Raw genomic sequence first — 57,671 nt, 5'->3', positions numbered from 1 at the left:
GCGACTTTATTATGCGCGGTAATGTTGTTGACCTGGCTGTTGCAGTAATTATCGGTGCAGCATTTAGTAAAATTGTTGATTCTTTGGTGGGGGATATTATCACGCCCGCCATTTTGAATCCCGCAATGAAAGCTGCAGGAGTAAACAGATTATCGGAATTATCGGCTGGGGGAATTCAGTATGGTTTGTTTCTAGCAGCCGTGCTTAACTTTTTAGTAATTGCTTTTTGTATTTATGTCTTGGTGCAAGCATTTGAAAAAGCAAAAAAGCGGATCATCCGTCAGGAAGCATTAGCTGAAGAAGAAGCGCCTGAAGCTAATATTTTAGCCCAAGAAAGGCTTACAGGTGCTATTGAGCGGTTGACTCAAGTAATAGAAACAAAGTAAAGCTTAACTTAGAATTATAAGAAACCTCCCTGGAGTCGCTCGTCAGATAAGTTTTGAGAACTAGATAATCGTCTGGCATTTTGCAGCAGCCTAAAAATTAGGTCTTTACTATTAGCTATTAACTATTAGCTATTAACTTGATAGTCAATCTATTTTAAACAGATGATAGCGATCGCCTCCCTGTTTTTTAGCTCTATATAAAGCAGTATCGGCAGCATTAATCAAGAACTTAATTGAAGATTGTGAATGGGGAATTTCGCAGCTAATACCCAAACTAAGCGTAATATTTTTACTAATAGGAGAATGAGCATGAACCAGTTTAAGTTCTTTAATTGCCAACTGAATTAGTTGAGTTATTTCAACTGCTCCTGTTAAATCGGTATTGGGTAAAATAATCACCAATTCTTCTCCACCATAACGACAAACTAAATCTGCGGATCTCTTGACTGCATTTTTTAAAGCTTGAGCTACTTTTTGCAAACAGTCATCTCCTGCTTGATGACCATAGTAATCGTTATAGTTTTTAAAATAATCAATATCGCACAAAATTAAAGATAGTGGTTGCTGTGATCTTTGCAACCTATTCCATTCTTGCTCTAAATATCGATCAAAATGACGACGATTGGCAACTTGAGTTAAGCCATCAAAATTAACTAGATATTGCAATTGTCGATTGGCTTTGGCTAATTTTTGGTTTTGGTAAATGATTTTTTTGCATAGTAGCTGTAATTGTAAATGGTTTAGTAATATAATCAACTGCTCCCAAAGACAAGCCTTTAACTTTATCTTCTGTATCTCCTAAAGCTGTAATAAATATTATCGGTATGTTAGGGGTCGAGCCAGAGGTCGCCCTCTGACACTCCCATTCAAAACCGTGCTTGCGACTTTCACCGCACACGGCTCCTTCTGGCTTTTCGGTACTTTATATTTTGTTCTATAAACCACAATCATCGATTCGATGCTGTATTAGTCATTAAGAACTACTTATTTCCCTACTACACTCACGGCTGCACGTCAGCATATCTCAGACATTACATCCATCCCTGTCGGGCGTTACCTGTTAATTCAGGTTAAGCATTGGCTTTTTACAGCATCCTACTCCCATATTTCATACGCTTCACATCTGGTTTATCAAGGGTGTCTTGATAGAAATATGGGGTTATCCCGTTCCCTAACTTCATTTCGCGTTGTTCTTAGTCCCTAATCTATACTCCCAGAGGTATAATGATGAGAAAATATCAAGAAGAAGAATCTTAATATTCTTTTTATTTCTTCCAACTCTAAAAGAAATACGTACCTCTGTTGCCTTTTGGCAGTAGTGTATTAAGCCGTTACACTACTTTAACTTGACGAAGATATTGTAAAATTAGTTAGACTTTGTTGAACTTAAACAACTTCCCTTGCAGAGTTACCAAATTCGGCTATTAGCTATCTGCTTTTATCCTAGCTCTGCACCACTATGATGTTATCTAACAGCACATAGGATATGGATTCAAACGTCTCATTCGTCGGTAGGAATTAAACCTACATGAATTTAGAGTTATTGTATTTTCTAGGTTCTAGATAATACCCTCAGCGTTCCTACAAGATGTAGTTAGACTGAAACGAGTCGCACATCATCATCCCAAGTATAGATTTCACTCCACAAAGGATGACTAGCTTTGACCGCATCTGTATACCAACTATCGACTCGAAAATCAAATTCATCGACAATAACTCGTTGGGTAGGATTACCGCGATCGTCTGTGGCGTAACCGTGGTATTCTCCCAAATAAGCTTGTTCGATAAAATCGAGGCGTAGACTATTATCATCATTGCGATTAATTCCGACAAAGTCACCTTGAGAATTACCAAAATTAATGTAGCCGAAGTCTTCAAAAACGTGCATTTGCTGCCAAAAATAGCGACCAAAGCCACGTAAATTGCTAACATCGATTAATACCCCTGTTCGATCGCCTGGCCGTTGATTTGATTGATTTGATGGGGTAAAGCTAAATAGCGGTCTAAATGCTGACCGACGCGATCGCTAACTTGCCCTCGCAGTTGCGTAGCCAGATCCTTAACCGCTTTTTGTCCGTTACGCACCGATAAATAGCCCGTCAATCCTACCGCAGCAAAAATTTGCAAAACAAAAGGAACGACTAAAACTAGACCCAAAGGTAGTTTTTCGATTTTTTATAGCCATATAATTACTTAACTTAATCTCAAAGCCGACAGAGAGTAATTACCTGCTTTTTATTTAGCTAATAACTTAGATTTATAGTTCCCATTTTTGAGATCGAACATAACCAAGCTGGGCGATCGTTTTCATCTGTTTCATTTATTGGAGATACGTTTTCAAAACTTTATCGATCCAGGCTCGATAACTTCTTATTTCTTGAGAAACTTGACCAACTCTTCTAACTTAGACCAGGCTGCCCCACTGCCCATCACCTCTTTGGCAATAACTACTCCCTTAAGATGATCGCCAAAAGGTACAAGCTTCCCTACCTGTAAAGCAAGAGAAGCATTCAAAGCTACAGCATCTTGTTGTGCAGATGTTCCTTTTCCCTGTAGTACGTTGCGTAAGATAGCGGCATTTTCCTCAACTTCCCCTCCTTTTAGTTCGCTAACAGAGGCAGGTTTTAAACCTAAAGCTTGAGGATTAAGAATTCCTGAACTGACTTTACCATTATTAACCATACTCAAGTCTGTAACATCACCCAATCCTGCTTCGTCCAGGTTTTCTCGACCGTGTATCACCATAGCATTAGAAATATTGAGCAGATTCAAAGCTTTTGCCATGCTGTCAAGAAAGGCGCTGTCATAGACTCCAATTACTTGACCAGTCGGACAGAGAGGATTTACCAAAGGACCTAAAAGATTAAATACGGTTCTAATTTTGAGGGTGCTGCGTAAAGGTGCAACGCTCTTCATTGCAGGATGCCAGCCACGGGCAAAAAGAAAGGTAATCCCCACTCGATCCACCGCCGCTTTGACTTTTTCTGGTGCAGCATTGAGGTCAACGCCGAGATATTCTAAAACGTCTGCTGAACCAACTTTGCTGGAGGCAGAACGATTACCATGTTTAGCCACATTTATGCCTGCTGCTGCTGCAACAAAGGCTACTGCGGTTGAGATATTAAAGGTAGAAGCACCATCCCCGCCAGTGCCACAGGTATCGATAACAGGATAATCATAACTAATGTTTTGTTGTTGTAAAGATTGAAATTTAAGCACCTGCGCCATTCCTGCTAATTCTTCGGCAGTAACTCCTTTTGCCTGAATAGCTGCCAGAATTGCTCCAGACAATACGGCAGGAATTTGCGATCGCAACCATCCTTCCATTAATTGTGCAGCTTGAGATTGAGACAGTGATTGTCTATCTAATAGCTGCTGTAGCAGACTCGAAAAATCTATTGAATTATGTTCCATGATGGTTTTATGGCTATGGGGATGATTCCTCGCACTGGAGGTAAAAGACGATTTACAATTAAAGACGGTATTCTTTTGAGCTTAATTTGCTTAAAAATAAATTTAATCCATGAAATATTTTCTCCGACTAAGTGCATTTTTGTTGCTGTTAATTGTTTTATTTTTTCCCTTACCAGCTATAGCAGGAAGTTCCTCTTCTGTTACTCCTTCTACCTTTAGCGAATTAGACTTCAAGAATAAAGATTTTTCGGGTAAAGTTTTGCAGAGCGTAGATTTTGCCAAAGTAGACTTAGAAGAGGCTAACTTTAGCAATGCAGATATTAGAGGAGCAGTATTTAATGCTTCTAATTTGGCTAAGGCTAACTTATCAGGAGCAGATTTTAGCTATGGCTTTGGTTATCTAACCAACTTTGATGGTGCAGATTTGACTAATGCTAATTTTCAAGAGTCTATTTTATCTTTTTCTACTTTCAAAGATGCAAAGATAGATGGGACAGATTTCTCTTTTGCGGTTTTAGAGAAATGGCAGGTGAAACAGCTATGTGAAAATGCTGTTGGAGTTAATCCTCAAACTGGAGTCGATACTCGCGAATCTTTGGCCTGTAAGTAATCTTCCGTTAATAAAGTATAATTTTTGACCCACTTTTTCATATTTATGAGCTATTGCAGTTGATATCTTTCGATGATGACTGCAATTTTTTTTAATGTCTTACGTATCAAATAGTAATCGATAAATTTGCTGATTTTCAAATTTAAAATTACCCAGAAAATACGATGAAACTGACTTACCGTGGCATTAATTATCAATCTCAGAAAATAGAGGTTAGACCCCAGCAGCTTCAATCTGCGATATTACTCAAAAAGTATTGTCTTGCTAATGCTCAAGATGCTAATCAAAATAATTTGATTAGACCAATACACTATTACACCTATCGCGGTGTAAGCTACACTAAGAATCTTATGTTCGATACTCAGACCAAACTTTTACTTGATATTGAGCGACAATAATATTCTCAATCAGATCGCACCACTTTAAATAATGTCTCAAACAGTTTGGATTGCCAGACATGGTAATCGTCTTGATTTTGTTAATCCCGAATGGTTCAATACGGCAGCCAGGCGTTACGATCCTCCCTTATCACAAGATGGTTTTGTACAAGCAACAGAATTAGGACAAAGACTCAAATCTGAAAATATCAGTCATATCTTTGCATCTCCTTTTTTACGAACTATCCAAACTGCTAACAAAGTAGCAAAAGTTCTAAATCTACCAATCAAGCTAGAGGCGGGATTGGGTGAATGGCATAATCCTCAATGGATGAGCGAAGCACCTGAAATTCATCCTCAGGACTTTTTGGCAGCTAAATATCCTTTAATCGACTGGAACTATCAATCTTGTCTAATTCCTCAATATCCTGAAAGCAAAGCGGACGTTAATCAGCGTACAGCAGAAACAGCTAAAAAACTTGTAGCTGAATTTTCCGAAAATATTTTAATTGTGGGACATGGTGCATCGGTACATGGTGTCACTTATGGTCTTGTTCCTGATACTGAATATTTTAAGGTTGCTCTTTGCTGTTTAACTAAAGTGGTTCGTAGCCAAGATAATAATTGGCAATTAGACTTCTGCGGAGATACCTCTCATCTCAATCAAACAGAGTCTCAAATTAGATTAAATTAGTTTTTAAAAGCTTAAGCTATTTTTAATTAGAAAAGCTGGCAAAAAAAAAAGAGGCAATCTAATCAAAGATTTACCTCAAGACATAAGCTAATTGATTACTTGTCTCAATTTTTGGGTAGAAAAACCGGCACTACATCATGCCCATGCCGCCCATACCGCCCATGCCACCCATGCCGCCCATACCGCCCATGCCTCCAGGCATACCAGCAGGCGCAGCAGATTCGGGTTCGGGTTTCTCTACTACCAATGCTTCGGTGGTTAGAACCATTCCCGCAATTGAAGAGGCATTTTGCACCGCAGAACGAACTACTTTTGCAGGATCGATAATTCCCGCAGCAATCATGTCACCAAATTCATTAGTCAGAGCATTGTAACCAACGTTAAAATCACTTTCTCTAACTTTTTCAACGATTACAGAGCCTTCAACTCCCGCATTATTAGCTAGCTGGCATAATGGAGCTTCTAAAGCTTTGGCAAAGATATCAGCCGCAACCTGTTCTTCTGTATCTTTCAGCTGACTTCTAAAGTCAGCTAATTTTTTGGCTAAATAAATTAGAGTTGTCCCGCCACCAGGAACAATGCCTTCATCTACTGCTGCTTTAGTTGCGTTGAGTGCGTCTTCAATGCGCAATTTACGGTCTTTAAGTTCGGTTTCTGTGGCTGCACCAACTTTAATGACTGCCACTCCACCCGCTAGTTTAGCGATGCGTTCCTGTAGTTTTTCGCTATCGTAATCAGAATCAGTTTCTTCTAGCTGCTTGCGTAGCTGCTCAACTCGTTTAGCAATATCATCACTATTACCAGAACCAGAAACAATGGTTGTGTTTTCCTTATCAATGGTAATTTTATCTGCTGTTCCCAGCATATCTGTATCAACGCTGTCGAGGCTCAGACCTACTTCTTCTGAAATTACCTGACCACCTGTTAAGACAGCTATATCCTGTAACATCTGCTTACGGCGATCGCCAAATCCAGGGGCTTTGATCGCTGCTACATTTAAGACTCCTCTGGCTTTATTGACTACCAGAGTAGCCAAGGCTTCACCTTCTAAGTCTTCAGCAATAATTAGTAGAGGTTTGCCATCGCGAGCTACTTTTTCTAGTACAGGAACTAAATCGGCGATCGCGCTTATTTTCTTATCGGTAATTAAAATTAGCGCACCGTCAAATTCAACAATTTGACGTTCTTGATCGGTCACAAAATAAGGCGAAATATATCCGCGATCGATTTGCATCCCTTCAACTACATCTAACTCAGTAGCTAAAGATTTGGATTCCTCTACGGTAATCACCCCATCTTTGGTAACTTTATCCATCGCCAGAGCAATCATATCGCCGACTTCTTCGTCGTTGCCTGAAGACACGGTAGCTACCTGAGCGATCGCCTCACCAGCCACAGGTTTAGCTACTGAGGCTATTTCTTTAACTAAAAAGGCAGTTGCCTTGTCCAAACCTTTTTTGAGAGCGACAGGATTAGCTCCTGCTGCTACATTTTTTAAACCTTCTTTAATTAATGCCTGAGCAATAACTGTCGCCGTAGTTGTTCCATCACCAGCATTATCTTTGGTTTTGGATGCCACTTCGCGAATTAATCTTGCACCAGTATTTTCTAGAGGATCTTCTAACTCAATTTCTTTGGCGACGGTAATTCCATCATTGACAATCTGAGGCGCGCCAAACTGCTTTTCCAACAAGACATTACGACCTTTGGGGCCGAGAGTAATCTTCACAGCATCAGCCAGAGCATTCACTCCTCTTTCTAATGCCCGTCTCGATTCTTCATTAAACGAAACAATCTTCGCCATAGGATTTTCTTTTCCGTTTCGCTACATATTCCATTTGCAAATTTAGCACTCTTCGGTGGCGAGTGCTAAACAACATTATCTAAATTTTTGAATTGATTAGTCTTGTAGGGATTACCGAAATTTCCTAGCGCAGCCATGGTTAAATTCAAAATCAAACCCAAAACAGCGGTACAGATAAAGGTTTAAAGTAATTTAGATTCTAACTATATAAATAAATTAACTGGTGTGAAGCTTTGCTCAAAACTAATCAAATAATTTAGTCTGAATTCGATGACATTTCTGGATCGAGTTTAATTTTAGCTCGAATAGCTAGTTGAGGACTAACATACTAACACCGACAATAAAAAAGATGGTGCTAAGAAAAATTACAAAATAACGTACAGAATTAATTTGATTCTCTAATTTTTTAATTGCTTGTTTAGTTCCAGCAAACAAAGTATTAATATACCTTTGCTGCTCAAGGTTGCGATGATCAATCTGCATTTCTATTTTTTGAATACCTGGTATGGTTCTATTTAACTGCTGATTAGCTACTTCTATCCCGTTTTGCAATTGATTGCTGACTTGATATTGAAAATTCTCTAATCCCTGACGAAAATCTTGTTTTAAGCTAAGTATTTGAAGCTCTAATTCTTGATACATTGCTTGTCTTTCAGCTTCGTTTTGAGAAATAATTTTTTTTTCAAGTTCAATCATTGAGCGAGTGTAATTATTTTCCAAATTAGACAAGTTATCGGCGGCTTGTTCCCTTTCTCGAATTAGATGGGAAAGCAGTTTCTCAAACAATCCTGGACCTAGTTGAAAATAACCTCGTTGAACAGCACGAATTGTATCGATAATTTCTTGCGAAGAAGTATTTTTAAGTAAATAACCTCTAGCCCCAAATTCAACTGCGGAGTTAATATTATCCTCATCATCATGACTGCTAAGAATTATTACTTTAGTTTCTGGAAAACGCTGACCAAGTATTTTGGTAACGGTTAAACCGCTCATTTCTGGCATTTCTAAATCGACAATAGTAATATCGACTTTTGTTTGTTCTAAATACTTAATAGCTTCTTGTCCATTAGTAGCTTTCCCCACTACTTCTAAATCTGATTCAGCTTCTAAGATTGCCTGTAAAGCTTGTCGGGTGAAGTTTTGATCGTCCACCACAAGTATTTTAATCATGAATATGTCCTAAAATTAAACATTAATACGGATAAATAAAAATAATATTTGTTTTTAACAGCAATAAAGCAAAAGATAGATGCTAGTTATTAATGATAATTTTTACTAATTTCAATTTTTGCTAAGTTAATACATTACTGCTTTTGATTTAAAGTATTGTCTATTGCTAAGCCCTCCCGAGAAAACAGTATCGATTATCACAATATTGATTGGTCAAAAACGGCATAGCTAGATATTTTATTAAATCAATACCTTTTTACTAGATAAACATCTTAAATTAGAATTTCGTCCAACTAGAAAATGGCAATATCTATAGGCCGATAGTCAAAATCTCTAAAAGAACTTTAAAAGAAAAAATAATATCCGTCGAGTACACAATAGGATATAAATAAAAACTGCATTAAAATTGCAGCGTACTTAACAATTATTACAATTATTGAGAATAATTATTAAGTAATTTAAGATGGTGATAATTAGGCTATCTGTCTAAAACGTCTATTTAGTACATTATTAAAAATAAATACTAGTGGCATATATGTTTAATCAACATATAAATTGACATCTTACAGGAATTTACTGATTTTAACTTCAGTATGTAATCTTGCAAGACGATCGATAAATCAGCTAGTTAGCTAGTTGCGATCCTCAAGGGATGGAAGATTGGCAGTTTAACTAAACTCGACTAACTTATAGATGACGCGATTGCGACCTTTAAGTTTGGCATCATATAAAGCATCGTCAGCAGCTGAAATTAAGGTGTGAGGTGAGGTTCGGGTATCTGAAGCGGGAATAATACTGGAAACTCCAAGACTCAGACTGACTACACTACTAACATCTGATGAGACATGAGGTATTTGTAGATCCTGAATTTGTTGATGTATATCTTCTGCGACTTTGATTGCTCCTTTTCCTTCAGTATGGGGCAATATAATGGCAAACTCTTCTCCGCCATAACGAAATGCTACATCAGCAGGCCGTTTAACGGCTCGTTCAATTCCTTTGGCCACTTCATGTAAACAGTTGTCTCCTGCTTGATGTCCGTAAGTGTCATTGTAGGCTTTGAAGTAATCTACATCGCATAATATTAAAGATAAATATTCTCTTTCTCTAGCGCACCGCGACCACTCTTGAGTAATATATTCGTCAAAGCGACGACGATTAGCTATTTGAGTCAGGCTATCAATATTTGCTTGATAAGTGAGGCGTTGATTAGCTTTTTGCAGAGTTATTTCTGTTTGTTTGCGATCGCTGATCTCACGAAACGTCATCGCAAAACCATCACCAAGCTTGACCGCTACAATATGAAACCAGGCTTTAAGTGAAAAAGAATTATATTCATATTCTTGTTCGAGTACAGTGCAAGATTCCACTACCTGAACAAATTGCTCAAATAAGCCATCAAACAAATGTCCAGGATAACTTTCGACAAACAAACGTTTTCCTTTAAGGGTTTCAATTGTACCGCCAACCGTCATTGCTGCCACAGGATTAGCAATTAACCAGCGAAAATCAACAATTTGTCCTTGGCGATCGCGGATTGACTCAAAGGCAGCAACTCCATCTAAAGAGCTATTTAAGACCCCGGTTAATAATGCACGAGATTTATTTAATTCGATCTCAGCAATTTTTCGCTCTGCTATTTGCTCGGTAAGTACTCGCTGATATTTCTGCTGCTGCTGAATAATCGATAGTTGTGCTTTAATCCGAAACACAACTTCTTCGACAAAGAAAGGTTTAGTAATATAGTCAACACCTCCAACCTTGAAGGCTTCAATCTTATCAAATTCCGAATCTAAACCGCTTAAAAAGATAATCGGGATGTGTCGCGTCTCGTCTGCCGATTTTAAATAACGACAAACTTGATAGCCATCCATCTCAGGAATCATAATATCCAGCAGTATTAAGTCTGGACATTCTTTTCTAACTATAGACAGAGCCATCTGACCATCAGTAGCCGAATCAACCCGATAACCTTGCTCTCTCAACAAAGATGATAAGAGCCTGACGTTTTCTGGTAAGTCATCTACGATTAATATTTTTTCTTGTAGTCTCTCGTTATACTTCTTGTTCATCTACCACTATTGGGTAATGAGCAATAGTCAGAGTAGATAATTTCTAACTATTGCCGTAGCTTTAAAAAGTAGTCCCAGCTAATAATTAGCCTTAAAACTACAGATAATATTTAGCTCAATAGGGCTTCAATATTGAATATTTTCTCAAAACTTTTCAGGCAATCTTTTAAACATTCAAAAGCTTAATAAACGCTTTTTTAATTAATAATTAAAATTAAAATATATCTAAACTTATCATTACGTATAACTATATTTTTACAGTAAAATAATCTCACACTTTAAAAATTTAATTTTAGTTTGATAAATTATTAAAGTGTGAGATATTTTCGCTCACAACTATTGTAATTAAGCATAGATTGTAATAGTTACTCAATTATATATCAGTTATACCATCTATTTTTATAGACGCACACAAGAATAATTAAACCTAAAATAACTGCGAACATAATTATTTTATATTTGCGTATATTCTCTGATAAATTCGGATAATATCGATTTTTCAACCTTTAGAAAAGCACTGGAATTTTAGCCAATATTAGCCAATAATATAAAGTCATATTTCCCAGTCAATGACGAGATCTTGAGTATTTTTCCAGGTTAATCGTAACTGTGGCATCGACAACCAGCTTAAATTGTATGTATCTAATCAGTTTTAACTCAAACTTTGATAAATGTTTTGTTAAAGAGCGAAAATAAGCCTAACTTGAAGGGAGGTTAGACTTATTCCTATCGCTCAGCATTTTATAAAGATTGGCGTGAGGCAAACTTCTCAACGATCGCCTGAGTTTCTTGCAGCATTTGTTGTCTGCTGTCGGCCGCACTAATATTAGTCAGCGTGGGTACTAAATTACGGGCTTGGAGTGCCATATGTAGCTGCAACTGTGCTACGTACTCGCTAATATCTTCGCGAAATAATTCTGGCATTTGATTTGTAGGTTGAGTATCCAAGGCAATAAGCTCCTGCTATTTTTACTTATAGATCGGTTCTACTTCACTCCCAAAAGTAACATGCTAATTATTCATTTTGTATAACTTTTGACAAATTTAAAATATTTTGCAATATTCTTTGTAAAGTAAATTTGCGATATTGCTAGACATCTTGATTATCGATCACTTGATGGACGAGCAGAATTGAAAAATAAGACAAATCTAGCTGAGGACAATTACTTAAATTCCCATAAATCTTTTGTTCGGGAAAAGTAGCTTTTTCGACGATCCAACTAGAATCCAACAAATTTCTTCGCTGTAGAATTTGCCAAACTTGCTGATAAACAGAACTAACCTTGAGTAAAACTACTACCTCTGCCCAATCCAGCGCTATTTCTAATTCTTGGACTGAATATAAAGCAGGAAGTATTGCTAATCGCTGATGATTAACCGTCAAGGGAATTCCTAGTATAGAAGCGATCGCCATCGGCGAACAAACTCCAGGCACAGTTTCTATTTTTATTTCGGGATGTAATTGCTGTAAAGTTTGTGCCAAATAGGTAAAGGTACTATAAAAGCTAATGTCTCCTAAACAAGCAAAGGCAATATCAGTTCCTTGTTGAAGATAGTGCAAAACTTTTACAGCTGCTACTTTCCAAGCTTGCTGTAGCTTTTTTTCATTTTGAACATAGGGAAATTCTAACGGTAAAATTTGTTGTTGCGGCTGTAGCCAAGATTGAATAATATTTTGGGCTATTCCTGGACGATTATTGATACCAGAGGGAAAAGCAATGACATTACAGCTTTGCAAGATCCGCAAGCCTTTGACGGTAATTAGTTCTGGATCTCCCGTACCGACACTGATACCGTATAGTGTTCCTAGTTTCACGCTCTCGTTTGGTTATTGATAATTTAAGACCATTACATACCATAGCGTGAGTCAAACTATGTTTGTACCCAAGAAATTAAAGTTGCTGAATAATTAACTATTTTTTGCTCGGGACAATAATATTTAACGTGAAATCAATACAAATAATAGTTTTTTTAGCCTAGTAAGTTTGATTCATCAGCTTTTTTTACTCATCAGATAAAAAAACTTCAAGCTGTAAATATTGCTTTTTTCATTTATTCCGGTACGATATTTACATAGACTAAAATCAATTAAATAATTTTGACGATTGGTTATTATCTATGTCAGTTTGATAACAGACCAAATTAAAAATCTGTGTAATCTAATGGCACACTGCATTCTATTTCTCTTGGGACTAGTAATTATCTGGACTGGTTTAAAAATAGCTGACGAAGTTCATCGACTAGCTTTAGCTTCTGTTGGTGTTGTTTCTTTAAGTTTGGGGTACTTTTCTAGCCCGTTGTTATTTCAATGTCTAAGTGGAATTTTAATTCTGAGTGCTTATCAAATTTACATTCTGATGGTTGAGTCATCTCTATGATTCGTCCTTTTAACATAGTTTTTATTGCTTTGTCAAGATTAAAAACTTAAACCATAGTAAAATCTACCAATATTACATTCGAGGTTTTCACAATGTCAATTACTAACAGGATTCACTTTAGGAACGTAAAAGGCGATATCTTTGGTGGTGTCACTGCTGCGGTTATCGCCTTACCAATGGCTCTAACTTTCGGGGTTGCTTCTGGTGCGGGAGCTTCGGCGGGGCTTTGGGGCGCAATTATAATTGGTTTTTTTGCTGCCCTCTTTGGCGGAACTCCCAGTCTTATCTCTGAACCGACTGGTCCAATGACAGTGGTAATGACTGCCGTAATTGCCTCTCTCACCGCTGCCGATCCTGAAAATGGCTTGGCAATGGCATTTACCGTCGTCATGCTAGCAGGTATTTTCCAAATTATCTTTGGATTTTTTAAATTAGGTAAATACATTACCCTAATGCCCTACACGGTGATATCTGGATTTATGTCAGGTATTGGGTTAATCCTAGTTATTTTACAGGCTGCGCCATTTTTAGGTCAGGACAGTCCCAAGGGCGGTGCTTTAGGTACAGTACAAAATTTACCGTCCCTAGTGGTAAATATTAATCCCTTAGAAACATTACTTGCTGCTTTGACTTTGGGGATTTTGTTCTTTTATCCGTCCAAGCTCAAGAAATTCATCCCTCCTCAGCTATTGGCGTTAATCGTGGGCAGTTTAATTGCGATCTTTTTCTTTGGTAACGCTGATATTCGTACTATTGGTGAAATTCCAGTTGGTTTACCTAAGTTACAAGTTCCTACCTTTACTCCTGAGCAACTGCGAACCATGGTGGTTAACGGTTTGGTATTAGGGATGCTGGGCTGTATTGACGCGCTGCTTACTTCCTTGGTAGCGGACAGTTTAACCCGTACCGAACATGATTCCAATAAAGAATTAATCGGTCAAGGAATTGGTAATTTAGTTGCTGGTTTATTTGGCGGTATTGCTGGTGCGGGGGCAACTATGGGTACGGTAGTTAATATTCAAGCTGGTGGTAGAACTGCTTTATCTGGTTTGACTCGCGCCTTAGTTTTACTGGTAGTAGTTTTAGGCTTAAGTCAGTATTTAACAGGTATTCCTAGTGCAGTTTTAGCGGGTATTGCTTTTAAAGTCGGGATCGATATTGTGGACTGGGGTTTCTTGAAACGCGCTCACAAAATTTCTCCTAAAGCAGCATTTATTATGTATGGGGTAATTATCCTCACTGTTTTTGTTGACTTGATTGTAGCTGTAGGTGTAGGTGTATTCATTGCCAACATTTTGACTATCGAACGTCTGTCTAATTTACGAGCCGAAAAAGTTAAGGCTGTTACTTATGACGATGAAGAAATTGTACTCAACAATGAAGAAAAACAGTTACTAGAAAGAGCTAATGGTCGCGTACTGCTATTTTACCTAAGCGGTCCAATGATTTTCGGCGTAGCCAAAGCCATCTCTCGCGAACACAATTTAATTAACGACTATCAGGCATTAGTTTTAGATATATCAGAAGTACCAATTTTGGGTGTAACTTCGGCATTAGCTTTAGAAAATGCGATCGCTGAAGCAATTGAAAAAGGCCGTCAAGTGTTCTTAGTTGGTTTACAAGGTCAAGCGGAAAAACGCTTAAGAAAGATGGGTGTAATGGCACAAATACCCAGTCAAAATATTGTTAGCGATCGCACTACAGCTTTAAAACAAGCAGTCAATTATGTTGACCAACACGTTGCTGATTTTGCTGGCGAAACAATTAATCTCCAAACAGGGGAAATAATTAATCCTCAAGCGATCGGATAATTTAAAGCTGTTAGCTTGAACAACCAAAAGCTGATGGCCAGATTTAATCTTCCTCTAACCAAATCAAAAAAATAATTATGATGCCTCTAGAATCAATATTTCATAGTAAATTAGGTTTCCCATTATTAGCAACCGCGCCCGATCCTGAAGCTGCACCGATGATTTTAGCGGGGGTTTTATTAAGTCTCATCTTTATCTATCTAGCAAGCAAACTGGGGGGAGAACTTTCTAAATTAGTCGATTTACCTCCTGTACTAGGGGAATTAGTGGCTGGCGTACTGGTTGGAGTTTCAGCATTGCACCTATTAGTATTTCCCTCAGCTGGGGCGGTTGCTAGCGATTCGGTTGTGATGACTATTTTGCAGCAGATTGCGGGTTTAAATCCTGAAAGCATTGAAGAGGTATTTGCCTCCTCTAGTGAAGTCATCTCTGTTTTAGCCGAACTAGGAGTAATTATTCTTTTATTTGAAATTGGTTTAGAATCGGATTTAAGAGAATTACAAAAAGTTGGTTCGAGAGCGGCGATTGTTGCAGTTGTTGGTGTTGTTGCTCCTTTCGTCGCTGGTACAGTAGGATTGATGTTCATCTTTGGAATGCCAACTATTCCTGCGGTGTTTGCGGGGGCAGCGTTGACTGCTACCAGTATTGGTATTACCTCCAAGGTGCTATCGGAGTTAGGACAGCTTAAATCTACGGAAGGTCAGATTATTGTCGGCGCAGCGGTGATTGATGATGTTCTCGGCATCATTGTTTTAGCGGTAGTGGCATCGTTGGCAAAAACAGGAGAAGTAGATGTCACTAATTTAATTTACTTAATTATCAGTGCTACAGCTTTTCTGTTAGGCTCGATCTTTTTAGGTAAATTCTTTAATAAAAGCTTTGTTGCGATCGCCGAAAAATTACAAACTAGAGGTAATTTAGTCATTCCTGCGTTAATCTTTGCTCTGTCGATGGCGTTTTTAGCTAATGCTATTCATTTAGAAGCAATTTTAGGTGCTTTTGCTGCTGGTTTGGTTTTAGATGAGACTGACAAACGTAAAGAGTTAGATCAGCAAATTATTCCGATTGCAGACATCTTAGTTCCCATCTTTTTTATATCGGTAGGGGCAAGAGTCGATCTCAGCGTCTTGAATCCCGCCAGTGCTGATAATCGTCAAGGATTGGTGATTGCAGCTTTTTTAATTGTGGTAGCGATTATCGGTAAAGTGATTACTGGTTGGGCAGTCTTTGGTCAAGAGAAAGTAAATCGTTTAGCCATTGGTGTTGGGATGATTCCTCGGGGGGAAGTTGGTTTAGTCTTTGCTGGTATTGGTGCAGCCAGTGGCGTTTTAGATAAGCCTTTACAGGCAGCAATTATTATCATGGTAATTTTAACTACCTTTATTGCTCCTCCTCTACTACGCTTTGCTTTCCAAAAAGGAGAAGTAGTAGAAAAGCCAGATTTAGCTGTTACCAATAATCAATAATTGGCAGGTGGGCAATAGCTCACCCTACTAATTGAATTATTAATTGAATTAGGAAACGCTTTTGTGCTTAATTAATTTGATTAATATAATAACTAACAGAAAGATAGCGCAGCAAGATATTGCTACAGTAGTTTCTTGAATTTTTGGTGATATTACTGCGATAAATCCTTGGCCTTTGATCAATGCAGAAAAACTGGAAACACAAAACGGCATTAGATATAACCTAAATGTCTGCCAATGATCTCTGATACCAATTTTCTTAGAAGAAACACTCAACATCAAACCAGTACCGATTACACCACTAATGCCGATCGCATTAATCCATATTTTAGGCGAAGGATCGAAATAAAAATAAACTATAACAAAGTACCAAATTAAATAACACCAAAGAATTGCTTTGTCTAATTTGATTTGATAAAAATATCTAGTTAACAATTTCATTGATTGAAAATACTTTTTAGCTGTCACTTAATCTAAAAATTATCTGACATTGACTTTAAGAATTGTTTAATTAACTACCTTACAGAGAGTAAAAACTTAAATACATCTGTGGTTGTTTTTTTCTTGGATGCAATATAGTATATTTACTATGCAAAAAGTTTTTTTATAGATATAAATCTATAGGTCTAATAAAGATCATGAATTATTTAGTTACAGAGCAAAATACTTTAGTTTGGTTTTGTTTTACTGTTTACGTTTTTGCGGCAGTGTTAATATTACCCAGTACAATCGAATTAAAATCTAAAAATGTAGATATTTCCCCTCAAAAAGCATTAGAATTTGCTTCTTGGTTTATCTTCCGCATTGCGTTGATTTTTCCAATGATTTTTTTACTCAAAAATGGTATTTAAAAAAAGTTATTGGTGGTATTTTTTGTAGGTTACGCGATCGTTCCAACCAAAACCAATTATCGTAACTTTATGTTTCTTGAGTAATTTTACCCTTTTACGCTAACTAATGACGATGAGTGTCTAGTCTATGTACAAACTTAATAACTTATCTTTGTGAATTGAAATGTCAAATTTTGCCTAGTTATTTTTACTTTTTTTAAGTTTAAAATAAGCAATTTTCAAGCTTTAAAAAGTGTTTAATGATAAATGTTTAAGGTTAAATAAAATATGTTAGAAGCTTGTGTTTTTGCCACGGTATTATGTGGATTTTTTGGGATTATTTTCAAGAAAAATCTGGTGATGAAAATCATTTCGATGGACATTATGAGTACAGGGGTAATTGCCTACTACGTATTAGTGGCATCACGGAATGGTATGTTTACGCCAATTGTGGGCAATAAAGACAATGTTGCTTATGCCGATCCTGTTCCCCAAGCGGTTATCTTAACAGCGATTGTCATTGGCTTGTCAATACAAGCTTTGATGTTGGTGGGAGTTATGAAGTTGGCAAAGAATAATCCCACACTGGAAACTAGCGCGATCGAAGAGAATAATACGCTATGATCGCCATTACCCTCGCCTGGCTTGCCTTACCATTTTTTATCGGGTTCGTGATTTATCTCCTACCCCAGCTCGATCGCTGGTTGGCATTGGGGATAGCATTGGTTTCGTCTGGCTATGCCTTACAGATATTTTTAGAGCGATCGCCTTTAAATATCCAGTTACTAGATAATTTCGGCGTTACTTTACTCATCGACCAATTAAGTGGCTTTTTTATCCTAACTAATGCTTTGGTTACAGCAGCAGTAATTTTTTACTGTTGGCAAAGCGGTAAAAAAGCTTTCTTCTATATGCAGATAACTATTCTGCATGGCAGCGTTAACGCCACTTTTATCTGTGCCGATTTCATTAGCCTGTATGTAGCGTTAGAAGTAATTAGTATTGCTGCTTTTCTTCTAATTGCCTATCCTCGTACTGACAAATCAATTTGGGTAGGATTGCGCTACCTTTTCATCAGCAATGTAGCCATGCTGTTTTATTTAGTGGGTGCGGTGCTGGTATATCAGGCACATCATTCCTTTAATTATGCAGGTTTGCTCGGTTCACCTCCTGAGGCGATCGCCCTAATTTTTCTAGGATTATTAGTCAAGGGTGGTATTTTTGTTTCAGGTTTTTGGCTGCCCTCAACTCATTCCGAATCAGAAACCCCAGTATCAGCGGTGCTTTCAGGTGTTGTGGTCAAAGCAGGTGTATTTCCCCTGGTGCGTTGCGCGTTGATGTTAGAAGAAATCGATCCTATCGTTCGGCTTTTTGGTGTTGCTACGGCACTTTTAGGAGTTGGTTATGCCGTATTTGAAAAAGACACTAAGCGGATGCTAGCATTTCACACCATTTCTCAATTAGGTTTTGTCCTTGCTGCGCCAGTGGTAGCCGGTTTTTATGCCCTGACTCATGGTTTAGTAAAGTCTGCTTTATTTTTAATTGCGGGTGTTTTACCCAGTCGTAACTTTAAACAGTTGCAGCAACAGCCCATTGATACCAAGATTTGGATTGCAAGTGCGATCGCTAGTTTTTCGATTTCTGGCTTTCCCTTATTGTCTGGCTTTGGGGCAAAGGTGTTAACTACCAAAAACCTCTTACCCTGGCAGGTTATTGCCATGAACATTGCTGCATTGGGAACAGCAATTTCCTTTGCCAAATTTATTTTTTTACCCCATCGAAAACAGGGTTGGCATGATGACGTGGTGCTTAAAGAGGGAAAGAAGATACACCCTGGTTTTTGGTGGGCAATGGTTATCTTACTCGGCGGATTAATTGCAGCAAATGGTTTTTATTACGAAGCTTACACTCTTAAAAATATTGTTAAACCACTGGTAACAATTGCTATTGGCTGGCTGGCATATCTTTTAATTTTTCAAAAGTTGGTAATCAAATTACCACGGGCGATCGAACAATTCGATCATTTAATTGGGGTGATGAGTTTGATGTTAATTTTACTTTTTTGGACAGTATGGACGCGAGCGCAATTCTCAATATAATCCTGCGACTGACAATCTGGTTTTTACTTACCGCCGATTATAGTTTGGCAAATATCATTATTGGTGTGGCGATCGCCTTGTTATTACCCCGTAGTCGTACATCCTTAGGAGGGTTAAAAGACTGGCTTCGGGTGTTGTGGGAAATTATTGTGGCAATTCCTCAGGCTTATGTAGAAGCGATCCAAATTATGCTACGCCCCCATAACGATGAAGGAATTGTTAGAAAAAGAGTTAAACCTCGAAGAACACCAGGACTTATATTTTTGGATATCTTTTTGATTACTTTTACTCCTAAAACTATTGTGGTGAAATATGACGAACAGGGCTGGTATGAAGTACACCAAGTTAAACGAAAAAAACTCCGCTAGAAATAATTATAATTATTTATTCTTACCTTAAATATTCGCTCTTCGCCATAATAATTTAACAAAACAAGAGTTACAAATACTGATTAAATATCAAAATTAAAATAAAACTATAAAATTCCCTCTTTTTATCGCTAACAACAATCTTTTTTGCTCATTTTAAAATGTTCATATATGAACATTCTATTTTTTAAAATAGCTATCTAGCAGCACATAAACACGCTTAAAACCGCTTTGCGACTGTTAACAAAAATATATCAAGTCCTAAAAATTGTTTTAAATTTAGCTTTTTATTAGCCTTCAAAGCTACTATGACAACGTCAAAAATGTTCATATGAAAACATCTTACTCCAAGCAAAAACTAATATATACCACCAGAAAAACCAAATTATTTTCTACTTTTTAAACTTTTTTAAACTAATCAAAATTAAACATGGATTCAATTTTAATAGCGATGATTTTAGCTTTACTAATACCAATTTATGAAGCTTGCCAAGATGATGATATCTGGCAAAAAATGCTGGCATTTGCCAGTATTGCTACTAAAACCTCAATTATGATGTTGGTTATCTCCGTCTGGCGTGATGATTGGTCGATTGGGGTAGTTGCAGTCATTATTCTGAGTGTAGGCAATGCGGCGTTAATGCTCTTGGCAAATTTAATTAAACGGATGAACGAAGTATGATTGATGTTTTAAGTTATGGCTTGATAGTTATTGGCATTATTTTCTGGTTCTGGGGAACATTACCGTTAATCGGCAACAGATCGGTATTATTCAAACTCCACAGTCTTTCGGTAGCCGATACTCTCGGTTCAATGAGTATTATTTTCGGGTTACTGCTAAAAATACCTAGTGAATGGTCGCTGTTGCTTTTAGCAATTATTTCTCTAGCAATTTGGAATACAGTACTGGGTTATGTCCTAGCCTATTGTTCGAGTGCTGGCGCAATCAAGAATGAGGCGAACTATGATAATTGACAACTAATTGATAACTAACTACTAACAAAATCACCAATGATCGATCATTATGTTTATGTCATCATTGCCCTGCTACCTTTAGCAGCTTTGATGTTGGTATTTCAAGCTAATCCCTATCATGCTCTAGTAATTCGAGGGATCTTAGGAGCTTTAGCAACCTTAATTTATGCGATTTTAGGGGCTGCGGATGTAGCTTTAACCGAAGCTTTGGTAGGTACGATGTTAGCGATTACGCTTTATGCGATCGCTGTTCGTTCATCTTTAGTGATGCGCTTGGGAATAATTAAGTCGCAAACAGAACAAGAAAGCTATTTTGCCGAATTAATCGCCAAGATTAAAAAAGTGAGCAATAAACATTATTTACGTCTGGAACTAATCGAATATTCTAATTTACAGGCTTTAGAACAGGCGTTGATGGCTAAAGAAGTTCATGCTACCTGTACCAAACGAGTAGAACTATTAGGCGACGATACAGCAAAATCAAATGTTGAAAAAATCTATAACACTACGATTAGAGTTCGTCGTCTATTTGAAATTATGCAAACTGAAGCATCTCTGCCAGAGACAACTCTGAGATATATACCGATATCAAACGTGGAGAATAAACATTAATGAAATGGCTTTATGTTGCAGCAGGAATCGCCTTGTTCGTCAAAATGCTCGTTATGCCCAATCCAGCAGCAGAATGGGACGGAGTTTCGATTGTTGAATCGATAGTAAAAGATAGTGGAGTATCTAATGTAGTTTCAGGCATCATTTTTCGCAATCGTCTTTATGACACAATCTTTGAAGTAGTAGTATTTACGATCGCAATTTTGGGTGTGGGTTTTCTTTTAGCAGATGAACAACCGATCAAAACAGTTTATCAGTTTAGCGATCGCCCTTCTATTGTTTTGGCGCGTCTGGGAGCAACCATTGCTGCACTGGTAAGTATTGAACTGGCAATTCGCGGTCATCTTAGCCCAGGCGGTGGGTTTGCTGCGGGGGTGGCTGGAGGAACAGCGATCGGTTTGATTGCTATCACCTCATCATCTCAATGGATGGAAGCAATATATCAAAAATGGCACGCTGCTACCTGGGAAAAAGTTTCAGTACTAATTTTTATCGTTCTGGCTATTGTCACCTTGACTGGATGGCAATTGCCCCAAGGAGAATTGGGCGCACTATTTAGTGGTGGGATGATTCCATTACTTAATATTCTGGTTGCCTTAAAAGTAGCCCTAGGTTCGTGGGCGGTTATCTTGCTATTTATTCGCTATCGGGGATTACTTTAGATTTTGGTAGCGTAGTTGATGGAGTATTGAGGATTAGCCGTTAGCGATATTAGCGATCGCCTTGTACATCAGCCAGAATCATCTTTTTTTTGCTTGGTGAACCCCATAAGGAAAGATTAAGAATAAATAAAGTAAACATTAAACGCTATCTTAACAAAAGGGAATTTTATTGAAAATACTCATTAAGCTAGAAATATTTAGCACAATGTATTAGTTACAATAGTTTCTCTATTAATTCAGTTAGTTGATTAAAGGTTAAACGCATGGAAAAAATGGGAACTCATCTAATTGTAGATGCTTGGCAAGCACCAGCTGAATTACTCAACGATCCCGAAGCAATACGCAAAGCATTACTGCAAGCTATCTCTGCGGGCAAAGCAACTCTAATAGACTTAAGTGTTCATCAGTTCAGCCCTCATGGTGTAACCGCAACAGCAACCTTAGCAGAGTCTCATATTGCAATTCATACTTGGCCAGAACATGGTTATTTTGCTGCCGATTTGTTTTTTTGTGGGACGGGTCAGCCCGAAAGAGCAATGAGGGTTTTGCAAACGGCTTTAAAAGCGCGACAGGTAAAAATACAAGAACTTAAACGTGGCTTTATACCATTAGTACTAAGTTAAATTTCATCTTCAGAAGTTAGAATTTAGAGTAACTTCCCTCATTTTTGAGGTCTCATTCCCCAATTTTTACTCCTCTAAACACTTATGAACGCAAAATGTGCTGAGATTTTCTTAGCACATTGCGATCGCTTAATCCCAACGGAGGTATGTAAAAGCGTCTTAGCCTTATGTAATTAGCTTATTGAAAATAACTAAACTATCAAAAATCTAATTTCTAGCCTAACCAAGTAGCGAGAATTGAAACTAAAAATGAGGAAATATAAAATTATTTTCCAATTAATCGAGCCAGATTTGATTTAACAGGGATAATAAATAAAGAAATGCCAAACTAGCCCCTCACAATATTTACCTAGCTCAATATGACTAACATTTCTGCCAATTTTGTCATCAAGCTAGCTCTTATCCTCCTATTAAGTATTTTGCCATCCTTAGTTTATTTGCTCATATTTCAGAAAGCTAAGAAACGCTGGCAGACGAGGTTAAGACGCGCCCAAATCTTAACTACTTACAATCATCATCGAGGTAGACTATACCACGATCCCTATCGCTACACTGGCGATACCCATCCCTTGAGAGATCGTCGTAGACCAGTGACTAAATATTTCATTGGCGACACTACCTGTGTCAATAATGCACACTCTCCTTATATTCGCTGTGCCATCAATCCTGAAGGTCCTTGCGATGAGTGTGTACATTACGAAAAGCATCATAATTGTAATTGACCTCGATTAAGAATATTTGTTCTCGATCAATATTTAACGATCGCCAAGGTTAATAACCTAATGTAGAAGCTGTTTTAATATAGTGGAGCTAATTAACAACAGAACGCGGTTACTAACCTGAAAATATAATGATCGATCTCCAGCTTATTGTTAACGGCATCGCTGTTGGTAGTATTCTTGCATTGGCTGCTATCGGCTTGACCCTTACTTACGGCATCCTCAATCTTTCTAACTTTGCGCATGGGGACTTTATGACGCTAGGAGCTTATTTAACCTGGTTAGCTAACACTGGGGGGTTAAATATCTGGCTGGCAATGATTTTAGGGGCGGGGGGAACAATTATTGCCATGTTGATTGCCGAATATCTGCTCTGGAAACCAATGCGCGATCGCCGTGCTAGCGATACGACTCTAATTATTATTTCCATTGGACTTGCTTTGTTCGTGCGGAACGGAATTTTGCTGCTCTATGGCGGTAGTAATCAACTTTATCTCTTACCCGTAATACCTGCTTTACAGTTGGGAGATCTAAGAGTTGCTTATTATCGGATCGTAGTAGTTGGTTTAGCGATCACCGCTATCATTGCCCTACATTTTATTTTACAAAACACAAAAATCGGTAAAGCAATGCGGGCTGTTGCCGACAACATAGATTTAGCCAGAGTTTCAGGCATAAATGTTGAACGAGTTGTTCTCTGGACATGGGTAATTACAGGAACTTTAACTGCCTTGGCTGGAGGAATGTATGGTTTGATTGCCGTGGTGCGTCCTAATATGGGTTGGTTTTTGATTCTGCCGATGTTTGCCTCAGTCATTTTGGGTGGCATTGGTAATCCCTACGGCGCGATCGCCGGCGCGTTTATTATCGGCATTGCTCAAGAGTTGAGTGTTCCCCTCTTAGGCTCAGAATATAAGTTGGGAGTCGCTTTAGCAATTATGATCTTTATTCTGCTGCTACGTCCTCAAGGACTTTTTAAAGGATAATTAACAGACGATCGACAGTTGCTGGGAGCTTTGCTTCAGGGTTGGCGAGCGCGCATATTGTTAAAGATTTAGGGTTAGTTCAGCACATCAATCAAACTTCGGGGGATAATCTCCCTGGTGCAGAATAAGCGATCGCCTATCTAAATACTAATAGCTCTTAGCTGATAGTTAAAAAAAACAAAATTACTAATCACCGATACACCTTAAAAATAAACATGAGTGAAGCAACAATCAGCAACGAACAGCACAAGCAAAAAATGCAGCGTCGCAAGGAGGTTCAAGAAAAGCGTCTGGCTGAAAAAAATCAGGAAAAAGGTCTAATCATCGTTAACACGGGTAACGGTAAGGGCAAAACAACCGCAGCTCTAGGTATGGTCATGCGATCGCTCGGTCATGGCTATAAGGTGGCAATAGTGCAGTTTATCAAAGGCGCTTGGGAACCTGCCGAAAAAGCGGTGTTAGAAACATGGCAGGATCGGCTAAAATTTCACGCTATGGGGGAAGGATTTACTTGGGACACCCAAGATCGCGAACGAGATGTGGAAAAAGCCACCGTTGCTTGGACAAAAAGTTTAGAGTATATTCTCGATCCTGAATATCGACTAGTTTTGTTGGATGAAGTTAATATCGCACTAAAGCTAGGTTATTTGGACGTTAATACTGTGATTCAAGGTCTATCCCAAAAACCGCTCGACTCCCACGTTATCCTGACAGGAAGAGGTGCGCCCCAGGAACTAATTGCGATCGCCGATTTGGTTACTGAAATGTCTTTAATTAAACATCCATTCCGCGAGCAAGGAGTCAAAGCTCAACCAGGAATTGAATTCTAGGCAATGGGAACAGATACTACCTTAGTACTTTTTCTTTTATCCCTAGCGCAATATTCAGTCGTAAAATCAATTAATGAGCAGTAACTCTAGTAACGGATTTCAAATATGGCTAGAACGTTCATTGGCATCATTTTTTTTGGCAGGACAAGTTGTGATTCACTTGCTGCAAGGCAAAATACATCAGCGTAATACTCAAGAACAAATGGCGATCGTCGGTCCAGATTCTTTAATTATTGCTCTGGTGACAGCTACGTTTGTCGGCATGGTGTTTACTATTCAGGTTGCCCGCGAGTTCCTCAATTTTGGAGCGGTTCAAGCTATTGGTGGAGTATTAGCTCTGGCTTTGAGTCGCGAATTAGCTCCCGTATTGACTGCGGTAGTTCTTGCTGCCAGGGTAGGTTCGGCTTTTGCTGCGGAAATAGGTACGATGAAAGTTACCGAACAAATTGATGCTCTTTATGTCTTAAAAAGTGACCCTATAGACTATTTGGTTATTCCTCGTCTCATTGCTTGCTGTGCAATGCTGCCAATTTTAACGATAATTTCGTTGGTCATGGGTCTTATAGGTGGAGTTTTGGTCGCCAACTTGTTTTATGGTATTTCTCAAACCACTTTCATCGAGTCCATCGAGACTTTCTTGCAAATCTGGGATCTGGTTAGTGCTTTAATTAAAGCCGTCATTTTTGGCGGAATTATTGCGATTATTGGTTGCAACTGGGGGTTGACTACTACTGGAGGGGCAAAAGGGGTGGGAGAGTCTACCACCACCGCCGTAGTTATGGCTTTAATTGCGATTTTTATTACTAACTTTTTTTTGTCATGGATCATGTTCCAAGGTCTAGGTCGTCAGTTTTTGAATTAAACAGCAATTAGCTTTGATTAAGTAAAGCCAAAATTTAGGTCATTGTAAAATAAAAGACATAACCCTAGCAGAAAATGCTACTTCTAATTCCTAACATGATAATGGCAGAATAAGAAACAAGCCTTTTCTATATCAATTAAACCGAGATATGCAAATGACTACCAATATTGAAGCTGACCCAACCGAAGTAGTAGAACTCTCACCTAACTTTAAAATTCCCGTATTGCTAATTTTAGGAGCTGGAGCGTTGTCTTTGGTTTCGTTGTGGTTAGCCGTGGCGATCGCTATTTTCGGTCTATTCTTAACCATTCAGACGGTTTTAATTAGATTACAGTTTACCGACCAGGCTCTTAATGTGCTTCGTTCTGGCAAAGTAATCCGCAGTTTTCCTTATAGTGAATGGTCAAATTGGGAAATTTTTTGGTCGCCTATTCCTATTCTGTTTTATTTCAAAGAAGTTAAAAGTATTCATTTCCTACCAATTATTTTTGATGCTAAAACTCTGGCAGATTGTCTGCATAAGCATTATCCTCGTTAAAAAACTAGATTTATCACCCTTTTTGTTTAAACTATATTACTTATCCTGGCATTCTTATGAATTCTGAAACTCCCTCTAATCCTAAATCAGACAATACTAACTTTGAACCTATTGAATCATTAGACGAACTACAATTAAAATACAAGTCGATTAAAGTAACATCAGATGCCATTGCAGACATTTGGTCGGAAGATGATGTTATAGACGTTCCGATAGAAGCAGAATCAGCTGAATTAGATCTCACTGCTGAGAATCCCGAATCTAAACTATCAGAATTTGAGTTATCAGCCTCGACTTTAGATACAGAACTGGCAGAAGATAGTGAAAGCAGTATCGATCCAGAAAGTCCGCCTTTAGATGAGTCCCCAGACGAACCAGAACTTTTTGTCGATCGCTGGTTAGATGAACCATCAGTTCTGGCAGCTACTAATATTCCTCAATCTCAAAATCAAACTGAAACCGATGAAGTTGAACAGCTAGAACAGCGCAAAGCTAATTTACATCGAGAAATTGAGCAATTAAAGGCGCAAAAAGAACAAATCCTTTTGCAGCAGGCAAGAGAAGTCCAAGAACATATGGGGCAGATGGTAGAGGAGGGAACTAAGGAATTAAAAGAGCGCAAAATGGCTCTGCAAATTGAAATCGAAAAGCTCGAACGCCGTAGAGAAAGAATTAATCAGGAAATGCGCAGCAATTTTGCTGGCTCATCTCAGGAATTGGCTGTCAGAGTTCAAGGCTTTAAAGACTATCTGGTTGGCAGTCTACAGGATTTGGCGACTGCTGCGGAAAAATTGGAATTAGCTCGCGTCGAAGCACCTGCATCTAGATCGAGAGAAAGAGTCAGAAGCAGAGATCCTCGTCGAGATGAAAGAGAAAGAGGTAGCAGAAGAGAGAATGAAAGAAGTAGATCTAGAAATCCCTCTGCCCAAGCTCCTCAATCACAGTTTTCCGAACCTACTTTTGCCGACCAAAGTAGACGTATTCAGCAGCTTTTAAATCAATATCGCAATAAACCCGACTACTATGGCTCTCCTTGGCAATTAAGGCGTACATTTGAAGCAAATCAAGCCAAAAAGGTTCAGGATTGGTTTTTTGTTCAAGGAGGTAGAGGTGCTGTAGATAGTATGGGCAGCCGTCTGCAAAATATTTTAGTTGCTTCGGCAGCAATTTCTATTTTGCATAGTTTATATGGCGATCGCTGTCGAATTTTAGTTCTGACAGATACCCCCGAAAATCTAGGCGAATGGCGTAGAGGATTACAAGACTGTTTGGGAATATCCCGCAGCAATTTTGGTGCTAACCGAGGCGTAGTGCTGTTCGATTCTCCTGAAATTCTGGTACAGCGTGCCGAACGTTTGCTGGCAGACAAACTATTGCCCATGATTATTATTGATGAGACAGAAGAACTGCTGAATTTATCCATGCTGAAGTTCCCCCTCTGGCTAGCTTTTGCTTCCACCAATAAATCGACTTCTGCTAATTATTTATATTAGTAATAGTTAATCTAAATTTACGTTAGTGCAGGTATTTTTTTAAGGCTAAAAGCCGTTAAACTAGTCCTAAATGCACAATGTATAAAAAATGTATAAAAAAATATGGGCATAAATTTAGCTATTTGCACGCTACTGCTTTTGTTATCTTATCTATTGGGATCAATTCCTACAGGATATTTAGCGGGACATTATTTAAAAGGAATTGACATTCGAGAATATGGTTCTGGTTCAACTGGAGCAACTAATGTTTTACGTACAGTAGGTAAGCCTGCTGCGATCGCAGTACTGGCGATTGATTTACTTAAAGGTTTATTAGCAATAGCTTCAGTGAATTTAGTTTATGCTAATGCACCTACTAACTTTTTACCAGAACGCTGGCATTTTTGGTTAATTACAGGAGCGGCTTTAAGTGCCATTATTGGTCACAGTAAGTCGATTTGGCTCAACTTTACTGGTGGTAAATCTGTTGCTACTACTCTAGGCGTTTTGTTCGTGATGAATCCTTTAGTTGCTTTAGGAACTTTAGCTAGCTTTGGAATTATTTTGAGCATTTCACGCATCGTTTCTCTCAGTTCAATCTGCGGTGCGATCGCGGTTAACATTTTGATGATTGCGCTTAATCAGCCTCTACCCTATACGATCTTTGCCGCGATCGCGGGACTATATGTAATTTTAGGCCACAAAGCTAATATTCAGCGTTTACTAGCTGGTATTGAGCCAAAAATTGGTCAAGCATCATAAATTTGCTTAAGGATCGTGGCTATCAATTTCTATAAATAAAATAATCCACTTTTAAAAAAAGTCTCATAAAATTCCAATCAGAGTACCAATTACCTTGACTGGAATTTTTAATTTAAACAAATTAGCTAAATAAAGCGATCGCTCATCCAATCATCCCAAGCCAAAACCTAAACAGACAAAGCGATTCATCCATCTGCGTTCATCTGTGGACAACTTAAATAACAAACGAGCTAAATAAGGCGGTAGATTTAAGTAGATTGTTCGATCGGAATACGTACCTGAAAATTAGTTCTTCCTGGTTGAGATTCAAAGCGGAGATTGCCTTTGTGCTTTTGTACGACAATACGACGAGAAATATCTAAACCTAAACCGCTTCCTTTACCTACTCCTTTGCTAGTGAAAAAAGGTTCAAAGATGCGGGATTGAAATTCTGTGGGAATACCTGCACCATTATCAATAATTTCCACTAACACACAGTTATTTTCTTGACTGGTGCGTATTGTTAATTCTCCTTTTCCATCCATCGCATCGATCGCATTATCAATTAAGTTAGTCCATACCTGATTTAGTTCACCGCCGTAGACAGATATTTTAGGAATGTCGGTATTATATTCTTGATGAACCGTCACACCATACTTAAGCTTGTGATGTAAAATCTTGAGAGTATCATCTAAACCTTCATGCAGATCTACTTCCTGTACCGCACCTCGATCCATGTAAGAATAGTTTTTGATCGCTCCTACTAAGTCAGAAATCCTGCTAGTGCTTTGTTCTACCTCATTAACTAAACCATTCATCGTTAAAGTCGCCTCAAGCCACATCAAGGCTTCGCTGAAAGCAGAAGATTCCATTTCGTTGGCTAAAGTTGCTAATTGCGATCGCTCGATTCCTGCACTAACTAAACTAGGAGATAATTCCCAAGCGTTGTTTATCCCCAGAGATTCCAGCCAGTCGGCTAATTCATCTTCGCGATCGCTTTGTTCTAAGGGAGATAAGCATGATTTACAGTTTTTTTGTCTTGCCTGTTGTTGCAGTTCACTTAATAGCTGACGATGATGGATTGAAAAATGTTTACCGCGCAGTGAAAGCATATTTTGCTGTAAAGAGGCGATCGCGCTGTTTAACTGTTTAGCAGCTCTTCTGCCTGCTGCTGCGGGATTATTCAATTCATGGGCTAATCCTGCCGATAACTTACCTAATGCTGCCAGTTTCTCTTGCTGACGCAGCCTTATTTCTAAATCTTTAGAACGTTCTGCCAAAGCCGGCACAAATAGATCGATACTTCGAGGACAACCTTTGAGTAATTCTTTAAAATCTTCAAACTGAATTACTCGACTCGTATCAATACTGCTAGCGGTTGCTTGAGAAATCCCTCCCGTCAACATACTTAAATCGCCCGTAAACTCACCCCGACGATGGATGGTAACTACAATTTCCTCTATACCAAGCTGTTTCGTAATTTTAATTTGTCCAGACAAAACCACATAAAAACAGTAAGCACTATCACCCTCTTGATAGAGAATATCTCCTGGCTTAAGTTCCAAAGCTGTGCCACAAGCTTCTAAATCTTGCAAATACTTTTCTTCTAAAACGGGAAAGAGAATCGAATCTAAAGATATTTCGGACATGATAATTTAGCTTAAAAAATATTGGCTAGATCTAAAGTAAAGCTTTGTCGATTCCAAACACCTAACTGAACAATTAAGTCTGTATTGCGTTTTCTCTCTTCATCAGTAGGAGGCATAATTACAATTTCTCCATCGGCGTTACGCTCAAATTTGGTATCAGGATTATGAATACAGAGTTGATCAAACTGTTCGTCGCTAATATCTAATAATCGAGTTGAAGTTAACTGTAATTGCCGTCATGGAATTGATATTTCCCAAAGCTAAGTTATCTATATTTTATCTTGCAGCTATAAGCCAATTCATTTAGCCAGCATATTGCTACTGGCGATCGCGTAACGGAGGAGAAGTTAGATCGCTACCTCTAGCTAAAGCTTTTTGAAGACTTTGCCGACGGCGACGATACCAGGTTGCACCACCAACTAATATTCCAGTTAAGGCAAAAGCACACATTAGAGGTAAAATCTTACCTTGAGACAATTCACTAATCCCTGCACCCATCATTACGAAAGGTAAAACCCCTGGTACAGTACCTAACATAGTGCCAGTCAAATAGTCTTTAAATTTAATCGAGGTTAAACCTGCTACAAAGTTAACGATACCGTAGGGAATAATCGGCAACAGGCGGATGGCAAACAGATAAAATAAACCACCCTGGCGTATTTCAGCATCAACCGCATCCCAACGCCCCGCAAGTTTTTGAGCAACTAATTCTCTACCAACGGTACGAGTAAAAGCAAAAGCGGCGATCGCAGCTACTAGTGCAGCTATAGTAGTCCATAATGTTCCCCACCAAATGCCAAAAATTGCCCCTCCTGTTAAGTTCAAAGGAGTGGAAGGCAGAATTAGCAGAGTAGCGACTGTATAAAGAACGATATAAATAAGTGGCGCAAAAACTCCCATTGTTTCCAGCCATGTTTGTAACTGTTGGCGATCTATCCCCGCGATAATTACCACACCTATTCCCGTGGCAATAATGCAGAAAACAGTTAATAAAACAACGCTATTTTTAAGCTTGAGCATTTTGCGACTCTTGACTTTTATACGGGGAAGACACTATTTTGCCTTCAGTTGATTTTTGATTTCTAAAGCCATATTCTTCTCGTACAAAATATAATGGCCTACCTTTTACTTCTTCGTAAACTCGACCTAAATATTCTCCCAGCACTCCTAACGTAATTAACTGTATTCCTCCCAAGAACAAAATTGCTACCATCAAAGACGCATAGCCAGGAACATCAACTCCAAAAATAAGCGTGCGAATTACCAGCATTAAAGCATATAGCAAGGATATAAACGAAATAGTTACGCCAATATAACTCCAAACTTTAAGCGGTAAAAAACTAAAGGAGATAATACCGTCAAGAGCAAAGTTCCACAGCTTCCAATAACTCCAAGTAGTTTTACCAGAGTAGCGTGGTTCGCGGTCAAATAAAATCGAAGTTTGCTTATATCCTACCCAAGCAAACAAGCCCTTCATAAATCTGGTTCTCTCAGGTAGTTTCTTGATAGCTTCTACCACTCGACGATCTAGCAGCCGAAAGTCTCCTGTATTGGCAGGTATTGGCACACGGCTCATTCTACCAATGGTTTGATAAAAGGCTTTGGCAGATATTGTTTTTAACCAAGTTTCTCCCTGGCGCGATCGCCTGGTAGCATAAACTACATCGTAACCTTCCCGCCATTTATCAATTAACTTCTTAATCAATTCTGGAGGATCTTGGAGATCGGCATCGATCACAATTACCGCGGCACCACTTGCGTAATCTAGACCTGCGGTTAAAGCAATTTCTTTACCAAAGTTACGCGAAAGATTGACTATTTTTATGGCAGGATCTCGATGATTAATTTCAATTAGCCTGTTGAGAGTATCGTCTTGGCTACCGTCATTAATGCAGATTATTTCATAGCTAGTATCGAGCCGATCTAAAACTGGAGTCAATCTGGTAAACAGATGTTCAATACTTTCTGACTCATTATACAGAGGAATTATTACAGATATTTCAACCGAATCTAAATTGAGAGACATCAGTACCTCAATAGGATAATGACATATCTTAATCTAATTTTTGCCTATTGACTGGAGTTGAGGAGAGATCAAGGCGCGATCGCTCTTCTTAGAATATTACGCAAGGCTTCAAAAATAATAAAAATAATAGATGGCAAATTTTACTGTTGTTTACGATGCTTGTGTTCTATATCCAGCAGCGCTTCGTGACTTTTTAATCTGGCTAGCCGTTACCGCTCTTTTCAAAGCACGCTGGACAGATGACATTCATGATCAATGGATTAGAAATGTTCATGAAAATTAACTTATTAGAGCGAGTCTTGCAGATTCAGCAATAGACAAAAGCTGCGCGTTCTTTCCCAAAGAACTGCCTGGCTTAACTTGTTTATCTAAGCTTTTGCTTAATATAATTAACTAGTTGATTAAACTGTTTTTTAATCTGTTCTGATTCTCGTTCTAGCCGAGCAACTTTAAGCTTTAATTGCTCGATTTCAGTGGTCAAAGTTGAAATAATATTAGCAGCAGTTTCACCAGATACCATAGACAAATCAGTCGCGCTAGGTTGAGGTTGTTTTTTGGCCTTCATCATCGCATCACGAATCGCGTCTACTAGCTGTTCGCGATCAAAAGGCTTCTCCACAAAAGAAAAATGCTCAAAAGGCTCAGTTATCTTATCAGTAACTTCTTCCTTACGACCAGACATCAAGACCAAAGGAATAGAACGATATTTTTGTTGTTTCTGAATTTCTTGATATACTTCCCACCCACTCATTTTTGGCAGTAGAAAATCCAGCATAATTAAATTAGGATTTTCGGTTCTAATCAAATTAAATCCTTCAAGACCATCTTTGGCTTCAAGAATGTCAAAGTTCCCTTCTGGTAACATATCTTTGACTCGCATTCTAATGACTTTGCTGTCATCAATGACTAGAATTTTGTGGGTTGACACGATTTACTCCTAAGCGACTAACTCCTCATGCCTAAGATCTACTAGACTGGTTTTGGCAGTTAGTTTATAGTTTACAAATTTAGAGTTCCCTTTTAAATTACTAAAATAACAGTAAAAAACATCCAAATGGTAATTATTTTTGTATCCTGTTTCAGTAATATTGCTGATAGTAAGGCATTATGAATCAATCTCAACCGTCACATTCGACTAAACATAGCTGGCGTACAGAGGTTACTTCTTTACCAACCTGGTTGAAACGGCCTATCGGCAGGGCAAGTGAGCTGTCTACGGTACAGCGAATTATTAAACAAAGAAATATTCATACTATCTGTGAAGAAGGAAGATGCCCCAATCGAGGCGAATGTTATGCTAATCAGACAGCAACTTTCCTTTTAATGGGACAAACCTGTACTCGCGCCTGCGCTTTTTGTCAGGTGGAAAAAGGTCATGCGCCGATGACCTTAGATCCAAATGAACCTCAAATGGTAGCTGATGCAGTCAGTTTATTGAAATTACGCTATGTTGTGCTAACTTCTGTGGCGAGGGATGATTTAAGTGATGGTGGCGCAGCATGGTTTGTTCAAGTAATGACAGCAATCCGCATTGCAAATCCTCAAATTAAGATAGAAGTTTTAACCCCCGATTTTTGGAGTGGCAAAGACGCAGTTACGAGTCAAAAGCAGAGAATTGCCACGGTGGTTTCAGCAAAACCTGCCTGCTATAACCATAATTTAGAAACTGTTCAACGTTTACAAGCACCAGTCAGAAGAGGTGCAAAATACGCTCGCTCGCTCAATGTTTTACGTTCGGTCAAAGAAATAGATCCCACTATACCCACTAAATCTGGCTTAATGCTGGGCTTAGGAGAGACAGAAGCTGAAATAATTCAAGCTTTGAAAGATTTAAGAAACATTAATTGCGATCGCCTTACCCTTGGTCAGTATATGCGTCCTTCTTTGGCTCATCTTCCCGTCCAAAAATATTGGACTCCTGAGGAATTTACCCGTTTGGGTGCGATCGCTCAAGATCTGGGATTTTCTCATGTGCGATCGGCACCTTTGGTCAGAAGTTCATATCATGCGGGGGAAGATTGATGACTTACCGATAAAGGATATAGCGTTGTTCTGACTGGCTATATCCTCGATCGATCTCACTTGTGAATGTCTATGCGGCAATGGTTTCGTGCTTTAGGTCTTTGAATTTACCCAGCAAGCGATCCGCCCAGTACTTAACGTCATAAGTAGTAACAGTTTGGTACATTTTTGACATCCGTTCTTTCTGTTCTGCTTCAGACATTGCTAGAGCTTGTTCGATAGCGCGATCCATACCCTCCAAAGAATAGGGGTTAGTTAAAATTGCTTCTGGCAACTCGACTGCTGCACCGACAAATTCGGATAAAACCAAAACACCGTCATGCCCTTCATGAGCCACAATGTATTCCTTGGCCACTAAGTTTAAACCGTCTCGTAAAGGAGTTGTCCAACAAATGTCAGCAGCTTTATAGTAAGCCATTAAATAAGTTAGAGAGATGGGTTGAGTAAATAACCGAACTGGCATCCAGTCTAGCTTGCCATAACGACCGTTGATTTGACCCACAAGCTGTTCAATCGTGCTTTGAGCGGTTTCATAAACTCTCATGCCAGCGGCAGCCTCCACACAGGTCATGACAAAACTAATTTTACCGTGTAAGTCGGGACGCCGCTGTAATAAGCGACCATAGGCTGCTAACTTTTCCTCATTACCCTTTACGTAGTCTACTCGCCCAGCAGCAATGATTAGTTTTTTGCCTCCAAGTTCTTCTTTAATTTGATATATTCTATTTTTGGTTTCTGTCTTGGCTAAAATCGACTGAATAAACTGGGGATTTGTCCCTACAGGAAAGGCATCAATATTAACAATTTGCCCTTTATAGTTTAACTGAGTCGTTATTTCAGGTTCGGCCAGAGCAATGCCTACTGGGGTCATATGTCCGTCAACAGCTTCTTGCTTCAGCACTTCAACAGGTTTTAAACTACGAGCAACGTTAACAAAGTTTTCTGAGTAACGAGGGACATGAAAGCCAACAATATCACAGCAGAGCAAGCTTTCCACAATCGCATCACGCCAAGGCAAAATGTTAAATATGTCTACCGAAGGGAATGGCGTATGGTGGAAAAAAGCAATTCGAGCATTAGGCTTTAGTTCTCGAATGTACTGAGGTGCCAACCATAAGTTATAGTCATGAATCCAAATTAATGCGTCTTCCGCTGCTTCTTCACAGGCGGCTTCGGCAAATAAACGATTGATGTTTTTAAAGTTTTCCCATTCGGCAGTTTCTGAAGTGAAATGATAAGGAAAAGAATGCAGAATTGGCCAAAAAGCTTCTTTAGAAGTAATGTAATAAAATTGTTTGACCTGTTCTTCGTCTAAAGCAATGCGTCGTACATTGTAGTTGGCTTCTCCCTCAATGTTTACCAGCTCTTCAAAGCTATCTTTTTGTGATTCATTTACTTGTTTCCAGGCGATCCAGGTTCCTTGATTTACATTTGCAAAGAAACTTTTGAGCGTTGGAACTATCCCGTTCGGACTTTTTTTCGGTACATAATGGATTTTGCCATCTTTGATTACTTCGTCATGGGGTTCACGATGATAGAGGATAACTAAAGATGATTTCATAATTATTTTTTATTGATTGCAGAACTACTTTGTAATTGATGGTGCGATATCAAACTCAAACAAGCTGATCCACACAAATCGATTGACTTGGGTTTGACCAGCGGTCACAGATTAAAGATACAACTAAACAAATATTATTTATTGTTTTCAGCATTACTGACTTTCTTTAAACTTGGAGCGAACACCTTCGTATTCTTTTCCCCATAAATAAAATATTGAACCAACATATCTGAATCCTACACTAATTGCCGCCATGAACCAAAATATACCTATTCAAGCGATTCAATGAGATTTACAGGCCTAATTATGTCTGCACAAATTTAAGGAAGTTTAACAACTTGAGATAAACAGTTGCCCTGTTGTCTTCTATACATCAGAATGAACAAAGGGAAAAGGCAAACATCCACATCAAGAGAAAATTGCGTGAAAGTAGAAGTAAACACATCAATTAGGTTAGTTCCCGAAGCTACAGGAAAATTACTAGCTTGGGCATCAGGATTAGAAAGTTCAACCAATACATATCTAGAACAAACTAAAGCGATCTCTCGTAAATTAGGAGCATACTACAGACCTGATGGATTAACAGAGATTGGCTTTTGGGTGCCAGGGTTAATCAGAGATGTGTTACATGAGCGAGAAATTTATCTAGAAGTTTTTACTCCTTTAGAGCCGATTGACTGGCAAGAAAAAGAACAGAGCCTTAAATTTAAACGCGATCGCCTGCACCTAGAACAGCAGGGAGAATTTATTTGGGGTGTAGTGGCCGGAATGCAGCCAGGAACTAGAGAAAAAGCTGGTTCTTTCTATTGGTTACGCTATGTCGATCGCGCCGAAAAGCTGCGGACAATTCGCGATCTGGTTCCGCATTCTCTGCCCTACGGTATTTTTGCTCCTGCCGAGCTATACGATATAGATAGTCTTCAAGCAAATAGAAAAGATTTAGACTATTTTGAACGTACTGCTAAATCTAACGATCCTAAAATTAAGATTCCTCGGGTTGGCGATCCCAAAAACATACTTCAGATTCATGTAGGGACTGCTTCTTCTGAAGGCACGATTGAAGGACTAACTCGTATTTATCAAGAAATTGCTGCCAAGATTAAGCACGAAAAGCCGCTAACTCCTAGCGAACAAAACTATATTGGTTATGATGCGATCGAACTATTGCCAACTGAACCAACAATTGAATATCGCGACGAATACAGTCCAGAAAGTGAGTTTTTTGCCTTTATTGCTGAAGAAGACGATGTAGTTGAAATTGAACTGTTTAAACCAAATACTCAAGATTGGGGTTATGACGTACCGATTTTAGGCTCAAGCACTACCAACCCCGCCCTACTCGCTTCTTTGCGTCCCGATGAGGTGGTAGATTTTATTGCCACTCTACATAATTTTCCCACTCATCCAATTCAGTTAATCTATGACATAGTTTACGGACATGGAGATAATCAAAGCGAATTATTGATTGCCCGCGAGTTTCTCAAAGGTCCAAATATGTACGGTCAGGATCTTAACCATCAGTTACCAATGGTGCGCTCAATTCTCCTGGAAATGCAGCGACGCAAAATAGACACAGGTGCAGACGGGCTCAGAATTGATGGCGGTCAGGATTTTCGCTTTTTTAATCCCCTTTCTGGCAGAGTAGAACAGGACGATGCCTATCTACTCGAAATGAGCAACATTGTTCAAGAAATAAAGGGTCACAAGCGACTTCTCTTTACCATTTTTGAAGATGGTCGTCCTTGGCCAGAAGAAGGCTGGGAAGAAAAATCTACCTACCGCGAATTGATCGAACTCAAGCCAGAATCTTATCAATGGGGACCGTTAATTTTTGCTCATAACACTCCAAGTCTCAAAGGATTTTGGGATAAGAAATGGTCGCGGGTAATGGAAGTGATGACGATGGGCGATCATTGGATTACTGGCTGTGGCAACCACGATACCGTCAGACGCGGCAATCAGATTGATGCTAAAGAAGCAATCAATTGGCATTTAGGTAAAACTTTGCCCGATGTACTGCACAATGCCTATGACAATCCTGCCGTGACTCTCTGGGTAAACTGTTTTAGTCCTGGCTTGCCAATGGACTTTATTAACGCTACTATGCACGCCCCCTGGTTATTTTTCCGCAACACTGATGAACAGTATGGCGTAAAGGTCGTGTCGGAAGAAGTAGGCTTTTTAGACTGGCAAATCAGTTCTAATTTGTACCGACAAGCCCACTGTTTTCCTCGCCTGAAAACGATGGGATTTAAGCAACTTAAGCAGCTTCAACAGTTTGGCACAGCCCTAAACCACGCCATGATTCAGCAAGATAATAATCTAGCCGAAGTAGTAGAAGTTTTACGGTGTTGTACTATGCCTGAGACTCACTGTATTAAAGAATTGTCTCCTTTGAGCGAATTGATGCGGGGAGGAATGGTACGTTTTCTGAAAAAATTAGATGAAGATCGCCTCAAAAGATTTGCCCTGATGTTTATGGAAGATTGCTATCAAGTTTGCAATGTCGGCAATTATGAATCAAAGGTTGATAGCTCAAAAGCCAAATTTAATTTGACCACCAGAGAGTTTCGTCATCAATATTCTTGGTTGGCTCAAAATATTGGCCCAAGCGATACTTTTGATAAGATTGACGATCGCGATCGAACTGTTGTCTATGGGATACGCCATAACTCTAAAAAAGAACCAGCAGTAGCAATAATCGCTAATTTTGAAGGGGATGTAATTAAGCTAGATGCCACCAAGATCTTAAAGACTGATTTAGCTCAATGGGAAATTGCGATCGCAACTCCTAATTTAGAAGTATCAGATCTCAGCAAGCTAAACCTGGGGAATGGTCAAGGTATATTATTGACTCTAAAATAGCAACATTTTATCTAGAGCGATATATCCATATTCTATAGTTTTGCCAATAGCGGTAGATATCTAGGTATGATACGTTATGGGCGCGATCGCACCTCGCAACAACGGCATTCAATTCTAGGAAATTACAGCTAATGAGTAGTAATTGGGAAGCATCACCAGTCGAAAACAAAATTGGCATCAACTTTAAATACGATCAAACTCTTCGCCTTGCTTTAATACATCCCTCTTACGCTAAACAGATTAATGAGCCAGAAATTAATAATCAGCGTCTAGAATTTCTAGGCGAAGCAATTCTTAATTTAGTTTTAGTTGATTATATCTATCAACATTTTTCTCATTTTCAGGTAGGAAAACAGAAAGCTTTACGCGATAAGCTGAATGAATCAGATAGACTGACTAATCTTTGGTACGATTTGCAGTTGGGAGAAGCCTACCCCTTTCTGGGTTTAAAAGAAGAACGGCATCGTCTGCGAGTAAAGCAGAGTAATCCTTTTGAGCAAGCGTTTAAAGCCTTGGTTGGCGCCATATATATTGATCGGGGTTTTTCTCAAGCACGGAATTGGCTACAAAAACGCTTAATCATACCGTTGCTCAAACGCTATCTCAAGCCAGAACTAGAACATTCCGCTTCTGATAAGCACTTGGAGTTTTTGGGCGCAACTTTACTTCAGGGATTGTCAACTGATTATTTATATCATCAGATTCTTCAAGCCAACCCCAGCACACTAAAATCTTTGGCGCGAAAAATTACTGCCGTCGAAAGCCAGAATGAATATTGGAAACTATCTGAATTATTTTGGGACAAGACTTTTGCCAACCAGCCAAAACCTAAGTCCTACAAGATCTTGCTGGCTCAAATATATCTTCACTTTGAGCGTGAAAACAGTAAGAGTAGCTTTCGTAAAACCAGCAGCTATTTTACTAAACACTGCCTGGATGATGATGAGATTATGCGACAGGCGATCGCTTTACTGCTCAAAGACGGCAAATCGCAAAAGTGGATTATCCATAAAATGATGGGCTATCCTAGCAATAGATATAATCAAGGTAGAGAAAGATACTGTGAACTAATAAGCGACCCAGAATAGAGCCAGCAAAGATTTGATTTTTAAAAATTGATTGGTTAAATAGAATTCTCGAACATTTTAACTCGTAGCTAAAATGTTCACTCTAGGTAATGAACACTAACTATTACTTATTTATTGGTCTCGATAATCGCCACAGCCAATAGCTTGTTCAGTGTTAGCTACAGATGGATTCACAGTACATTTGAGGTGGTAGTCTCCAGTAAAAAAACGGCACTTAGTACAGGGAACTTGGTGCATTCTTTTTGCTTGAGTTAATACGTCCATAATACAGCTAATTAAACTCCAACTACAAAGACCTAATATTGAAAAAGCTCCAACAACTCGAAGTTCAAGCAGTAGTAGTTTAAACAAAGTGGCAGAATGAATAGCAAATTGAAACACAACTAATATTATCTAAAAAACTACTTCATTAGCATTTATTATGACATATATTAGTGTTGTCAAATCTAACTCGCAAGTTGTAAAATACACATTTAAATACGGCTTTTAATGATTTGAAATATTTGCGTAATTTGCTGCTTATTAAAAGTTTTCATTAAGGCTAATGCTGCGCCTTGAGGATCTCTAGGTATGCTCACTGTACCGCTATAAGTACCACCAGCAGGACCACCAGCAGTAGCAGCTAACTGTTGAAGATTTTTACTAGGGACTAGTTTTTGTGCTTGACCAGCATTCAAATAATCTCCAGCTTGCTTAATTTCTTTAATAACTACCTGAGCAATAGTGCCGTAAGGATATTTTTTGTTGGTAATTGCTTTTTGAGTCGTGGTTAATAACTGTTGCCAATTGGCTTCTTCGGGAGCTATTTGTCTCAGATGCCTACAGCATATATGCAGCTTCTGACGGCTTTCTGGACTATCAGGCTGTTTAAATATTTGCAGCATTTGTTTGAGTATTGTTGTTACCTGCCCACTCAAATTAACCTGACCTGAACCACCAGATAATAATTGTTGTAGGTATTGATCTAATATGGCAAAGTTCGATTCTGCTTGCTGGAGAATTTCAATGGCATCACCATCATTAAAGTCGGCAGAATTTTCCAAACGTTCGATTAAGTCTTGTAGATGATCGTATCCGTTAAGAAAAAGCGTCTCTAATTTTTGATCGACATCAACAGGATTGTCCTTAAGTATTTTAAAAGAATCTTCCAGACGGTGAGCAGTTTTTTGAATGCTGGTGTAGCCCAACATTGCAGCACCACCTTTAACTGAGTGAGCAGCTCTAAACATCTCGTTGACAGTTTCCGTGTCCTTTACCGATGTAGCTAGCTGTAGAATCCCCTGCTCCAAAGTTTGAAGATGTTCTTTTGCTTCTTCTATAAAATATCCTAGAATTCTCTGCTGATTAGCTGTGTCCAAAACCTATATCCCCCATTTGTTTAAACTTTTTAAAAGTGTATATATAAAGCAAGTTATAAAGACAAGTTTATCCCAGAGTACTTAAATTTGGTAGTTGATTTTCAACATTCAATGAAGACAAGCCACGGTTCAACCAGAATGATCTAATTCCCGCATTTTTCGCACCTTGATAATCTTCAGTTAAACTATCTCCAATATGCCATGCTTGCTGAGCCACAAATCCGTGTTTATCTAAAGCAATTTTAAAGATATTTTGGTCTGGTTTGGCAAATCCTGCAACCGAAGAAATAGTAATGCTAATAAAAAATTGCTCTAGATCTAAAACATTTAATACTTTTATTAAGCGGGTATCGAAATTGGAAATAACTCCTAGCTGGATACCTTGGTTACTCCATTTCTCAAGGCTATTAATTGTATCGGGGAAAACATACCACGGGTCTTTATTCGAGAAATAAGTATAAATTTCTGCAAAAAAAGCCGTAAAATTACTGAACTTTTTTAGTAAGCCAAGCTGCAAAAAAGTTGTTTTAACTACATTTTTCCACCAGTCAAACTCTTGTTCTTTAAGTTGGGTTAATTCCGCTGCTAAAAACGCTAAAGGAGGAGCAGACCTAAAGCTTTTGATAAAAGCCTTTTCAAGTAGGTCTGCATCCGCTTGAACACCATATTTAAGAGCATATTGTTGATAGATTTTGCCGACGCTACTTTTAAGCTTAAATAAGGTACCCATAGCATCTAGAAAAATAACTTTGGGTCTAGTATCTGTTGTAATTTGAGAGATCATCTTGGACATTGTTCGCTAAAAATAAAGATTTTAATCGAGAATTAATCTAAGTAAGCTTGAACTGCCTGTTGTGCTGCTTGAGTCAAATTATCAATTACTTTTTGGCGAGAATACGATTGAGGCTTTAGCGAATTATTTAGCTCGACTTGCCAGTGTTCTTTGAGATTAATTGGTGTGCCTATTTTGACGATCGCCTGTCGCCTTCCTTTTAGTTTTGGCCGATCAATTTTAAATACCTCTCGTTCTAAACGGTCAATAGTAGCAAAATATCTTTCAGGAGTTGGTTTTTCTGCCACATAGCCATCATAAATAGCATCGAAATTGAGCAGACGAACCGTAGTTTGATAAATATGTTCGTAATTTAGGTTTGGTTTCTTGGCTGAATCTGCAAGTGAACTCAAAACAGACTGAATTTTGTAAACGCGATCGCGCTCAGGGATCTGAGATAGAGAAGCTAGCTCTAGTTTCTCCTCGCAATAATTCAACATTCGCTTTTTTAAATGCTTAATTCGTGGATTTAAATTAGTCGAATTTATCGGGCTTTGATGATACTCAACTTCCAAATTTTTTAATACTTGAGTAGCTATCTCTCTTAAACGTAAATAATAATCGGCTTGAGCTGGTTTAAGTGATAAAGCTGTTTCGAGGCGACTCAAGGCTTGTTCTAGCTGGGTGTCTGTGACATTAGGATAAACATATTTTAAACTGACGGGAACTAAATAAAAATCAGGAATAATACCATTGTGTTTAAATAACTTCTCGATCGCCTTGAAAGATAGTTCAATTGCGCCCGAACGGAAAGGCATCACCGTATCGTTTTGATAGGAACAGCCCCCTTCTGGAAAAATTACTAGCTTGCACTGAGGTTGTTGAAGTATGTCGAGGGTTTGAACAATGCTATAGCGATCGCCAACTCCACGCCGAATGGAATAAGCTCCTACTCTTTGCATTAGCTTGCCAATCACGCCTTGGAAAGCCTCATAAGCCACAACATAGTGAAACAGTTGCCCAATGCGTGCCGAGAAGAGGAACATCACCAAACCATCATCTAAGGTGGAATGATTGGGCAAATAGACTACTCGATGCTCGGCGATCGCTTTTAAATTGGCTAAATCATCCTCATCAATTATTGCTCGGATTTTGTAACCAAAATAAACCACCAAATAAGCAACACTCTGAATCAAACGGGTAAGCAGAGGATTGCGCTTCGGTGGCAAAAACTTAAGATCCACTTTAGAGGAATCGGGCATACTTATTGAACGAGCAAACGGTGTGATAGTTTCGTTGAGCGGAGTCGATCTGAGTAAATCCTGCCTAACACTGTGGCAATCTTTACTGAGAAAGCAATTCAACTATTGGCTGAGTAATCCAATTAAATCCTACGGTTAACTGATGTTTTAAAGTCGGCAAACGATATAAATAGATCAAGCGACGGGCAACATAAGCCATCGGACCATCTAATTTCAGACCCAAACCATTGATAGTAGCGTTGTCTGTCCCCAAGGTCATCATTTCGCCTAAAGGTTGATAACGGAACGACAATAAGGGGCGATCTGTAGCCGCTGCCCAAAGGTTCCAAGCACAGTAATCAGACTGTTGATAAGCGACTTGTGCTGTAGCAGGAAGCGAATTGCCGTTTTGATCGCAACTATTAGCAGCATCTCCTAAAGCAAAGATGTCTTCCCTACCTTTAACCAATAAAGTAGGCTCTATTTCTAATTGTCCTCGGTTATTTTGTGTTAAAGGTAGCTTTTCAATTAATTCTGAAACCTGATTTCCTACGGTCCATAAAACCAGATCTACGGGAATTGTATCGGTTTGTCCCTTATAAACTAGGGCAATGCTATTAGATTCGACTCGCTCGACTTCTGTTTCTAAATCCTGCCAAATTTGGTTTTTTTCTAAAGCTTTAATCGCGGTTTGACGATTAAATTCAGAGCTATCTTCAAGAATTTGTGTTCCCCGCTCGATAATGCGAATTCTGCCTTTTTCACCTAAACGATCTGCGAGCTTACAGGCTAACTCTACGCCACTATAGCCGCCACCTACTATCGCTACTCTAATCCGATCTAGATTAGCTACTTCAAGCAGCCTTAATTGTTCTTGTAGACGATAAGCATCATTGAGAGAGCGAAATGGTAGAGCGTGTTCTTTGGCACCAGGCAGTGTATCTACGGGAGTTTTACCCCCAGTCGAAAGAACTAACTTGTCATAATCAATCTTGGTATCGTCTTGTAAGGTAACTTGTTTGGCTTCAATGTCAATATTAGTGACGCTACCCTGCTGAAAAACTATGCCCGTATTTGCCAACAGTTCAGCAAACGGTGGTGCAATTTCCCAACTCTGCATCTCTTCTGTGACTAATTCATACAAGAGGGGAGAGAATAAAAAGCGATCGCTTTTATCGACCAGAGTTATTTCTGGTTGCTCATCATTTTTCCAAGGAAACTCACATAGGCGCATGGCAGTATATAAACCACCAAAACCGCCACCAACAATACAGATACGTAATTTTTCGCTCATAAGATTATTTATCTCACACCTAGTAGCTAGCTACCTGGCTTAACTTAAGTTAATTCTAGCGGGTCTATAAAATTTGTGATCTTGCCTAATGATTACTAATTAGTCTGGTAAAAAAATTAAATTCACCTGATTTTATTTTTGTTAACCGTTGAGTGTTGAGTGTTGAGTGTTAACTAATAAAAACTACAGACCAGGTGGAATAAATAAATATTGCCACTGCTAAGGCTGCTAACAGTGCTTCAATTATATTGCCAATTAGAGACGCGACCACAACACCCGCACTGGCTTTTAATGCCTGTCGCATTCGTGCAGCAGAATCAAGATTACTACGATAGAGATATTCTCCAATAAATGCCCCTAATATTGCTCCAAAAAGCACGCCAAACAAAGGACCTCCCAAGGGTAAGGCGGGCAATAAACCCACAAATCCTAATACCATACCAGCGATCGCACCATATTGGCTCCATTTGCTTGCCCCAGACTGTTTTGCCCCAAAATATAAAGCCAGATATTCTACTCCCGCACTGAGAATTAAAACCGCAAAAATTATGATCATTGGCCAGCCAATTCCCGCAAAGCCAGTGGCAATACTCCAAATTAAAATGGCAACTAGAATAACGCTGCTACCAGGAAGCCCAGGAATAATTGCGCCAATTATTCCTATCCCCATCAAAGTCAGCACAATCCAATAAATAGTAGTTATATCCATAGTTGTTAATGTTTAAGGTGAGTTAGCTTCATGATGATTTATCGATTTTTAGCTGCGCAAATCGAAGATTTGCCAGTCCTAAAGGATACACCTTCGGATATCGTCTTACGACGACGATCTGCCCTAAAGGATTAGTGCCTGGAGGCACGTCCGCGTACGCGCTGCGCCTTTAGCCTTTCTTAAGATAAATTAACAGGGTGTAATTAAAGACGGCTATTTACTATTTGCGCAAAGCGCTCTTTTCCTTCCTCTAGTTGGCCTGGAATACCGTTGGGATACTCTTGGTTAATGATGGCAATGAGTTGCTCAATCCGATTGGCAGGATTAGGGTGAGTACTCATAAACTCTGGTTGTTCTCCAGCACTACCTCTAACTGAATTAAGGATTTTCAGTAGCTCGACTATCCCTACAGGGTTATAACCTGCTTCAGTCATAAATTGAAATCCGAGCAGATCGCTTTCTAACTCATCGTCTCTACCATATTTAAGATTGACCATCTGATTTACCGCTTGAGCTAGAATAGCTGCCTGTCTGCTATTTTCAGGGCGATCGCTGGCGGCAATACCCACGGCATTAACCAAGGTACTACCTAACTGTTGTTTGGCTAAATGTTCTGCACCATGTCTGCCAATCACATGACCAACCTCATGACCCAAAACTCCCGCCAACTGAGCTTCTGAATTTAGCCTACTTAACAAAGCTGCGGTAATAAATACTTGGCCTCCTGGAAGTGCAAAAGCATTAACTGTCTGCGGATCTCGTAACAGATGAAACTCAAAGGGATAGGGAGAATCTTTGGCCCCTGAACTTTGTACTACCTTATTGCCCACCCCATCGATATAGTCTTGTAAAGCGCGATCAGGATATAAATTACCGTGTTGTGCTGCCATTTTGGGTGCAGACTGACGACCAATAATTATTTCTTGTTGGGGAGAAAGCTGCACTCTCTGTTTTTCTCCCGTAATCGGATTCTCACTCACATTAGTGAAATAGTTAAACATAGCAAAGACCGCGAAGATCGCACCAATTGCTAAACGTATTAGTAATCGACTCACTCTTTATTCTGACTCCAATTTAATTATTGGCAAAATATTATCATGGGTCTATTGGCTACCTGCCTTTGTAATCTACATAAATTGTCAGTTGCCATCGTTTAACATTATTTGACAATAACCAATTAATTTATTTAGGCGATCGCTAATGCTCGTTAGTCTTTTAGTCTGAGTAGGATTCTGACGTGCAGAAGCAAAAAATAAAATATCCGTGGTTAATAATTTAAACTCGCGCTTAATTTCTGTTTGTACCGATTGCCAGCGAGGTGCGATCGCCCGATCTAAACCTTCACTACTCAAGTTGGCAATGTTTTGATTAAACCATTGTGTTAAGCTGTGAAATTCTAGTCTTATTTGAGGCTGCACGACTTCGCGGTTTTGGTTCGGCAACAGGCTGTCAAATTTAGTTAACCAAGTCATGAGTTCGTGATATGCTCGACGATGTGATGCAGATAACATTATTGAGTTAAAATAAGGTAATTAACCAAATAAAATTCTACTAAATAGGCTTGACTTTTTGGTTATGCATAGTCTTAACCGATTGAGAAACTTGAGATTTTAGGCTTAAAGAAACAGGTTAATTTTATAGATTAATACTTAGATTAGATAGCAAAATTAAATTATAAATTATGGTTTGATTCAGGGCATCTAACTCAGAATTTAGCAATTTAACCAAAGTTTAAAGAATGCCCAAGTACTCAAAATAAGTAGCACTAATTTAAGGATTTTTATACTGGGTTTTGTGCAACGACTAAGGCGGGTTTCGTCGTCATAGGGCGGAGTAATCTCTAATCTTCCACACTTACCAAATATTTTTTTAGATCTATGACCGCTATCTCTATCATAGAAAATCGCGCCAAAGAAGTTAAACTTCCTTGCTGGTTAAAAGAATGCTTGATCGATCAGCAATCGGAGCAGCCAGAAGCTGATGGTGCTTTAATTTGTCGTGCATTTAATTTTGCCTACCAGCTGCATGAAGGTCAAACTCGTAAGTCGGGAGAGCCATATATTGCTCATCCCATAGCTGTCGCTAGCTTGTTGCGGGATTTGGGAGGAGATAGCGTAACTATTGCTGCGGGTTTTTTGCACGATGTGGTAGAAGACACTGAAGTTACCTCAGAAGAAATAGAAGCAATGTTTGGCGTGCAGGTGCGCCTGTTGGTAGAAGGGGTAACTAAGCTATCCAAGTTTAATTTCTCTAGTACTACCGAGCGTCAGGCGGAAAACTTTCGCCGAATGTTCTTGGCAATGGCAACGGATATTCGCGTCATCGTGGTCAAGTTAGCAGATAGACTCCATAATATGCGCACGCTAGACCATCTTAAACCAGAAAAACAACGACGCATCAGCCAAGAAACTAGAGAAATTTTTGCTCCTTTGGCAAATCGACTAGGTATTGGTCGCTTTAAGTGGGAACTAGAAGATTTATGCTTCAAATATCTAGAACCAGAAGCCTATGCCGAAATTAAAGCTTTAATTGCTGAAAGAAGGACAGATCGCGAAGCTAGAATTGCTCAAGTTACCAAAACCCTGCGATCGCGCTTAGAGCATTTGAAAGTTAATGTTGTCGAGCTAAAAGGAAGACCGAAGCATCTTTATGGTATCTATCAAAAAATGCAGCGGCAGCAAAAAGAATTTAGTCAAATTTATGACATTGCTGCTTTTAGAATCATTGTCGAGACTAACGAAGAGTGTTATCGTGCCTTGGCAGTAGTTCATGATGCCTTTAAACCAATTCCAGGTCGTTTTAAAGATTACATTGGCTTGCCAAAGCCCAACTGCTATCAGTCTTTGCACACTACGGTAGTTGGCTTCAATGGTCGTCCTATTGAAATTCAAATTCGGACTATGGAAATGCACCATATCGCTGAATATGGAATTGCGGCTCATTGGAAGTATAAAGAAACAGGCTCAAGCGAGATCGACCCATCATCTGAAGAAGATAATAAATTTACTTGGCTACGACAGCTATTAGAGTGGCAAAAAGATCTCAGTGATGCTCAAGAATATATGGAGAGCGTCAAGGATAATTTGTTTGAGGATGATGTTTATGTGTTTACTCCTGACGGTGATGTAATTGCCTTGGCTCAAGGAGCAACTCCTGTAGATTTTGCATATCGCATTCATAGTGAAATTGGTAATCACATGAAGGGTGCGAGGGTAAATGGTCGCTGGTCCGTGTTGTCAAAACCTTTAGAAAATGGAGATATTGTAGAGATTGTTACGCAAAAAAATAGTCATCCAAGTTTGGACTGGCTCAACTTTGTGGTATCTCCTACAGCTCGCAATCGCATTCGACAATGGTACAAGCTATCCCATCGTGATGAAAATATTGCCCGTGGCAAAGAACTATTAGAGAAAGAAATGGGTAAAAGTGGTTTTGACTCTTTACTCAAGTCTGAGCCGATGCAGATAGTGACGCAGCGTTGTAATTATCATTCGGTAGATGACTTGCTAGCAGCTTTAGGATATGGCGAAATTACGCAAAATCATGTAGTAAACCGTTTACGAGATGTAGTCAAAGAGCAGCAGCCAGTAGAAGAAGTACCAGTCGAAGCCGAAGAAGTAGAAATTGCTTCTCACCTCCAAAGCAGCGTTAAACAGCAAAGCAGTGGCAAGTCGCCCATAATTGGCGTAGAGGGAATGCTTTATCATTTAGCGGGTTGCTGTAAACCTCTGCCTGGGGAATCAATTATTGGTGCGGTAGCTTTAAGCTCTAGAGGAATTTCAATTCACAGTCAAGGCTGTCACAATGTTAAGAAAGTTCCAGGCGAAAGGATTATTCCTGTTAATTGGAATGATAATGAAGAAGACGGTACAGCTTTTACATACCCTGTAGATATTCAGATTGAAGCGATGGACCGAGTTGGAGTATTTAAAGATATCCTCGCGCGGTTGAGCGATCGCGGCATTAATGTATGCAATGCAGGAGTCAAAACTCATCGCAACAAACCCGCCCTAATTTCCTTAAGTTTAGATATTAGGGATCGCCAGCAGCTAGAGTATGTTTTTCAAAGAATTAGCAACATGAGCGATATTCTTAATATCCGTCGCGTGATGAATTCAGGAGACCGCTAGTTTTTCGCTGGTAAACAGTTGAGCGGTAGTTAGTTCCAAAGCTTTTAACCCAGTCAAAGAACCTTGAATTAACCTCAATGCAGCAATAGGCTGTTTCAAAAAGGCGATCGCCGTGGTTACAGTCTTGAGGTTTCCCGCGCTATCAATAGCGTTACTCAGACAGGGTACATCTCCCCTCAAATCATCACTGACTACTCGCAACATGGCTACAGTTATTCCCTGTCGTTGCAGCTGGGTTATGTAGCTATAGCCTTCCATATCGACAATGCTAACGGGATATTGCTGACTGAGCTTGAGTTTTTCTTGGGTCAAAGCGATCATGCGATCGCTAGTCAATCCCGCAACGGCATCAATTGATAATTTGTTTTGAATTATCTTAATTAATTCTGATTCGAGATTGAGGTAATTGTGGTTTAAATCCCAACAGCTTTGAATAACTACACTATCTCCCACTGCGTAAGATGGAGTAAGACTGCCACACAAGCCCATAATCAGAACTGTTTGAGCCTGACTTAATTGCTGAGTATAACTGGCTAAAATTTGGCGTACATTTTTAGTGCCAATCGGAATAGCGATCGCCGCAATATCGGCATTAGCCTGCTGCAAACCGCGACAAACTGCCTGATATTCTGCGCCCTGAGGCACGACAATAGTATCAATAGAAAGCATTGCCATATTCGAGATCCATTTAATGTAATACTGTTTCTAGCTCCAAGTTCTAAGCCTTAAGCTGTAACTCTAGAAATATTGTTCCATGTCACCTTAAAAACTGAGGATTCACCCAATAAATCTTTTCATCGTTTCCCTTTAACCATTGCCCAATCCTCGCTAAGAACTTATGCACTAAGTTCTACAACTATTAAATATAAATATTTTATGTCTGTAACCAAACCTGATAATTCGCAAAATAAAGCTGAATTATGGCACAAGATCAAAGAAAACAGCACTACGGTTCTTATTGCTCTGATTTTAGCCTTTATAATCCGAGTTTTTATTGCCGAACCCCGCTATATTCCTTCAGAATCAATGTTTCCTACTTTAGCAACTGGCGATCGCTTAATAGTAGAAAAAGTAGCGTATAAGTTTCATCCTCCAGACAGGGGAAACATTGTTGTGTTTCAACCACCAAACCAATTAAGAATTTTGGGTTACGAAAAAAACCAGGCATTTATCAAAAGAGCGATCGCCCAATCTGGCGATACTGTAGCTGTCAAAAACGGTGTGGTATACGTCAATGAACAACCTTTAATCGAAGACTACATAGCTGCACCTCCAGAATACGAACTAATACCCGTCACAGTGCCAAAAGGACAGCTATTTGTCATGGGAGACAACCGCAATAATAGTAACGACTCTCATATCTGGGGATTCTTACCAGCAAAGAACGTGATTGGTCACGCGGTGTTTCGCTTTTGGCCTCTAAATCGCATTGGGATAGTGTAATTGCTAACGTTCGTGTTCAGCGGCGGCGAACAACTTTTGCAACTGCACAGGGGTTTTCGCCCATTCGCTCCAATGCAGTGTTAGCTGGCAACTCATTATTGTCTTAACTATTCTATCTTCCGCATCACCAACAGCGTGAACAGTTCGAGTTAATGTGCAGGTATTCTAAGGTCAATCGACCAGGTTGAGTTTCTAAAATATCCCTCCTAATCGAAGTCAAACATTAACCCCACGGTTAAAAGCTTCTTTCTGAAGTTCGGCGAACTTATTCATAAGGTCTTCATTCAAACTGACTAGCCTATCCGTATTTGCTTTGTCGTTTTTCAAAATCAGAAACTGTAGCTTACTCTCTTCTTCAAGATTTTATAGGGGTGCCCTTAAAGTTTTTAAGTCGATAGCACGTTGCTTAGATCTTGCAGGGTCAATAAATTGTCCGGTCGCAACTATTGAGCCAGCTATAGCACCGGCAAGACCAATATATTTGCGAATATCATTTGTATTAGAAGGAAGTGCGGTGACTATAATTCCTAGTAATGCTGTTAAGCCACCGAGTATGCCATTGACCCATCTGCCGCTCCGCTTAAGCCTTGTGGACTTCGTTGCTTCCCGCTCACAAGTTTCAGCAAATTTCACCACACCCTTTAGAAGTTTATCAATCGACTCGATAACAAACTTTCTCGCTTTCTCGGATCATCGTTAGATTGTGAAGGTTGTAATTCCATATTAAAACTCTTTTCAGATAAATCTTTTTGAGTGTAAATTATACTGCCAGCTAACTATTTATTAGCTGGCTTTCCTCCCCGAGCACTTCTAAATATGTCCTACTAGATTGCCCCCGATACTCCAGCAATTGCTCTTGGGTGTTGTGCAGGAAAGATTCAAGGTTAAAAACGAATGTGTTGGAGCGATCGCACTTCAACGGTTTTAAAGTTGCAATTATGGTGAATCAACATACCAGTAATATCATGCTTTTTTCCCTGGGCGATGACCGAAAAGCGGCGCGAACGCCCATACGCTCTCAAAAACAAGCTGCTTGCGAGCTGATACTACTCAGCAACCCCACGCCTCGAAAAAGGCTATTGCTGAACATTTACATCTAGCATAAAAGTTTTTATATGACAATTTTTTAAAAGATATGTTACATTAATTTATATAGAGTTACAAAAAAGCACAAACACCTATGAATATTCGCCAACAGTTACCGCTTGAGCAACAATTTGAGCTTCAGGTCTTTGAAGGTCAAGTTCGAAAGCTTTCTCACGAAGACGCTCATGAATTGCTAATTCAGTTGCGGGAAACAATGCTCTATCAAACAACGACTTTCCGTGAAATTCTGAAGGAATCATGGGGCATTGGAAAAGATGTTGATATCACTATTAGCTTACTTACTGACGGTTAATCTCTCGCTCATCGCTAAGCTTAAATAGGAATGGACACAACGATGTCTACACAGCAACTTAGTTGCAACGACCAAACTAAGTCACGCAATGTTAGCGGGTTTGCAGTTGTCTTTTTCATATTGGAATACCCCCACATTTACAGCTTCTTACGGCAATGATCGAACCGAAGGTCTGCTTGTGAGATGTATAAACAGGTGGGTTGGTTAAGCGCTATTGTGACAGGAGCGTTAGCGCTTCTAATTGTCTAATATGATTCATCTTCTAAAGGATTGTACCCGTCCTAATTTCTAGTGCCTAGAGAATTTCGCATTGCGACCGTTCGCAACTTTTGCCAGATTTTCATTTCAAGATTAAATCAAAAAACTAATTTACATCCCAGTCAGGCAAGCCTGTCGGGGTAGAAAAACTTCAGGAGACCATTATGCTGCGTAAATTTAAGGATTTGTCCCTTCCTCTTTTTACAGAGTCAAGTCTAACTCTGGTAGGGTTTCTACTCCTAGTTTGTTTATTATAAGTCGATATTAAGAGTGAGTCTACTTAGATTGGCGTTTTCAAACCTCATTACCATTCTTTGGGAAGGTTGAAGTTTGTCTTATTTTCCAAAAACTCCCGAATCAAGTGTTACCCTTGCTGCTAGCTTTGCTGGGATTATCTAACCTATCTCTAGCCCAACAATTCATCTGATGACTTATAGTCATTATTGGGCGAGTCATCATCAGCATCGGTCAGCAAAACTTGAGCTACATCTGGGAAAAAATGCCGCATACAGCGATCGCATACCCCGTGAGAGAATTCAACATCGGAAAAGCGTTTGATAAATTTCTCGACTGTTGACCAATAGCCTTTGTCGTTCCGAATCCCTTTGCAATACGAGCAGATTGGGATGAGTCCTTCCATCAACTTGATCTTGTCTAAAGCATCTGCCAGTTGAGCAGAGGTTCGCCTCAATTCCAGTTGCATCACAACTTGACGAGCTAGTGCTTCAAGGGCTTTGGTTTGATACTCCGATAGTTCTCGGGGTTTGTGATCGATAACACAGAGTGTACCCAGCGCATGACCCTCAGGAGTCCGCAACGGCATGCCAGCATAGAAGCGGATGTTTGGCGAACAGATCACCAATGGATTATTCTCGAAGCGTTCATCTTGAAGTGTATCATTTACAATCATGATGCTCTCATTCAAGATTGCATGCGCACAGAACGATACATCACGGCTGGTTCCGTCAACATTGATACCCACACTAGATTTAAACCATTGACGGTCTGCATCAACTAGACTGATAAGAGCAATGGGCACATCGCAGATGAAGGCAGCGAGTGCAGTAATATCGTCGTAGGCTTGCTCAAAAGGCGTGTCTAGAATTCTATATTGCCTGAGTGCTTCAAGCCGAGCAGACTCGTTTGCAGGAACGCTAGCCTTCATAGTTTTACTGCGGTGCTAACTTAATGATGAAACACCATTATAGGTTAATGGTATATCGGATATAACAGCGCTCAACATATCCTTACGTTCGTGAGGCTTTTATTATCTGAACCAGATACTGGGTGTTGGCAGCCAACGACTAGCGTCACTGCCTGCAAGGGACTTGAGCGAAGCAGAAAGATCGTCGGTCAGCCAGGTGCACGCGATTGTTAAGTAGCAAGATTTATTCAAGTTCTCAGTAGTAGGCTGACCCGTCATGAAGCTTGAAACACTGATATGAAGGCTTAATCCCTAATAGCGTTAGCGGTCCACCATAAGAATTAATACAAATAGCTATATCTCCATTACGAAGCGTGTCATAGCAATCAATATGGAAATATCCTTCCCAGCCGACCGTTATCACCGTAAGGATTGCCGCGCGTCCACTTCGCGCCGCCCGACAACATCAACAAAGCGGCGTTGAAGTATGCCTGATGAAGCGCGTCCTTATTCACGAATCGCGCCAAAATCAGCTTAATAGTAGAAAAAGTAGCGTATAAGTTTCATCCTCCAGACAGGGGAGAGATTGTTGTGTTTCAACCACCAAACCAATTAAGAATTTTGGGTTACGAAAAAACCAGGCATTTATCAAAAGAGCGATCGCTACAGAAGGAGAAACATTAGCAGTTAAGGATGGTTTGGTCTACGTAAACAATCAGCCTTTAGCCGAAAATTACATTGCAGCTCCCCCAGAATATGACCTAATGCCAGTTACCGTACCCCAAGGGCAGTTATTTGTGATGGGAGACAACCGCAACAATAGCAATGATTCCCATATTTGGGGCTTTTTGCCGGCCAAAAACGTCATTGGTCACGCGGTGTTTCGCTTTTGGCCTCTAAATCGCATTGGGATAGTGTAATTGCTAACGTTGCCCATCACCCGCCGCAGATAACCTTTGCGTCATAACCAATAAACTTTCAACGGTCGGTGTGCATGGGCATTGTTATGCAGCGATCGCCACCGATTAGTTCATTGCGTCCCAGATTACCTTAGTATCCGTAAACTGTCGAAATCGAGAGACTTTTCCATCACAAAGATCATACACATGGGCTGCCGAAGAGCAAAACGACTTACCCGTTGAGCGATTACGACCCGCATAACTGCCAATAACGATTACAGTTTTCCCTGCATCTAGATACTGTTCAATATCAAACGACCACGATTCCCAGTTGTCATCAAATGCTTTGAAAACCCCCTCGACGACTGCTTCGGCTCCTCGATGAATTGTCCCTCGCGGAAATCCTTCATTCTGAATCCATTCAAGATCAGGAGTGCAGATTCGTAGAAAGGCATCATAATCCTTTTCATGGAAAGCTCTATACAATTCCTGAATAATTTCAAGGTTTGTCATAGGCTGCTCTCAAAAACTTTGACCATTCGGTATAATTAATGCTACTATATCACCATGAGCAGAGGACCTGAAAAACAATTCGATCCTAAAATTGCCCTAGCAAAGGCAATGGAAGTTTTTTGGGCACGAGGATATGAGGCAGCCAGCCTTGCTGAACTGCTTGAACACATGGGAATCGGTAAAAAGAGTCTCTATGACACGTTTGGCAACAAGCGATCGCTCTTCCTCAAGGCGTTAGACCACTATGCTCAGACAGAGGTGAAAGCCATCCGAGATCAGGTTTTAGCACCAGGTTCGCCCTTGGAGAACCTGGAACAAGTCCTCCAACACTTGCAGCAACAACATTCGTTACCCAGCAGTCAAGGCTGTATGTTGGGCACTAATATTGCTGACTTTGATACAGATGAGGTAGAAATTGCATCCATTTTGCGTTACCACCTTCAAGCAATGGAAGATGCTTTTTGTATTGCGATCAACCGTGCTCAAAAAGCAGGCGAGATCAATACGGCTGCTAGTTCCCGCAACCTTGCGCGTCTACTGCTGTGTACAACACAAGGCATGGCATTAATTGGTCGAGTCTTGGAAGATGAAGTGCTTTTACGCAGCACTGTAGAGGCAACACTGGCACTGCTCAAAACCGTCTAATTTTTTTTGTTTAACTTATACCAATCGGTGTAAGTTGTCGCCACTAGCAAGCGAGGAATCACAATGGCACGATTAGCGAATAAAACAGCCGTTATCACCGGAGGCACAACTGGAATTGGATTTGAAACTGCCAAACAGTTTGTTACAGAAGGAGCACGAGTCATGATTACTGGACAGAATGAGGAGCGTTTGCAAGCTGCTGTGAAAGAACTGGGTGAAGCGGCGATTCCAGTTCGAGCTGATGTTCGTTTCCTGCCTGACCTGGAATCATTGGCAGCACGAGTAAAAGCAGAATTTGATGGACTGGACATTCTGTTTGCGAATGCTGGTATCGGGCTGTTTGCACCCCTAAATGCCATTGATGAAGCATTCTACGATAATCAGTTTGATGTCAATGTCAAAGGTGTATTTTTCACGGTGCAGAAGCTTGCTGAATTCCTGAATGAAGGGGCAAGCGTTATCTTGAATGCATCAGCCGTGAATGAGAAGGGTGCAGCAATGGGAAGTGTGTACTTTGCAACAAAAGCAGCGGTGCGATCGTTGGCTCGAACATTGGCTGCTGAATTAGCATCTCGCCAGATACGAGTTAATGCGATCAGCCCTGGTTTTGTGCCTACGAATTTTCAGAGCAAAATGGGACTATCACCAGAAGCACTCAACAGTTTTGGTGATTATATTAAGCAATCTGCCCCATTAGGGCGATTCGGAAACCCAGTCGAGATTGCTGCTGGTGTCGTTTTTCTCGCCAGTGATGAGTCATCTTACATGACAGCAGCAGATCTCGTGATTGATGGCGGATTTATGAACGTTTGAGGCTAAGCTGCACGATTACTTAATTCAAGTGCGATCGTTTTGCTCCTTATACGATCAAAGCGCTCGCCGCACCTCGGTAACTTCTAGATTGTGTCCTTGCCAAAAACTAAAGCTGCATAACTATTTATTATGCGGAAACTTTCTGGATATCCACCCTATATGGGACAAAAAGCAGAATTTTTCCGTATATCTACCCCGTGGAGTATGATATCAAGAAACTTTCCCTATATTCGTCGGTGATATCCCGACTTTTTCTGGATATCATTCCGTGGAAAAAGCGACTAAAAAACTGTTTGAACAGGTTAGCGATGTCATTCGTATTAAGCATTATTCTTACAAAACTGAAAAAAGCTACGTTAATTGGATTAAACGCTACATCATATTCCATGATAAAAGGCATCCTCAAGAAATGGGTGGAAGGGAAATAGAAGAATTTCTCACTAATTTGGCAGTAGAAGAAAATATAGCTGCATCTACTCACAATCAGGCGATAACAACGCAATTTTATTTTTGTATAAAGAAGTTCTCAAGCAAGAGTTAAATTTAAAAGTTGACGCAGTACGAGCAAACAGAAGTAGATACCTACCAACAGTTTTAACCAAAGAAGAAGTTTTGACTATTATCGATAATTTATCAGGTGTTTATCAGCTTGTAGTCAAACTTCTCTAGGGCACTGGATTACGACAAACTGAATGTTTGCAGTTGCGAGTCAAAGATTTTGATTTTGCTCAACAACAATTGACAGTCACAGATGCTAAAGGCAGGGAAAGTCGAGTCACAATGTTACCGACAAGTCTAATAGAAGAATTACAATTTCATTTACAGATTGTTAAGCGTCTACATCAACAAGATTTAGAAAAAGGCTACGGTTCGGTTTATTTGCCGTTTGCTAAGATGCGAAAGTATAAAAATGCAAGTCGCGAATGGATTTGGCAATTTGTCTTTCTCTCAAATAGAATCTCACTCGTATCCTCGTAGTAAATTTATTCGCCGTCATCATCTTCATGAGAGTGGTTTACAAAAAGCTTTGAAACAAGCAGTTAAAACGGCAGGGATTAATAAAAGGGTAAGTTGTCATACATTTCATCATAGTTTTGCCACGCATTTGCTACAAAATGGCTATGATATTCGCACAGTTCAAGAATTGCTAGGACATAAAGATGTCAAAACAACCATGATTTATACTCATGTGCTAAATCGCGGTGTTGACACTCCCCCGATTAAAAATCAGGGGATTCTTGGTTCAGCGATTTGACTTACCCTCGCAGGTGTTGCCACCAACCAAGATAGAGGTCGAATCTCCCCAAGCGTTTAGATCTAATATTTCATTAGACCAGCTTCCG

Annotated in this window: 63 protein-coding genes and 1 pseudogene (1 of these 64 running past the window's edge); 36 read left to right on the top strand and 28 right to left on the bottom strand. The window is 39.4% G+C overall.

What is annotated here, in order from left to right:
- On the top strand, positions 1-386 hold the 3' portion of the coding sequence (gene mscL, locus V6C71_03200; protein ID HEY9767501.1) for a large conductance mechanosensitive channel protein MscL. The gene continues 49 nt to the left of window position 1, outside the view; 386 of the gene's 435 nt are visible here — the last part of the coding sequence; its start codon lies beyond the left edge, outside the window; its stop codon occupies positions 384-386.
- A gap of 144 nt (positions 387-530) precedes the next feature.
- On the opposite strand, the gene V6C71_03195 is transcribed toward mscL, so the two are convergent.
- From V6C71_03195 to trpD, 5 genes are all read right to left on the bottom strand, one after another.
- The gene (locus V6C71_03195) at positions 531-1,142 is read right to left on the bottom strand and encodes a diguanylate cyclase (GenBank protein ID HEY9767500.1); all 612 of its coding nucleotides are present in this window, start codon (positions 1,140-1,142) and stop codon (positions 531-533) included.
- The gene (locus tag V6C71_03190; protein HEY9767499.1) at positions 1,036-1,284 is read right to left on the bottom strand and encodes a response regulator; all 249 of its coding nucleotides are present in this window, start codon (positions 1,282-1,284) and stop codon (positions 1,036-1,038) included. Before V6C71_03190 ends, V6C71_03195 begins: the two co-directional genes overlap by 107 nt.
- A 696-nt stretch (positions 1,285-1,980) precedes the next feature.
- Positions 1,981-2,274 carry a hypothetical protein gene (locus V6C71_03185; GenBank protein HEY9767498.1) on the bottom strand — a complete coding sequence of 98 codons (294 nt, stop codon included), beginning with the start codon at positions 2,272-2,274 and terminating at the stop codon, positions 1,981-1,983.
- Positions 2,275-2,321: 47 nt separating this feature from the next.
- On the bottom strand, positions 2,322-2,543 hold the full coding sequence (locus tag V6C71_03180) for a hypothetical protein (protein ID HEY9767497.1): 222 nt from the start codon (positions 2,541-2,543) through the stop codon (positions 2,322-2,324).
- Positions 2,544-2,756: 213 nt separating this feature from the next.
- Positions 2,757-3,800 (bottom strand): anthranilate phosphoribosyltransferase, encoded by a 1,044-nt coding sequence (trpD, locus tag V6C71_03175; protein HEY9767496.1) that lies wholly within the window; start codon positions 3,798-3,800, stop codon positions 2,757-2,759.
- 109 nt (positions 3,801-3,909) lie between these two features.
- On the opposite strand from trpD, the gene V6C71_03170 reads away from it, so the two are divergent.
- The 3 genes from V6C71_03170 (at position 3,910) to V6C71_03160 (ending at position 5,481) form a co-directional block, all read left to right on the top strand.
- Positions 3,910-4,410 (top strand): pentapeptide repeat-containing protein, encoded by a 501-nt coding sequence (locus V6C71_03170; GenBank protein ID HEY9767495.1) that lies wholly within the window; start codon positions 3,910-3,912, stop codon positions 4,408-4,410.
- Between the two features lie 164 nt (positions 4,411-4,574).
- Complete coding sequence (locus tag V6C71_03165; protein ID HEY9767494.1) at positions 4,575-4,808, top strand: DUF4278 domain-containing protein; 234 nt, start codon at positions 4,575-4,577, stop codon at positions 4,806-4,808.
- Positions 4,809-4,839: 31 nt separating this feature from the next.
- Positions 4,840-5,481 (top strand): histidine phosphatase family protein, encoded by a 642-nt coding sequence (locus V6C71_03160; protein HEY9767493.1) that lies wholly within the window; start codon positions 4,840-4,842, stop codon positions 5,479-5,481.
- A gap of 130 nt (positions 5,482-5,611) precedes the next feature.
- On the opposite strand, the gene groL is transcribed toward V6C71_03160, so the two are convergent.
- From groL to V6C71_03135, 5 genes are all read right to left on the bottom strand, one after another.
- Positions 5,612-7,285: a chaperonin GroEL gene (groL, locus tag V6C71_03155; GenBank protein ID HEY9767492.1), complete on the bottom strand. Its 1,674-nt coding sequence runs from the start codon at positions 7,283-7,285 to the stop codon at positions 5,612-5,614.
- Positions 7,286-7,594: 309 nt separating this feature from the next.
- Complete coding sequence (locus V6C71_03150) at positions 7,595-8,455, bottom strand: response regulator transcription factor (protein HEY9767491.1); 861 nt, start codon at positions 8,453-8,455, stop codon at positions 7,595-7,597.
- A 668-nt stretch (positions 8,456-9,123) separates the two neighbouring features.
- Positions 9,124-10,527 (bottom strand): diguanylate cyclase, encoded by a 1,404-nt coding sequence (locus tag V6C71_03145; GenBank protein ID HEY9767490.1) that lies wholly within the window; start codon positions 10,525-10,527, stop codon positions 9,124-9,126.
- Between the two features lie 741 nt (positions 10,528-11,268).
- On the bottom strand, positions 11,269-11,475 hold the full coding sequence (locus V6C71_03140) for a hypothetical protein (GenBank protein ID HEY9767489.1): 207 nt from the start codon (positions 11,473-11,475) through the stop codon (positions 11,269-11,271).
- A gap of 142 nt (positions 11,476-11,617) precedes the next feature.
- The gene (locus tag V6C71_03135) at positions 11,618-12,343 is read right to left on the bottom strand and encodes a precorrin-2 C(20)-methyltransferase (protein HEY9767488.1); all 726 of its coding nucleotides are present in this window, start codon (positions 12,341-12,343) and stop codon (positions 11,618-11,620) included.
- 346 nt (positions 12,344-12,689) lie between these two features.
- Between V6C71_03135 and V6C71_03130 the strand changes: the two genes are divergently transcribed.
- From V6C71_03130 to V6C71_03120, 3 genes are all read left to right on the top strand, one after another.
- Positions 12,690-12,905, top strand: coding sequence for a hypothetical protein (locus tag V6C71_03130; protein HEY9767487.1), 216 nt, complete (start codon positions 12,690-12,692; stop codon positions 12,903-12,905).
- 92 nt (positions 12,906-12,997) lie between these two features.
- A complete protein-coding gene (locus V6C71_03125; protein ID HEY9767486.1) occupies positions 12,998-14,716 on the top strand; it encodes a SulP family inorganic anion transporter in 1,719 nt (572 codons plus the stop codon).
- A gap of 77 nt (positions 14,717-14,793) precedes the next feature.
- Positions 14,794-16,182: a cation:proton antiporter gene (locus V6C71_03120; GenBank protein HEY9767485.1), complete on the top strand. Its 1,389-nt coding sequence runs from the start codon at positions 14,794-14,796 to the stop codon at positions 16,180-16,182.
- A 48-nt stretch (positions 16,183-16,230) separates the two neighbouring features.
- On the opposite strand, the gene V6C71_03115 is transcribed toward V6C71_03120, so the two are convergent.
- Positions 16,231-16,623 carry a hypothetical protein gene (locus tag V6C71_03115; protein HEY9767484.1) on the bottom strand — a complete coding sequence of 131 codons (393 nt, stop codon included), beginning with the start codon at positions 16,621-16,623 and terminating at the stop codon, positions 16,231-16,233.
- 197 nt (positions 16,624-16,820) lie between these two features.
- Here V6C71_03115 and V6C71_03110 point away from each other — a divergent pair, with 197 nt between their 5' ends.
- From V6C71_03110 to plsY, 16 genes are all read left to right on the top strand, one after another.
- Entirely contained in the window at positions 16,821-17,033 is a 213-nt protein-coding gene (locus V6C71_03110; GenBank protein ID HEY9767483.1) for a hypothetical protein, read from the top strand.
- 267 nt (positions 17,034-17,300) lie between these two features.
- Positions 17,301-17,636: a cation:proton antiporter subunit C gene (locus V6C71_03105; protein ID HEY9767482.1), complete on the top strand. Its 336-nt coding sequence runs from the start codon at positions 17,301-17,303 to the stop codon at positions 17,634-17,636.
- Positions 17,633-19,111 (top strand): cation:proton antiporter, encoded by a 1,479-nt coding sequence (locus V6C71_03100; GenBank protein HEY9767481.1) that lies wholly within the window; start codon positions 17,633-17,635, stop codon positions 19,109-19,111. The genes V6C71_03105 and V6C71_03100 overlap by 4 nt, the downstream gene beginning before the upstream one ends.
- Positions 19,084-19,479, top strand: a complete 396-nt coding sequence (locus V6C71_03095) for a Na+/H+ antiporter subunit E (GenBank protein ID HEY9767480.1) — start codon at positions 19,084-19,086, stop codon at positions 19,477-19,479. Before V6C71_03100 ends, V6C71_03095 begins: the two co-directional genes overlap by 28 nt.
- Positions 19,480-19,909: 430 nt before the next feature.
- Positions 19,910-20,161, top strand: a complete 252-nt coding sequence (locus tag V6C71_03090) for a hypothetical protein (protein HEY9767479.1) — start codon at positions 19,910-19,912, stop codon at positions 20,159-20,161.
- Positions 20,158-20,454, top strand: a complete 297-nt coding sequence (locus V6C71_03085) for a monovalent cation/H(+) antiporter subunit G (GenBank protein HEY9767478.1) — start codon at positions 20,158-20,160, stop codon at positions 20,452-20,454. The genes V6C71_03090 and V6C71_03085 overlap by 4 nt, the downstream gene beginning before the upstream one ends.
- A gap of 36 nt (positions 20,455-20,490) precedes the next feature.
- The gene (locus V6C71_03080) at positions 20,491-21,066 is read left to right on the top strand and encodes a DUF4040 domain-containing protein (GenBank protein HEY9767477.1); all 576 of its coding nucleotides are present in this window, start codon (positions 20,491-20,493) and stop codon (positions 21,064-21,066) included.
- The gene (locus V6C71_03075; GenBank protein HEY9767476.1) at positions 21,066-21,728 is read left to right on the top strand and encodes a Na(+)/H(+) antiporter subunit B; all 663 of its coding nucleotides are present in this window, start codon (positions 21,066-21,068) and stop codon (positions 21,726-21,728) included. Before V6C71_03080 ends, V6C71_03075 begins: the two co-directional genes overlap by 1 nt.
- A 263-nt stretch (positions 21,729-21,991) precedes the next feature.
- Entirely contained in the window at positions 21,992-22,351 is a 360-nt protein-coding gene (gene speD / locus V6C71_03070) for an adenosylmethionine decarboxylase (GenBank protein ID HEY9767475.1), read from the top strand.
- Positions 22,352-22,710: 359 nt separating this feature from the next.
- The gene (locus V6C71_03065) at positions 22,711-23,073 is read left to right on the top strand and encodes a DUF6464 family protein (protein ID HEY9767474.1); all 363 of its coding nucleotides are present in this window, start codon (positions 22,711-22,713) and stop codon (positions 23,071-23,073) included.
- A gap of 128 nt (positions 23,074-23,201) precedes the next feature.
- The gene (locus V6C71_03060) at positions 23,202-24,056 is read left to right on the top strand and encodes a branched-chain amino acid ABC transporter permease (GenBank protein HEY9767473.1); all 855 of its coding nucleotides are present in this window, start codon (positions 23,202-23,204) and stop codon (positions 24,054-24,056) included.
- A 215-nt stretch (positions 24,057-24,271) separates the two neighbouring features.
- Positions 24,272-24,886, top strand: coding sequence for a cob(I)yrinic acid a,c-diamide adenosyltransferase (gene cobO, locus V6C71_03055; protein ID HEY9767472.1), 615 nt, complete (start codon positions 24,272-24,274; stop codon positions 24,884-24,886).
- A 73-nt stretch (positions 24,887-24,959) separates the two neighbouring features.
- Positions 24,960-25,748, top strand: a complete 789-nt coding sequence (locus V6C71_03050; GenBank protein ID HEY9767471.1) for an MlaE family lipid ABC transporter permease subunit — start codon at positions 24,960-24,962, stop codon at positions 25,746-25,748.
- A gap of 154 nt (positions 25,749-25,902) precedes the next feature.
- A complete protein-coding gene (locus V6C71_03045; protein HEY9767470.1) occupies positions 25,903-26,286 on the top strand; it encodes a DUF3119 family protein in 384 nt (127 codons plus the stop codon).
- A 56-nt stretch (positions 26,287-26,342) separates the two neighbouring features.
- A complete protein-coding gene (locus V6C71_03040) occupies positions 26,343-27,779 on the top strand; it encodes a DUF3086 domain-containing protein (protein ID HEY9767469.1) in 1,437 nt (478 codons plus the stop codon).
- 102 nt (positions 27,780-27,881) lie between these two features.
- Positions 27,882-28,520 (top strand): glycerol-3-phosphate 1-O-acyltransferase PlsY, encoded by a 639-nt coding sequence (gene plsY, locus V6C71_03035; GenBank protein HEY9767468.1) that lies wholly within the window; start codon positions 27,882-27,884, stop codon positions 28,518-28,520.
- A gap of 248 nt (positions 28,521-28,768) precedes the next feature.
- On the opposite strand, the gene V6C71_03030 is transcribed toward plsY, so the two are convergent.
- The 4 genes from V6C71_03030 to V6C71_03015 all read right to left on the bottom strand — a co-directional run bounded on the left by V6C71_03030 (position 28,769) and on the right by V6C71_03015 (position 32,174).
- Entirely contained in the window at positions 28,769-30,148 is a 1,380-nt protein-coding gene (locus tag V6C71_03030; GenBank protein HEY9767467.1) for an ATP-binding protein, read from the bottom strand.
- Positions 30,149-30,159: 11 nt separating this feature from the next.
- Complete coding sequence (locus tag V6C71_03025; GenBank protein ID HEY9767466.1) at positions 30,160-30,348, bottom strand: Uma2 family endonuclease; 189 nt, start codon at positions 30,346-30,348, stop codon at positions 30,160-30,162.
- 118 nt (positions 30,349-30,466) lie between these two features.
- Positions 30,467-31,168 (bottom strand): TVP38/TMEM64 family protein, encoded by a 702-nt coding sequence (locus V6C71_03020; GenBank protein HEY9767465.1) that lies wholly within the window; start codon positions 31,166-31,168, stop codon positions 30,467-30,469.
- Positions 31,155-32,174, bottom strand: coding sequence for a glycosyltransferase family 2 protein (locus V6C71_03015; GenBank protein ID HEY9767464.1), 1,020 nt, complete (start codon positions 32,172-32,174; stop codon positions 31,155-31,157). Before V6C71_03015 ends, V6C71_03020 begins: the two co-directional genes overlap by 14 nt.
- A 130-nt stretch (positions 32,175-32,304) precedes the next feature.
- Here V6C71_03015 and V6C71_03010 point away from each other — a divergent pair, with 130 nt between their 5' ends.
- Positions 32,305-32,457 (top strand): hypothetical protein, encoded by a 153-nt coding sequence (locus tag V6C71_03010; GenBank protein HEY9767463.1) that lies wholly within the window; start codon positions 32,305-32,307, stop codon positions 32,455-32,457.
- Positions 32,458-32,538: 81 nt separating this feature from the next.
- Here V6C71_03010 and V6C71_03005 read toward each other — a convergent pair whose 3' ends face one another.
- Complete coding sequence (locus tag V6C71_03005; protein ID HEY9767462.1) at positions 32,539-33,102, bottom strand: response regulator; 564 nt, start codon at positions 33,100-33,102, stop codon at positions 32,539-32,541.
- Between the two features lie 179 nt (positions 33,103-33,281).
- Here V6C71_03005 and lipA point away from each other — a divergent pair, with 179 nt between their 5' ends.
- Positions 33,282-34,196, top strand: coding sequence for a lipoyl synthase (gene lipA, locus V6C71_03000; protein ID HEY9767461.1), 915 nt, complete (start codon positions 33,282-33,284; stop codon positions 34,194-34,196).
- Positions 34,197-34,266: 70 nt separating this feature from the next.
- Here lipA and ggpS read toward each other — a convergent pair whose 3' ends face one another.
- The gene (ggpS, locus tag V6C71_02995; GenBank protein ID HEY9767460.1) at positions 34,267-35,757 is read right to left on the bottom strand and encodes a glucosylglycerol-phosphate synthase; all 1,491 of its coding nucleotides are present in this window, start codon (positions 35,755-35,757) and stop codon (positions 34,267-34,269) included.
- A gap of 423 nt (positions 35,758-36,180) precedes the next feature.
- On the opposite strand from ggpS, the gene gghA reads away from it, so the two are divergent.
- Entirely contained in the window at positions 36,181-38,622 is a 2,442-nt protein-coding gene (gene gghA, locus V6C71_02990; GenBank protein HEY9767459.1) for a glucosylglycerol hydrolase, read from the top strand.
- Positions 38,623-38,753: 131 nt separating this feature from the next.
- On the top strand, positions 38,754-39,710 hold the full coding sequence (locus tag V6C71_02985) for a ribonuclease III domain-containing protein (protein ID HEY9767458.1): 957 nt from the start codon (positions 38,754-38,756) through the stop codon (positions 39,708-39,710).
- A 111-nt stretch (positions 39,711-39,821) separates the two neighbouring features.
- On the opposite strand, the gene V6C71_02980 is transcribed toward V6C71_02985, so the two are convergent.
- The 8 genes from V6C71_02980 to patD form a co-directional block, all read right to left on the bottom strand.
- Positions 39,822-40,091 carry a hypothetical protein gene (locus tag V6C71_02980; GenBank protein ID HEY9767457.1) on the bottom strand — a complete coding sequence of 90 codons (270 nt, stop codon included), beginning with the start codon at positions 40,089-40,091 and terminating at the stop codon, positions 39,822-39,824.
- A 92-nt stretch (positions 40,092-40,183) separates the two neighbouring features.
- Entirely contained in the window at positions 40,184-41,068 is an 885-nt protein-coding gene (locus tag V6C71_02975; protein HEY9767456.1) for an Hpt domain-containing protein, read from the bottom strand.
- Between the two features lie 67 nt (positions 41,069-41,135).
- Positions 41,136-41,861 (bottom strand): HAD-IA family hydrolase, encoded by a 726-nt coding sequence (locus V6C71_02970; protein ID HEY9767455.1) that lies wholly within the window; start codon positions 41,859-41,861, stop codon positions 41,136-41,138.
- Positions 41,862-41,893: 32 nt separating this feature from the next.
- Positions 41,894-43,102 (bottom strand): 1-acyl-sn-glycerol-3-phosphate acyltransferase, encoded by a 1,209-nt coding sequence (locus V6C71_02965; GenBank protein ID HEY9767454.1) that lies wholly within the window; start codon positions 43,100-43,102, stop codon positions 41,894-41,896.
- Positions 43,103-43,184: 82 nt separating this feature from the next.
- Positions 43,185-44,375, bottom strand: coding sequence for an NAD(P)/FAD-dependent oxidoreductase (locus V6C71_02960; GenBank protein HEY9767453.1), 1,191 nt, complete (start codon positions 44,373-44,375; stop codon positions 43,185-43,187).
- 169 nt (positions 44,376-44,544) lie between these two features.
- A complete protein-coding gene (locus V6C71_02955) occupies positions 44,545-45,084 on the bottom strand; it encodes a DUF456 domain-containing protein (GenBank protein HEY9767452.1) in 540 nt (179 codons plus the stop codon).
- 203 nt (positions 45,085-45,287) lie between these two features.
- On the bottom strand, positions 45,288-46,139 hold the full coding sequence (locus tag V6C71_02950; protein ID HEY9767451.1) for a M48 family metalloprotease: 852 nt from the start codon (positions 46,137-46,139) through the stop codon (positions 45,288-45,290).
- An 84-nt stretch (positions 46,140-46,223) separates the two neighbouring features.
- Positions 46,224-46,595 carry a heterocyst frequency control protein PatD gene (gene patD / locus V6C71_02945; GenBank protein HEY9767450.1) on the bottom strand — a complete coding sequence of 124 codons (372 nt, stop codon included), beginning with the start codon at positions 46,593-46,595 and terminating at the stop codon, positions 46,224-46,226.
- A gap of 366 nt (positions 46,596-46,961) precedes the next feature.
- Here patD and V6C71_02940 point away from each other — a divergent pair, with 366 nt between their 5' ends.
- Positions 46,962-49,214 carry a bifunctional (p)ppGpp synthetase/guanosine-3',5'-bis(diphosphate) 3'-pyrophosphohydrolase gene (locus V6C71_02940; GenBank protein HEY9767449.1) on the top strand — a complete coding sequence of 751 codons (2,253 nt, stop codon included), beginning with the start codon at positions 46,962-46,964 and terminating at the stop codon, positions 49,212-49,214.
- Here the strand turns inward: V6C71_02940 and V6C71_02935 are convergent.
- Positions 49,200-49,889 (bottom strand): phosphorylase, encoded by a 690-nt coding sequence (locus V6C71_02935; GenBank protein ID HEY9767448.1) that lies wholly within the window; start codon positions 49,887-49,889, stop codon positions 49,200-49,202. The two genes, V6C71_02940 and V6C71_02935, sit on opposite strands and share 15 nt — an antisense overlap.
- Positions 49,890-50,090: 201 nt before the next feature.
- On the opposite strand from V6C71_02935, the gene lepB (V6C71_02930) reads away from it, so the two are divergent.
- Together lepB (V6C71_02930) and V6C71_02925 are read left to right on the top strand one after the other, a co-directional pair.
- The gene (lepB, locus tag V6C71_02930; protein ID HEY9767447.1) at positions 50,091-50,657 is read left to right on the top strand and encodes a signal peptidase I; all 567 of its coding nucleotides are present in this window, start codon (positions 50,091-50,093) and stop codon (positions 50,655-50,657) included.
- 1,180 nt (positions 50,658-51,837) lie between these two features.
- On the top strand, positions 51,838-52,056 hold the full coding sequence (locus V6C71_02925; protein HEY9767446.1) for an NblA/ycf18 family protein: 219 nt from the start codon (positions 51,838-51,840) through the stop codon (positions 52,054-52,056).
- A 664-nt stretch (positions 52,057-52,720) separates the two neighbouring features.
- Here V6C71_02925 and V6C71_02920 read toward each other — a convergent pair.
- On the bottom strand, positions 52,721-53,479 hold the full coding sequence (locus V6C71_02920; protein ID HEY9767445.1) for a GAF domain-containing protein: 759 nt from the start codon (positions 53,477-53,479) through the stop codon (positions 52,721-52,723).
- 507 nt (positions 53,480-53,986) lie between these two features.
- Here V6C71_02920 and V6C71_02915 point away from each other — a divergent pair.
- Both V6C71_02915 and lepB (V6C71_02910) read left to right on the top strand, forming a co-directional pair.
- A pseudogene (locus tag V6C71_02915) lies at positions 53,987-54,031 on the top strand (hypothetical protein).
- Between the two features lie 74 nt (positions 54,032-54,105).
- Positions 54,106-54,378 (top strand): signal peptidase I, encoded by a 273-nt coding sequence (gene lepB / locus V6C71_02910; protein ID HEY9767444.1) that lies wholly within the window; start codon positions 54,106-54,108, stop codon positions 54,376-54,378.
- Positions 54,379-54,483: 105 nt separating this feature from the next.
- On the opposite strand, the gene V6C71_02905 is transcribed toward lepB (V6C71_02910), so the two are convergent.
- Entirely contained in the window at positions 54,484-54,870 is a 387-nt protein-coding gene (locus tag V6C71_02905; GenBank protein ID HEY9767443.1) for a nuclear transport factor 2 family protein, read from the bottom strand.
- 54 nt (positions 54,871-54,924) lie between these two features.
- Here V6C71_02905 and V6C71_02900 point away from each other — a divergent pair, with 54 nt between their 5' ends.
- From V6C71_02900 to V6C71_02885, 4 genes are all read left to right on the top strand, one after another.
- Complete coding sequence (locus V6C71_02900; GenBank protein ID HEY9767442.1) at positions 54,925-55,515, top strand: helix-turn-helix domain-containing protein; 591 nt, start codon at positions 54,925-54,927, stop codon at positions 55,513-55,515.
- A 63-nt stretch (positions 55,516-55,578) separates the two neighbouring features.
- A complete protein-coding gene (locus V6C71_02895) occupies positions 55,579-56,328 on the top strand; it encodes an SDR family oxidoreductase (GenBank protein ID HEY9767441.1) in 750 nt (249 codons plus the stop codon).
- 268 nt (positions 56,329-56,596) lie between these two features.
- A complete protein-coding gene (locus V6C71_02890) occupies positions 56,597-56,869 on the top strand; it encodes a phage integrase N-terminal SAM-like domain-containing protein (protein ID HEY9767440.1) in 273 nt (90 codons plus the stop codon).
- 369 nt (positions 56,870-57,238) lie between these two features.
- A complete protein-coding gene (locus V6C71_02885) occupies positions 57,239-57,583 on the top strand; it encodes a tyrosine-type recombinase/integrase (GenBank protein ID HEY9767439.1) in 345 nt (114 codons plus the stop codon).
- Positions 57,584-57,671: the final 88 nt, after the last annotated feature.

The organism is Coleofasciculaceae cyanobacterium (assembly GCA_036703275.1).
Taxonomy (GTDB): Bacteria; Cyanobacteriota; Cyanobacteriia; order Cyanobacteriales; family Xenococcaceae; genus Waterburya.
The sequence above is the reverse complement of the archived record's forward strand: the minus strand, read 5'-3'. Positions and strand labels throughout refer to the sequence as shown.

Excerpts from the sequence above, each read along its gene's own strand:
- V6C71_02985 (HEY9767458.1), top strand. The coding sequence starts at position 38,754 with ATGAGTAGTAATTGGGAAGCATCACCAGTCGAAAACAAAATTGGCATC.
- V6C71_03120 (HEY9767485.1), top strand. The coding sequence starts at position 14,794 with ATGATGCCTCTAGAATCAATATTTCATAGTAAATTAGGTTTCCCATTA.
- V6C71_03145 (HEY9767490.1), bottom strand. The coding sequence starts at position 10,527 with ATGAACAAGAAGTATAACGAGAGACTACAAGAAAAAATATTAATCGTA.
- V6C71_03095 (HEY9767480.1), top strand. The coding sequence starts at position 19,084 with ATGGACGCGAGCGCAATTCTCAATATAATCCTGCGACTGACAATCTGG.
- V6C71_03170 (HEY9767495.1), top strand. The coding sequence starts at position 3,910 with ATGAAATATTTTCTCCGACTAAGTGCATTTTTGTTGCTGTTAATTGTT.
- V6C71_02885 (HEY9767439.1), top strand. The coding sequence starts at position 57,239 with ATGCAAGTCGCGAATGGATTTGGCAATTTGTCTTTCTCTCAAATAGAA.
- groL (HEY9767492.1), bottom strand. The coding sequence starts at position 7,285 with ATGGCGAAGATTGTTTCGTTTAATGAAGAATCGAGACGGGCATTAGAA.
- V6C71_02905 (HEY9767443.1), bottom strand. The coding sequence starts at position 54,870 with ATGACAAACCTTGAAATTATTCAGGAATTGTATAGAGCTTTCCATGAA.
- V6C71_03080 (HEY9767477.1), top strand. The coding sequence starts at position 20,491 with ATGATCGATCATTATGTTTATGTCATCATTGCCCTGCTACCTTTAGCA.
- V6C71_02965 (HEY9767454.1), bottom strand. The coding sequence starts at position 43,102 with ATGCCCGATTCCTCTAAAGTGGATCTTAAGTTTTTGCCACCGAAGCGC.
- V6C71_02970 (HEY9767455.1), bottom strand. The coding sequence starts at position 41,861 with ATGTCCAAGATGATCTCTCAAATTACAACAGATACTAGACCCAAAGTT.
- V6C71_03090 (HEY9767479.1), top strand. The coding sequence starts at position 19,910 with ATGGATTCAATTTTAATAGCGATGATTTTAGCTTTACTAATACCAATT.
- V6C71_03165 (HEY9767494.1), top strand. The coding sequence starts at position 4,575 with ATGAAACTGACTTACCGTGGCATTAATTATCAATCTCAGAAAATAGAG.
- V6C71_02920 (HEY9767445.1), bottom strand. The coding sequence starts at position 53,479 with ATGAAGGCTAGCGTTCCTGCAAACGAGTCTGCTCGGCTTGAAGCACTC.
- V6C71_02935 (HEY9767448.1), bottom strand. The coding sequence starts at position 49,889 with ATGGCAATGCTTTCTATTGATACTATTGTCGTGCCTCAGGGCGCAGAA.
- V6C71_03020 (HEY9767465.1), bottom strand. The coding sequence starts at position 31,168 with ATGCTCAAGCTTAAAAATAGCGTTGTTTTATTAACTGTTTTCTGCATT.
- V6C71_03105 (HEY9767482.1), top strand. The coding sequence starts at position 17,301 with ATGTTAGAAGCTTGTGTTTTTGCCACGGTATTATGTGGATTTTTTGGG.
- V6C71_03010 (HEY9767463.1), top strand. The coding sequence starts at position 32,305 with ATGGCAAATTTTACTGTTGTTTACGATGCTTGTGTTCTATATCCAGCA.
- V6C71_03100 (HEY9767481.1), top strand. The coding sequence starts at position 17,633 with ATGATCGCCATTACCCTCGCCTGGCTTGCCTTACCATTTTTTATCGGG.
- V6C71_02960 (HEY9767453.1), bottom strand. The coding sequence starts at position 44,375 with ATGAGCGAAAAATTACGTATCTGTATTGTTGGTGGCGGTTTTGGTGGT.
- ggpS (HEY9767460.1), bottom strand. The coding sequence starts at position 35,757 with ATGAAATCATCTTTAGTTATCCTCTATCATCGTGAACCCCATGACGAA.
- V6C71_02895 (HEY9767441.1), top strand. The coding sequence starts at position 55,579 with ATGGCACGATTAGCGAATAAAACAGCCGTTATCACCGGAGGCACAACT.
- V6C71_02925 (HEY9767446.1), top strand. The coding sequence starts at position 51,838 with ATGAATATTCGCCAACAGTTACCGCTTGAGCAACAATTTGAGCTTCAG.
- V6C71_02940 (HEY9767449.1), top strand. The coding sequence starts at position 46,962 with ATGACCGCTATCTCTATCATAGAAAATCGCGCCAAAGAAGTTAAACTT.
- trpD (HEY9767496.1), bottom strand. The coding sequence starts at position 3,800 with ATGGAACATAATTCAATAGATTTTTCGAGTCTGCTACAGCAGCTATTA.
- V6C71_03110 (HEY9767483.1), top strand. The coding sequence starts at position 16,821 with ATGAATTATTTAGTTACAGAGCAAAATACTTTAGTTTGGTTTTGTTTT.
- V6C71_02955 (HEY9767452.1), bottom strand. The coding sequence starts at position 45,084 with ATGGATATAACTACTATTTATTGGATTGTGCTGACTTTGATGGGGATA.
- V6C71_03015 (HEY9767464.1), bottom strand. The coding sequence starts at position 32,174 with ATGTCTCTCAATTTAGATTCGGTTGAAATATCTGTAATAATTCCTCTG.
- V6C71_03060 (HEY9767473.1), top strand. The coding sequence starts at position 23,202 with ATGATCGATCTCCAGCTTATTGTTAACGGCATCGCTGTTGGTAGTATT.
- V6C71_03185 (HEY9767498.1), bottom strand. The coding sequence starts at position 2,274 with ATGCACGTTTTTGAAGACTTCGGCTACATTAATTTTGGTAATTCTCAA.
- V6C71_03030 (HEY9767467.1), bottom strand. The coding sequence starts at position 30,148 with ATGTCCGAAATATCTTTAGATTCGATTCTCTTTCCCGTTTTAGAAGAA.
- V6C71_02900 (HEY9767442.1), top strand. The coding sequence starts at position 54,925 with ATGAGCAGAGGACCTGAAAAACAATTCGATCCTAAAATTGCCCTAGCA.
- cobO (HEY9767472.1), top strand. The coding sequence starts at position 24,272 with ATGAGTGAAGCAACAATCAGCAACGAACAGCACAAGCAAAAAATGCAG.
- V6C71_03040 (HEY9767469.1), top strand. The coding sequence starts at position 26,343 with ATGAATTCTGAAACTCCCTCTAATCCTAAATCAGACAATACTAACTTT.
- V6C71_03085 (HEY9767478.1), top strand. The coding sequence starts at position 20,158 with ATGATTGATGTTTTAAGTTATGGCTTGATAGTTATTGGCATTATTTTC.
- patD (HEY9767450.1), bottom strand. The coding sequence starts at position 46,595 with ATGTTATCTGCATCACATCGTCGAGCATATCACGAACTCATGACTTGG.
- V6C71_03045 (HEY9767470.1), top strand. The coding sequence starts at position 25,903 with ATGACTACCAATATTGAAGCTGACCCAACCGAAGTAGTAGAACTCTCA.
- V6C71_03125 (HEY9767486.1), top strand. The coding sequence starts at position 12,998 with ATGTCAATTACTAACAGGATTCACTTTAGGAACGTAAAAGGCGATATC.
- V6C71_03075 (HEY9767476.1), top strand. The coding sequence starts at position 21,066 with ATGAAATGGCTTTATGTTGCAGCAGGAATCGCCTTGTTCGTCAAAATG.
- V6C71_03065 (HEY9767474.1), top strand. The coding sequence starts at position 22,711 with ATGACTAACATTTCTGCCAATTTTGTCATCAAGCTAGCTCTTATCCTC.
- V6C71_03115 (HEY9767484.1), bottom strand. The coding sequence starts at position 16,623 with ATGAAATTGTTAACTAGATATTTTTATCAAATCAAATTAGACAAAGCA.
- V6C71_03130 (HEY9767487.1), top strand. The coding sequence starts at position 12,690 with ATGGCACACTGCATTCTATTTCTCTTGGGACTAGTAATTATCTGGACT.
- plsY (HEY9767468.1), top strand. The coding sequence starts at position 27,882 with ATGGGCATAAATTTAGCTATTTGCACGCTACTGCTTTTGTTATCTTAT.
- lepB (HEY9767447.1), top strand. The coding sequence starts at position 50,091 with ATGTCTGTAACCAAACCTGATAATTCGCAAAATAAAGCTGAATTATGG.
- V6C71_03050 (HEY9767471.1), top strand. The coding sequence starts at position 24,960 with ATGAGCAGTAACTCTAGTAACGGATTTCAAATATGGCTAGAACGTTCA.
- speD (HEY9767475.1), top strand. The coding sequence starts at position 21,992 with ATGGAAAAAATGGGAACTCATCTAATTGTAGATGCTTGGCAAGCACCA.
- V6C71_03160 (HEY9767493.1), top strand. The coding sequence starts at position 4,840 with ATGTCTCAAACAGTTTGGATTGCCAGACATGGTAATCGTCTTGATTTT.
- lipA (HEY9767461.1), top strand. The coding sequence starts at position 33,282 with ATGAATCAATCTCAACCGTCACATTCGACTAAACATAGCTGGCGTACA.
- V6C71_03150 (HEY9767491.1), bottom strand. The coding sequence starts at position 8,455 with ATGATTAAAATACTTGTGGTGGACGATCAAAACTTCACCCGACAAGCT.